The sequence below is a fragment of the Maribacter sp. genome (assembly GCA_020629415.1).
Classification (GTDB): Bacteria; Bacteroidota; Bacteroidia; order Flavobacteriales; family Flavobacteriaceae; genus Maribacter; species Maribacter huludaoensis.
Genome location: JAHDDL010000030.1, coordinates 1 through 43,558 on the forward strand (window position 1 = coordinate 1; position 43,558 = coordinate 43,558).

Consider the following 43,558-nt stretch of genomic DNA (forward strand, 5'->3'; position numbering starts at 1 on the left):
TGCTTTATGAGCAAATGGATGTTTCTACAACAGTAGATAAGTCAATTGATTGTTCATCAATACCAGGTGGTGAAATCACAGTTAATGTAACTGGTGGTTCTACAAACCTTGAGTTTATAATGACACCTCCAATCGGTGCTGCTGTAACTCAGTTGAATGACCCAACATTTACAGGTTTAGTTGCTGAGGGTACATATAGTTTCTTAGTAAGAGATTTAGATACTACAAACCCTGTTTGTGAAAGAACGGTAACTCAGACATTAGATGCACCGGTAGACCCTGTGTTGTTAGATGCGACAATTGTAAACGTAAGTTGTTTTGGTGGTACAGATGGTAGTATTAGAGCAAACATTGATCCGGCTACAAATTCTAATCCTGAGTATCAATATGAATTATATGATATTGCAGATTTGGTTACTCCAATTGCAACACAGACAAATCCGTTATTCAATGGTTTACCAGAAGGTGAATATCAAGTAAGAGTTATTTCAAGTAGAGGTTGTGAAGACATTAAAAATGAAACGATCACAGAACCACTAGAATTAACAGTTAGTACAGTGGCGACAGAATTTAACTGTTCAGCAGATAATAGTGTTAATACCGCAACGATAACGGCAACAGCAGGCGCAGGTACAGGTACCGCACCATACTTATACAGTATAGATAACATCATCTTCCAATCACAAAATACATTTAATGTATCAGATACAGGAAGTGCACAAACTATAGATGTATATGTAAAAGATGCTAAAGGATGTATTACGTTCGATACGGTTACCATTCAACCTATAAACACGTTCACAGCTTCCATTGCACAAGATGTGGCTATTAACTGTACTGTTGATGAAACAATAACAATCACTGTTGCCGATAATGGTTTGGCACATAACTATGGTTATGAGTTGTTACCAATTGGTAATACAAGAGGTACATTGATAAGTACTACGGCTACTTCTGCAACATATGACTTAAATGCTGTTGGTAGTTATGTATTCAGAGTTACGGATTTAGACACGGGTTGTTATGTAAACACGGCTAGTTATACGGTTGCTCCGTTCGATTTTATTACGGCAACAGCAACACCGGTATCAGAGGTGACGTGCTTTGGTGATGCAAACGGTAGCTTAGAAATTGATATTGATGGTTATACAGGTAACTATACTTACGAGGTATTTAATGCCGCAGGTACATCTGTTATTCCTGCGACAGCATCAGACACAAGTGTTAACCCAAGAACTATAACAGGATTATCTGGCGGTAGCTATTATGTTACCATTACAGAAACAGATATTCCTTTATGTTCAGAAGACACTAATCTGGTAACTATAATTTCACCGGATACTCCCTTAAGCGGAACGGTTACAACTTTAGCAGAGGCTACATGTACAGATGACCAAGGTGTAATTAGAGTTGCCGTTGAAGGTGGTTATAGACTTTATGATATTGTATTGACTAACACTACTACTGGTGATGTCTATACAATGAATGATGTTAACGAAGGAATTTTTACAGATTTAGCAGCAGGTGGTTTCACAGTAAGTATTACCGATGATGCCGGGTGTGTAGTTAACTATACTGAAACACTAACACCAGCTACACCAATTGTGGCAAATGCAACTCCGCTTGTAACAGACTTAGCTTGTTATGGAGATACAGGTGCTGTTGTTACTGCAAATGTAACAGGTGGCGGTAGCGGTAGTTATGAATACCAGTTGAACTATTATGATGCAACCGGTTCTACAATTACAAATACAACGGGAGCACAAACGAATCCTAATTTTAGAGATTTAGGTGCAGGCTTCTATAGTATTACCGTAGTTGACGGATGGAATTGTGATACTACAACAAATGTAGTTGAGGTTAGAGAACCAACCGAAGTACAGGCAAGTTTAATTAGAACAGATGCATTAACGTGTGAGTCTGGGGTAGCGTTCGAGCTTTCTGCAACAGGTGGTAGTGGTACGTATGAATACAGTGTAGATAATATTAACTTCTTACCAATGACCAGTAACCCAATTGGATTACCGGAAACAGGTGAGTATGGCGCAGGTAGATACCAGTTCTATGTACGCGATGCTATTAATGGTTGTGAGTCTGCAATCTCTAATGCAATTACAGAAACCGAGATTCCTGCTTTAGAGCTAACGGTTGACGCCTCTGCTGCTGTACTTAACTGTACAGGTGAAAGCACGGCAATTATTTATGCAACTGCCGATGGCGGATTAGGAAACTATCAATATGAATTGTTTACCGATAGTTCTTTAAGTATAGCTTCTAGAATTGCAGGTCCTCAGCCACAAGGTGTATTTAGAGATTTAGGTGCAGGTACGTATTACGTGACTGTAGTTAGTGATGATTGTGAAACAGCACCGGCGCAAGTTATTATTGATGAGCCTACTCCACTTTCTTATACAGATAATGTTGTTGACATTACTTGTGAAGGGGAGAACAATGGTGAAATTACAGTTACCTTATCTGGTGGTGCCGGTGGTTATCAGTATGCAATTTCGCCGAACCTGAATCAGTTTTACGCTGAGGGTACATTTACCGAATTGACTCCTGGTGAGTATACAATCATTGCACAAGATCAAAATGGATGTTTTGAATACTTAACGTATACTATTTCAGAGCCGTCAAGCTTAGAAGTAACGGTAGAGACAACACCGGAGATTTGTGTTGATAGTCAAGATGGTTCCATAATTCTTGAAATTACTGGAGGTACGGCACCTTATAGTACCGCGTTGAACTCAAGTAGCGATGAAGATTTTGTACTGAACAGAACAGAATTCTATGACATGGCAGCTGGTAATTATATTATTGTCATCAAAGATGCCAATGGTTGTGATACCAACGTTGTGGTCGATATTGAAACAGGAGTAAACCTTAATGCTACAGTAGTGCCTGTTTATGAATGTACAGGTGATACTCCAGATAATTATGTGAATATAACTCTTGAAGATGATAGTATTATCGGTGATGTGCTTTATGCAATAGATTCTGTTGATCCAGCTGATTTACAGTTGAATGCTGACTTTAGAAATACTGCACCTGGTAATCATTATATTACCATAGCACATTCCAATGGATGTTTACAAACCGTAGATTTCGTAATAGAAGATTTTGAGCCGTTGACACTTGCTCTAGAGCAAAATAACATGAACGAAATAACTGCAATTGTAGAAGGTGGTCGTGAAGGCTATACATATTACTTTGACGGTTATGACAATGGTGACAATAATATATTCTATGTTACCAGAACAGATACTTATGAGGTACGTGTTGTTGATGAGAACGGATGTTCTACCGTTGCAAACATATTTATGGAGTTTATTGACATTGAAGTACCTAATTTCTTTACTCCGGACGGAGATGGGCAGAACGATTTATGGATTCCTAGAAACATTGAACAATACCCTGAAATACTAATAAAAATATTTGATCGTTATGGTAGAGTGGTTTCCGAACAAGCAGTTGATTCTGAAGGTTGGGACGGAACTTATCAAGACAATGAATTGCCAACAGGAGACTACTGGTATGTAGTGAAACTGAACGGCGATAGAGATGAAAGAGAATTTGTTGGACACTTTACCCTTTACCGATAAAACTTAACCTAAAATGATGATGCGGAACAGTCTTTTGACATTGGTATTATTTATAAGCGTACTCTCCCTAAGGGGGCAAGAGCTTACGATACCTCAATTATCGCAATACCTTGCCGATAATCCCTTTGTAATGTCACCTACCTATGCAGGTATCGGCGACCACGTTAAAATAAGACTTAACGGACTTACCCAATGGGTTGGCATTAAAGATGCACCCGATACACAGTCTTTAGCAGCCGATATGCGTATTGGTGAAAAATCCGGTATTGGTATGTTATTGTATAATGATAGTAATGGTGAAACTAAGCAACAGGGAGCTCGTTTCTCATTTGCACATCACCTTACCCTTGATCGTTATGACGATGAGTTTTTATCGTTCGGTATCTCCTATAACTTTAATCAGTTTAGAATTGACAATACAAATCCTGAATTAATAGCTGATCCTGCCTATGTAGGGGATAAAGCTACTACAAACCATAATTTTGATATTGGTGCACTTTATAGATATGATAAATTTTATTTCAGTATTAATGCTTCCAATATCTTAGATAAGGATTTAAGTAACTTCAACGCTTTGTACGAGCCTAATAGATTAAGAAACTATTACGTGTATACAGGGTATAGATATATGAAGAAAAGAACCAGCAAGATGGAGATAGAGCCGTCTGTACTGTTCCAATTATTTGAGAGTGATGGGCGTTCTGTTACAGATTTAAACTTAAAATTTAGATTTTACGATTTTGAAGATTATTTCTATGCAGGTGTCAACTATCGTTTCTTGAACGATCAAATTGGTAATCCGCTTTACATAGCACCTATAGCAGGTCTAAAGAAAAGTAATTTTTACTTTGGATATTCTTATCAGGTAATCCTTAATGAACTTCTTGGGTATAGTTCTGGTACGCATGTTATCACCTTAGGAGTAGATTTATTCCAAGGTATCAGTAATTGTCGTTGTACGTATTAATCCTTCAAGTGAGATTGATTAAATTTGATATCCAGAATACAAAAAATGGGTAAAGTACAATTAGAGAATATAAAAGCATATGCCCACCACGGGTGTTTGCCTCAAGAAACCAATATTGGCAGTGATTATTTGGTGAACGTTTCGGTCAACACGAATTTACTAAAGGCTTCGGTCTCAGACGAATTAAAAGATACGGTAGATTATGTTCACATCAATAGAATTGTAAAGCAAGAGATGGCAACGCCTTCTAAATTGTTAGAACATGTAGCCAAAAGAATAATCGACAGAATTTTCATAGAACTCCCAACCGTAGATTCCGCTATGGTATCAGTTTCAAAAATCAATCCGCCTATAAACGGAGATGTGGAAAAGGTAACGGTATCCTTGGATTTACAAAGAGGACAACTGGTTCAATAATCTAAGAGACTTAAATAAATATAATTTCTTGGCCGTTAATGCGGCTTAAATTGGGAATAATGTTTATTTTTGCTCTCGCTAAAAAATGGCATCGTGGCCGAGTGGCTAGGCACAGCTCTGCAAAAGCTTGTACAGCGGTTCGAATCCGCTCGATGCCTCCAAAACCCTCCTTTTAAAGGAGGGTTTTTTGTTTTTATATTTTCTCTATCTAAGCTTGTAGCAGAAATACAAGGAGAATTGTGGGTATAAAATAAACAGCTATCGTTTTGGCACCTTCATAGTCCTTTGCAACTCGTTGACCAAACAAAAGCATAAGTAGGGTTATACTTGATAGGATAGCTCCATACAAGGCAAAACCGGTATCTCCCGAACTTATTATACAATATGTTCCGATCAAGCATAGAATACCTGCAACAACCTCTGTGACCAAAATTATACCTACCAACAAAGGCACTATATTTTTAAAAGGTGTTTTAGAAAAATGTTCTTTCAACCATGAGATATTACCGTTCCAATCGGTTATTTTATCAAAGCCACTTTGTAGAAAAGTGATGATTAAAAATAGGAGCAATAAAATTTCGGCGGCATTGTTCAATACTATATTCATTGTGGTTTATTTAAGTTCAGACTTTTTTCTATGTAGTAGTCTAGTCAGTTTAATGGAGAGGTCCGTAAATATAATTTTTGAATTTCCATTTCTTTCCACATGGTAAATAGCATCTTCAAGCTCCTTGGTAATGTCCAAAATATTATTTTCATGAACAAATGGCGCAAATTTTTTCAATTGAAAACCTTCGGCATGTATTTTTAGATATGCAAGTTCCTCAGCTCCATAATTGATCATTAATGCTTGCCTCATGACGGTAATGCAATAGCTTAGAAAATTCTTCTGTGTCTCTCTACCGGTTTTTGCAACCTCTTCACTCCACAATAACAATTCATGAATGGCTGCTTTGTTGCCTTTTGCCTTAAAAGCGGTACGTACCCATTGTACAAACCAATTTTCAAACACCAGATCCTCAGAATCTTTGTTCAAAAGGTCTAGCGCTTTGTTGTAATTGCCGTTGGCTTCGTGAGCCAATAGCATTGCTTCTGCCTTATTGGCCCCTTTCTCACTTAAGGCCGTGGCTATGGCGTCTTCCGCAAGTGGAGGAAAATGAACTATTTGGCATCTAGATTTTATAGTTTGTATAATTTGCTCTTCATCCTCACACAATAACAAAAAGATGGTTTTATTGGGCGGCTCTTCGATCAGTTTCAGTAGCTTGTTAGAAGCAGCCGTGTTCATCTTTTCGGCCATCCAAATCAGCATCACCTTATAACCGCCTTCGTAAGATTTCAAGGATAATTTTTTTACGATATCCTGCGCTTCATCAACACCAATTTGACCTTGTTTCTTTTCAATTTCAATATGGCGATACCAGTCGAACAGATTTCCGTAGGGCTGTTCTGTAATAAACTCGCGCCATTCTTTCATATAATGGTTACTAACGGCGTGCGATTTTACCTTATCCGAATTAGAAACCGGAAAAGCGAAATGAATGTCTGGATGGGCAAACGACTTGAATTTTAGATTACAAGATTCGTTACCGCCACTGTTTTCACCGTTCGTGTTCTGACAGATAATATACTGTGCATAAGCCAATGCCATTGGTAAAACACCACAGCCCTCTGGACCAACAAATAACTGGGCATGTGGTATTCTGCCCGCATCCGCACTAGAAGACAAGTGCTTTTTAATATGTGAAAGTCCTAAAATTTCATTGAATAACATAGATTCAAATATAGTTGTTTAAAGCACAACAAATTTAATGGTATTGGGTGTAAATTATCCTATTTAGCACTTTATCACAAGCCATTTAATCTTTACATTTGTTAACTAACAAAAGGTAATATCACATGAAAGTATTGAATGACTTTAATTTTGAAGATAAAAAGGCGTTAATTAGAGTGGACTTCAATGTTCCATTAAATGACCAATTTGAGGTAACGGATAACACTAGAATCCAGGCAGCTAAGCCAACAATTATAAAAGTATTGGAAGATGGCGGTAGCGCTGTGTTAATGAGTCATTTGGGAAGACCAAAAGGCGAGCGTAACGCAGATTTATCTTTAAAACATATTGTTGATGCCGTTTCTGATATTATTGGTGTAGCGGTAAAATTTGTTTCGGATTGTGTTGGTGCAGAAGCTGAAAAAGCAGTAGCTGAATTAAAAAGTGGAGAGGTACTTTTATTGGAGAACCTTAGATTTCATGGCGAAGAAGAAAAAGGAGACGATGCTTTCGCAGAGCAACTTTCTAAATTAGGGGATATATATGTTAACGATGCTTTTGGTACAGCTCATCGGGCTCATGCATCAACAACGGTAATAGCTAAGTTTTTTCCAGACGCTAAATGTTTTGGTTATTTATTGGCGAAAGAAATAGAAGCGATCGATAAAGTTATGGCCACTGGTGAAAAACCTGTATTGGCTATTCTTGGTGGAGCAAAGGTTTCTTCTAAAATTACTATTATTGAAAACATCCTTGATAAAATTGATGATCTTGTCATTGGTGGTGGTATGACATACACCTTTATCAAAGCTCAGGGCGGTAAAATAGGAGATTCTATTTGTGAGGACGATAAAATGGAACTTGCTATGGAAATTCTTGAACAGGCCAAACAGAAAAATGTAAACGTACATATACCTGTAGATGTTGTTGCAGCAGATGCTTTTGATGCAAACGCAAATACCCAAGTGGTAGATGTAGATAAAATACCAGACGGTTGGCAAGGACTGGATGCCGGACCTGATACCTTACAAAACTTCAAAAAAGTGATACTAGCTTCTAAGACTATTCTTTGGAACGGACCAATAGGTGTTTTTGAAATGGAGAAGTTTGCAGCGGGTACCATAGCAGTTGGTGATTATATCGCCGAAGCCACAAAAGAAGGTGCATTTTCATTAGTTGGCGGTGGAGATTCTGTTGCCGCAGTAAAACAATTTGGCTTTGAAAACAAAGTTAGTTATGTATCTACAGGCGGAGGTGCAATGTTGGAAAGTTTGGAAGGTAAAAAATTACCAGGGATCGCTGCTATATTAGACTAGTAAAGGGGTTATCGATAAACGGCATATAACGAAAATTTGTGCATTTTAAGAGAAATTATTTTATTCTCATTGAAAAATGTACGATTTTCGTTTGTTCCGTTAACATATTTTCACCCCATTATGAAGAAAGTAGCCTATAACTGTTATTATTTACTAGGATTAACCTTAGTACCTTTTTTAGGGTCTGCACAACAAGAAGATGTTGTCACAACTATAACAGACTCTTTGACAAGCAATCCTATAGTTGTAAATGATTCATTGAACAATAGCACTCCGTTAGGTCAGTTGAATATTGTACAAAATTCGAAAACAGAGAATTTAACGCTATTTAAACCAACGGAATCTTCTTCCTATAACCTTCAGGATAATGAGTTAGCTGCCAAGTTCGACAGTCTTTGGATGAAAGAACTTGTAGACGCTGCTCCTTTGTACAACGAAATGTACAATGAAATTATGGTAGAGCCGGATACGGCTTCAACCTTTGTTTTAGATTTACCTACAGATACCTTAAAAATGCGTTTGGCAAGATTGAACGCAAAAACCCCTTTTAACGTTGAGTACAATAAGTCGTTAGAAAGTGTTATTAAATCGTTTTTGACAAGAAAAAGAGGTTTAATGGAGCGTATGCTTACCATTAGTCAGTTTTACTTTCCTTTATTTGAACAAGAGTTTGACAATAAGAATATTCCATTAGAAATGAAGTATTTATCTATTGTGGAATCTGCATTAAACCCTAAAGCACGATCTAGGGTGGGTGCAACAGGGCTATGGCAGTTTATGTACGGTACCGGAAAAGAAATGAAATTGAATATCAATAGTTATGTAGATGAGCGAAGCGATCCTATTAAATCTACTGCGGCAGCTGCCAACTATTTAAATAGATTACACAGAATATATGATGATTGGGATTTGGCATTGGCAGCCTATAATTCTGGACCTGGTAATGTAAATAAAGCTATCCGCAGAAGTGGAGGGCAACGTAATTATTGGAATATTAGAAGAAACTTACCTAGGGAAACCGCTGGGTATGTTCCGGCTTTTCAGGCAACCATGTACATCTTTGAATATGCAGAAGAGCACGGTTTAAAATCAAAGAGGGCAGATCGCGCATATTTTGAGACAGATACCATTCATGTTAAAAGCCTTATTACATTTGATCAAATTTCTGAATTGGCGGCTATTGATAAAGAAGAGCTAAAAGTGCTTAATCCCCATTACAAATTAGATGTTATTCCTTTTGTAGAAGGAAAACCTCATGCATTAAGATTACCAGTCCATAAAATGGGAAAATTTGTAGCTAATGAAAAAGCTATATACGCGCATGTAGAAAAAGAATTAAAAGAGAAAGAAGGTTTAATTGCTAAAATAGAAAAGCAGGCAGAAGCCAATAGTATTAGGTATAAAGTCAGGGACGGAGACTTTCTGGGTAAAATTGCCGAACGCTACGGGGTACGTGTAAGCCAATTAAAGCAGTGGAACGGTTTACGAAGTAATAATTTACGTATAGGACAACGTTTAACCATATACCCAAGAAAAAATGCCAGTTCATCTGTAAAACCTAAAGAAACCCCTTCTAGAACTGCGGTAACTAGTAATACTAAAACCCATGAGGTAAGAAGTGGGGACTCTCTATGGACGATTTCTAGAAAATATCCTGGTGTAACTATTGAAAATTTACGAAAGTGGAACGGTATTAGTGGTAATAATTTAAAGCTGGGCACAAAACTTAAATTGTGCGACTGTTCATCTTAAATTAATACACCTATGAAAAAAAGAATTTTACTATGTTTTATGGCAATTTTAGGATTGTCTATTGCCTGTAAAGAAGAAGGCAAGGCAGATTACTTACCAGAATCTGTTGGCGCAATGAATACTTTAACGGTAGTTATTGACAATGACCTTTGGAATAGTAGTGTGGGTGATGCCATTCGCGAAAATTATACCGCTGCGGCCCAAGGCCTAACCTGGGATGAAGCGCTCTTTAGTGTCACTCAAATTCCGCAACAGATTTTTAGCGGAGCAATACGTAATACAAGTTCTGTGCTCTATGTAATGGAAGATACTTTGAACATAGCACACATGAAATCTAATATGTATGCCAAACCACAAAAAGTAGGTGTCATCAAAGGGCATAATAAGGAAGAGCTTATAGAGAACATCAACAAGACCGCAAAAGAGTTTATTGCAGATTTTAAGGCATTGGAGATAGGTAAAGCGCAAAAACGTTTTGAAAAGTCGTTGAATAAAGAGAAAGCCCTAGAAGATAAGTTCAATATTTCAATGAAAATACCTTCTATATATAGAGTAGGTAGAGAAGAAGATAATTTCGTCTGGATCGATCGTCAAATTCAGAAAGGCAATATGAACATTATTGCTTATACCATGCCTTGGGACAGCTTTAAGAACGATTCTACTTTTGTACAGGATATTATTAAAATGCGCGATTCTATTGGCGTCCTTTATATTGGTGGTGAAGATATACCTGGCAAAAAAAATCATATGATAACAGAAAAAGCTTTTTCTCCATATGTCTTCCCTGCTGAGGTTTCAGGTAAAAAAGCAGCAGAGGTAAGGGGAATTTGGGAAATGTCCGCTTATCCTATGGCAGGTCCGTTTTTGACCTACATTATAAATGATAAAGAGAACAACCGTAAACTTATTGTTGAAGGTTTTGTTTTTGCCCCTGCAACCAAGAAAAGGGATTACATGTTTGAACTGGAAGCGATAATGAAATCTGTTAAGTTCAATGTTAGTAATAAGAACTAATTTTAGTTACTTCTATAAAACGAAAAAGGCTCAGGAATTTCCTGAGCCTTTTTTATATAAATACCGATTGTTTTAAAATATAAATTTTGTTTTAATACCAATTACAAATTGCTAAAAGAAAAGCCGGTAGATACCCTAAAGATCAAGGCATATGAGGCGTAAGCAATCAATATAAAACACAACCAAGAAAATATTTTAAAATAATGTTCCAGAATAAAACTTTTCCAGTTTCTAAAGGCTTCTATGTAAATTTCTTTAACTAAAGTAATTTTTTCCATGTTCAATGATTTAGGAGTTCTTACCGGTAAAGATGTTCAATCTTAATGCCTTTATTGGAAAGTTTCGGTATAAAGACCATTTATTCTATAAAATGTAACAGGTTAAAATTTATATCTGTGAAGTGTTAAAAGTATGGATAAACCGCACACTTATCTTGTTTTGTAAAACTCGATAAAGTGTAAAAATCATGGATTAATAGAATGATATAGTTGAGGGTTTTGTGTTCAGGATTTTTTATAATTAAGTAAAGGATGAAATAGATTGTAACAAAAAAGACCCGCTTATTAGCGGGTCCTTTTTGTTGTATTTACCTATTACATATCTACGATAATAAACTCTGATCTACGGTTTAGGTAGTGTTGTTCTTCAGTACAACGAACGGTACCGTCACAACCATTAATCAATCGTTCTTCACCATAACCTATAGCACTTTCAATTCTGCTTGCATCTATCCCCTGTGAAATTATATAGTCTCTGGTAGATTTAGCACGCTTGTCCGATAAGTATTTGTTATAGACTGCCGCACCCCTAGAATCCGTATGGGATTCTATTTTGATGACCATGTTTGGCGAATCTTTCATTACTTCAACCAACTTATCAAGTTCAACAGCGGCATCTGTACGTATGTATGATTTATCGAAGTCAAAGTGAATCATCTCTGTCTTAAGCTTCTTAATACCATTTTCAACCGCAATCATATCATTAAGTTTTCTCATTGAGATATCTACATTAACAGTTTCATTGTCTTTAGTTGCAGCTTCTCTGGTATCATCAAAATAGGACCCTTTTGTTGTCTTTAATACATAACGCGTATCGGCATCAAGATCTTCAAAAATGAAGTTACCGTTTTCATCGGTCTCCATTTCTTTAAGTTTTATGTTATTTTCATCTAGCAATTCAACTAATGCATTAGGCATTAAATCACCGGTAATCAATTCAGTTACAACACCTGCAATAGCATTTATACTGGTTGGTATTTCTTCAACTTCCAATGTTTTAAATGAATAGATATCGTCATCACCTATACCGCCATCTCGGTTAGATGCAAAATACCCTTTTTGAGACTCTTCATCTACGATAAAGGAAAAATCATCTTTACTACTATTAACGGGCTTACCTACATTACGTACTTCTAAGAAACCGGCTTCGTCGTCAAAGGCAACTTCAAATACATCTAAGCCTCCTAAACCAACATGACCGTCTGATGAGAAATATAATTTTTTGTCATTAATAAAAGGAAACATTTCTTTGTGTTCCGTATTAATTTCCGGACCAAGGTTTCTAGGTGTAGAAAAAGAACCATCTTGTAATACGTCTACTACGAAAATATCCGTATCACCAATACTACCTGGCATATCCGAAACAAAGTATAATTGCTTTCCGTCAGGGCTTAATGCCGGATGACCGGTAGAGTAGTTGTCACTATTAAAAGAAACCTCTTCTGCTTCTAACCATTCACCATCAACCTTTTTGGATCTGTAAATTTTAAGGTGGTTAATACCGTTCTTATCTCTCTTTAATTTTTTACCATAATTGTTTCTCGTAAAATACATGGTCTCATTATCTGGAGAGAAAGCAACTGAAGCTTCATGATATTTGGTATTTATCTTTTTAGAGAATTTAATAGCATCTTTAAAATCTTGAGACTCTTCATTAACCTTTGCAACGAACAAATCTAAATAAGGCTGATTATTCCATTTATACTTTCTGGTATTAAATATAGATGAATCTTTGGCAGATGCGTAAACCATTTCATCGTTACCATAATACATAGGAGAAAATTCTGAGTATTTGGAGTTAATGGAAAGGTTGTCTATATCAAACCTTTCTTCCATCCTTAACAGACCGTCTAATACGATCTCATTTTTTTCTATGTCTTGTTCAATTTCTTCTCCTGCCAATTTCTTATTGTACAGTTTTAAAAGACGCTTTGATCTTTTGTAATTTCCAATGCCTTTTAATGAGTGAGCATATTTAAATAAGTAGTCAGAACTCATGTCAGACTCATATTTGGTATATAATATGTTATACCATTTATATGCATTTTCCATATCGGTATTAAAATAATGGGCGTCGCCAGCTTTCTTTAATACATCATAGGTATAAGCTTTTTCTCCTTTAGATAAAGCCTGCTCATAAATTTTAGCAGCTTCTGCATACCACATTTTGTCAAAATATTCATCTGCTCTTTTAATTAACTTGGATTTGTAAGCAGGGTCGTTATCTTTAGAAGAAGTAATCATTTCATAAGAAACATCTTCAACAGGTATACTTTCTGTTTCTAGTTGTGTCACTGGTGTATCTTGAAATATTGACGTTGCCTCTATTTTAGATTCAGATACTGTTGGTAACTCAGAAATAGCTTCGGTTTCATTATAAGTATTGTTGTTAATCATTTTAAGTATCCAAACTTCATCGTCATAACGGTTATTAAATTCTGTCGAACAATCGTTCAACGCTTCTTCCCAAGATGTATAATGGTTTAAATACAAATAGTATAATAGGTTCTGAGGATTTTGAAAATAACCTGCACTGAATCCTTTTTTATTTAATTTTTTAATTTGGGATTTTAGATTTTTGTCTTTAGAAAAAGTACCGGCTATAACGTAGTAACCATTTTCAGTTTCTGGAATATCATGAAAGGCTCTGTATGGAATGGACAATGCTTCAGCAGCTCTTTGAAAATTTTTCTTGTCTTCTTTTTCTGCTATAGATACTATAGAATTGTCACCATTATTCGCTACATCAGATTCAAGATCATCTTGAAAACCTTGAGCTTGGGCAAAAACGATAAAGACCAGAAAAAATAAATTTAATACACTTCTCATAGACATAATTCTTAGTTGAACTTTATATTCAACAGGGGTTTTAAGTATAGTACCAACGGTTAGTTATGGATTTTTAGTACTATAAGTCTAACGAAATTAGTAGTAAAGCGATATTCTGAATATTAATTGTTGTGAAAGAGGGTTTTTATGTCGTGAACGAATACTATTTAGTAGCCTTGTAGTCAAGCCAGTCTCGATAAACGGCCAATTTATACGGTAAGTTGCGTGCTAAGTATTTTTACAGGATTTTTGAAAATCTTTAAATAATGAATTAAACAAAAAAAGCCCTGAATATCAGAGCTTTAAAAATTATATGCAAGAATAAAATAGTATTTATTCCTTTTTCTTTTCTTCTAATTGTTCATCTTCTTTCGAAGCATCCTTAAATTCTTTGATGCCACTACCTAATCCTCTCATCAATTCCGGAATCTTTTTTCCTCCAAACAATAATAGAATTACAACTACCACTAATATGATTTGTGGAGCGCCTATGGCTAAAAAAGTAGATAATATGGTCATAAGACTATGATTTAAAATAGATTTCAAAGATACTAAAAAGTACTATAGAAACCCGTTGTAAAATTAAATTGGTTTTACTTAAATGGTAATTTAACTATAAATTAAGTAGATAGCGCTTTATAGATGGCGCTAATGCCATTATATTTCATCTATGAAAGGGTTAAAAATGAAATTCTAAGTTTATCTTTGTTGTAATGGCCAAAAAGAAAGTCAAAAAAAGGAAGGAAATAAAAAGGAAGCTTCTTCATAAGTACCGTTTGGTAATATTAAACGAAAGTACTTTTGAAGAAAAGATTTCCTTTAAATTAAGTAGACTGAATGTATTTGTGACGGGATCTCTTTTTATGATTACCCTTATAGGACTTACAACACTACTAATTGCCTTTACGCCCCTAAGAGAATATATACCAGGGTATTCCTCTACAAGATTGAAAAAGGAAGCTACGGAGCTAACTTATAAAACAGATTCACTAATTAGAACCTTAAATTATACCAATAAGTATTTAGATAATATTCGCATGGTTTTAAAGGGTGATATTGAAAACAACTTGGTCAATAGAGATTCCCTTTTTCAACAGTTTAAATTAGATCCGGCATCTGTAGATTTAAATCCTATTAAGGAGGATTCATTATTACGGGCAGAGGTTGCACTTGAAGACAAATACAACTTGTTTGAAAGAACGATAGATAAAAAGAACTTAGTTTTGTTTACCCCTGTTACCGGTTCGGTTTCAATGGGCTTTAATCCTAATGAAAAACATTATGCAGTAGACATAACCGCAGTTACCGATAGTCCTGTAAAAGCGGTAGCCAACGGTACGGTAATATTTTCAGAATGGACCGCAGATACAGGTTATGTAATTATAATTGAACATGAGGGCGGTTTATTAAGTGTTTATAAGCATAATGGTTCTTTATCTAAATACCAAGGTAATATAGTAAGGGGCGGTGAAGTAATTGCTGCCGTAGGTAATACCGGTGAGCTTACTACTGGACCGCACTTACATTTTGAAATATGGGATAACGGAACACCGATCGACCCTTTAAATTATATTGATTTTAACTAGTACTAAATGTCACTAAAGACCATTGCTGCTAAAATTTTTGCACACCGTATCGCTAAAAGAACAGATAGGTGGGTCGGCAATCCCCTTGAAACACAAGAAAAAGTGTTTAAAGAACTTATTGCTAAAGGCTTAAATACTAGTTTTGGGAAAGATCATAGCTTTAAGACTATAAAAACGCATAATGATTTTATAGCACAAGTTCCTATTAGGGATTATGAACAGCTAAAAGACTATGTAGACCTTGTAGTAAAAGGTAAAGAAGATATTCTTTGGCCGGGTAAACCCCTTTATTTTGCAAAAACTTCTGGTACCACTTCCGGTGCTAAATATATACCAATTACGGAAGAGAGTATTAAAGAACAGGTAAAGGCATCTAGAAATGCAATACTCAATTATATACATGAAACTGGCAATGCGAAGTTTGTTACCGGTAAAATGATTTTTTTACAAGGAAGTCCTGTGTTAACTGAAAAAAATGGAGTAAAACTGGGAAGGCTTTCAGGGATATCTGCACACTATGTACCCAATTATTTACAGAAAAACAGAATGCCAAGTTGGGAAACCAATTGTATAGAAGATTGGGAAACTAAGGTCAATGCCATTGTAGAAGAAACCAAGAACGAAGATATGACCGTTATTGCAGGTATACCTTCTTGGGTTCAGATGTACTTTGAAAAACTAAAAGAAAATACCAATGAGTATATTGGTGATTTGTTCAATAATTTTGAGTTGTTCATTTATGGTGGCGTAAATTATGAGCCATATCGAAAAAAATTTGAAACTTTAATTGGAAGAAAGGTTGCTAGTATAGAATTGTTTCCGGCAAGCGAAGGCTTTTTTGCATATCAAAATTCTCAAAAAGAAAACGGTATGTTGCTGCTTTTGGATGCAGGAATATATTATGAGTTTGTACGATCGGATAAATTTTTTGACGAGCAGCCTAAAAGACTTACCTTAAAAGATGTTGAGGTAGGTGTTGATTATGTGATGATTATTAGTACCAATGCCGGGTTATGGGCCTATAACCTAGGCGATACCATTCGGTTTATTTCAACATATCCATTTAAAATCGTAGTATCCGGACGTATAAAGCACTTTATTTCTGCTTTTGGCGAGCACGTTATTGCCAAAGAAGTAGAAGAGGCAATGTTGGTAGCGACTAAGGCAACCGATGCCAGTGTTAGTGAATTTACTGTAGCACCACAAATTACACCTAAAGAAAATGAACTACCCTATCACGAGTGGTTTATAGAATTTGAAAAATTGCCTTCAGATATGGATATTTTTATTCAAGAATTAGATTTGGCACTACAAAAACAAAATAGTTATTATTATGATTTGATCGTTGGCAAAGTATTACAGACCTTAAAAATTACTACAATTAAAAACGGAGGATTTTTAGAGTACATGAAATCCATAGGAAAGTTAGGCGGACAGAATAAAGTACAACGATTATCTAACGACCGAAAAGTAGCAGATAGACTTTCAAAATTTAAAGTAGAAAATAACTAGCTTTTTAATAACAAATTATAAATCGTAATTTCGTTTGAAATCATAAATGGGAAAAGCAATTACAACAACAAGAGCGCAAGAGTCTACAAATGCAATAGAACGCATGTATATTACTATGCGCCATCTTTTTAATAGAGGTTTTTATAAACCAAACGGAGTTTCTGGTGAAGCATTGAAAAATGCTCTACTACAGTTGAGACCAGAAATATATGGATCTGTAGGAGAAGAAAAAGCGGAATTGAACGGACTTATATATGTTCTAGAAAGATTACCTGAGGGAATAGAACAATGTTCATTTATAAATCTAACTTCAGACGAAGGCTATGGTATATCTCATATCAGTCCTATTATTCCACCTAAAAGAAGAAGGAACTGTTATCGTATAGACAACGAGCAGATGAATATTGAAATTACTAGAGGCCGTTCAGATATCTATGATATTCTTACACACCTTACATTTCTATTTATTGAATCTGAAAAAATATGTAAACGTGTATTGATAACGGATACAGAGAAGACGATAAGAGATTGGACCAAACTTGAAAACGCCGTTAAACAAGAAGACTTGACACAGGCGGAGCGAGAAATTGCACTTATACATACCGCCAATATATTAGGCAGGTCTTTCGAAGAGATTTTAGAGGTTTACAAAAAATTCAGCAGCAAAAGTAACCCTGATCGCTTTTTAAATGTTATTTATTGGTTGGGTAAGCTAGCTTTAGATGAAGAAATCTCTGGAGAGAAAAGAGCGGTTACGTTTAGTGCCTTATTAAGAGAAAGACTAGGTCATCATATACATGGTGAACGTTGGGCAAATAACATAAAGGAAGTTTTAGTAAAGAACAACCTAATGCACAGGCCAATTCATATTATTTCTGCCAATATGCATAGTGTTATGAATTCTCTTTTTGCCAAAGCTGCTTTGAAAAAAGAATTTCCGAACACCGACTCATTAGAAATATTTGAAGCCTTAAGTAGTTCCGGTAATGCGGCACTTAGAAAAAAGGTGACAGATTTGGCGGAAAAGAACGGTATGATTATCATGGATGATACCTCAGGAACCAATATTGATGTTCAAATTTTTGACACCGCCAAAATTAAAGTAGATAATTGTTCGTATCAGTTTTCTGAAAAAGACCTTGATAAAAAACCTGTTATATTTGTTATGGATTACGCGTTTGGTGAACAAGCGTATGAGACAATAGACGAGTTGTTAAAACCTTATATCACCAAAAAGAACCATACCTCTTTAATTAATGTTGATTCAGTTTCAATAATGGGAAAAGCAGGTATCTTAGAAGGAGGTAAGGGCGATTTAATGATACCTTCAGCACATATTTTTGAAGGTACTGCAGACAATTATCCGTTTAAAAATGAATTGTGTGCCAAAGATTTTGAAGGTTATGGTCTAGAAGTTTTTGAAGGAACAATGGTGACTGTTTTGGGAACGTCACTTCAAAACAAGGATATTTTAAAGTTCTTTCATAAATCGACCTGGAACGTTATCGGACTTGAAATGGAAGGTGTGCATTATCAGAAAGCAATACAATCTGCGTCAAAGATTCGTAAGAGTATAGGTGAAGATGTTAAAGTACGCTATGCATATTACGCATCTGATAATCCTTTGGAAACCGGTAGTACATTGGCATCAGGTGGATTAGGAACAACAGGTGTAAAGCCTACATACTTGATTACGGATAAAATTTTAAAACAAATATTCAATACATAGCATGGCAAGCAATCAATTACCATCTACCCAAAACAATTCTGATGAAATTGATTTGGGGCAATTATTTCAATTATTTAGAAGAGGCTACAATGCTATTTTTCGTTGGATTTTAAGAGTATTTCTATACCTTAAAAAGAACATGCTTTTACTTATTGGCCTAGTAGTTGTTGGACTTGCGATTGGTTATGGTTTAAATCAAATTATATCAAAAAAATATAAAACCGAGGTGATTGTAAAACCTCAAATTGAAAGTAAAAACTACTTGTATGATGTTGTAAACGAAATTCAATCTAATATAAAATCAAAAGACACTTTATATTTTAAATCTATAGGTGTCGAAAATATCGATTTCAATGGTTTAAACATTGACATTAGCAGAGTTGCTGAAGTTGGTAACTCTGAGAGTGATATTAAATATTTAGAATTACTTCAAAGTTTTGAAAATACAGATGCCATAGCAGATATTGTTAGGGCAGAGTTACTGAATAAAAGTTCTTTTAACCATAGAATTACATTCTACTATAAAGACCCAACTGTTGGTAAAATATTTGCAAAAAAAGTATTAAGCTATATCAACACAAATACATATTTCAATGGTCTTTTAGAAGTGTATAGGAGTAATGCAAACATGCGTATCGAGGAAGACCAAAAACTTTTAATTCAAGTAGATCAAATTATTACTAACTATACCACTGGACTAGCTAGCAAAGGGAGTACTTTTTCAAATGAAAGAATAGTTTTAGACAATCAAGAGCAAGTCAATATAGCTGACATTTTTGAATATAAAACAGGACTTATTAGAGATATTGAAGCAAAAAAGTTAGAATTAGAAGAGCGAACAGTACCGGTAAGTATCATTAATTTAGGGCAACCTCAAGTGGAACATAAATCCTTTTTTGGAAAAAGTATTGTGTTGATTCCTGTAATATTTGTTATGGTTTTCTTCATGTTGTCTGCTTTGATATATTTAAATAAAAAATCAAAATTAATACACTAAAAAAGAATTACTTAGGCATGAATATATTAATAACAGGAGGCGCAGGTTTTATTGGATCTCATGTAGTTAGAAGGTTTGTAAAGAATTATCCAAATTATAATATCTATAATCTTGACGCTTTGACCTATGCTGGCAACCTTGAGAATTTAAAAGATATTGATGGTAAGCCAAACTATAAGTTTATTAAAGGAGATATCGTAGACGAAAGTTTTATCAATAAGTTGTTTGCCGATGTTAACTTTGATGGGGTAATTCATTTGGCTGCTGAATCTCATGTTGATCGTTCTATTGAAGACCCACTTGCCTTTGTAAAAACAAATATTATTGGTACGGTAAACCTTTTAAATGCTGCTAAAAACACCTGGAAAGATAAATTCGAAGGCAGGCGATTTTACCATGTAAGTACAGATGAGGTTTATGGTGCTTTGGGTCAAGAAGGGTTGTTTACCGAGACAACATCATATGATCCTAATTCGCCTTACTCAGCTTCCAAAGCTAGTTCCGATCATTTTGTTAGAGCCTATGGTGAAACTTACGGTTTACCATTTGTAATTACCAATTGTTCTAATAATTATGGACCATATCATTTCCCAGAAAAACTTATTCCACTTTTTATAAATAATATAATGGAAAATAAATCTCTTCCGGTTTATGGCGATGGTAAGTATACTCGAGATTGGCTTTTTGTAGAAGATCACGCAAGAGCAATTGATTTGGTTTATCATAAAGGCACCAATCACGAAACATATAATATTGGTGGATTTAATGAATGGCAAAATATAGATTTAGTAAAATTACTCTGTACAGTAATGGACAAAAAACTAAACAGAGCAGCAGGTGAATCAGAGAAGCTGATAACCTATGTAAAAGATAGACCTGGTCATGATTTAAGATATGCAATAGACGCCTCTAAAATTAATAAGGAATTAGGTTGGAAACCTTCTGTAACTTTTGAAGAAGGTTTAGAGTTGACAGTGGATTGGTATCTTAATAATTCAGATTGGTTAAATCATGTAACTTCTGGTGATTATAAAGAGTATTATAAAAAAATGTATACCGAGTAAAAAAGGAATATTTAAATCATTCAAATTTATGAAAGGAATAATCTTGGCAGGAGGATCAGGAACTAGGCTTCATCCGTTAACATTATCAGTCAGTAAGCAACTAATGCCTATTTATGATAAACCGATGATTTACTATCCTGTATCTACTTTAATGTATGCAGGAATCAAGGAAATATTAATTATATCGACACCAAAAGATTTACCACTTTTTGAAGATTTACTTGGTGATGGAAAAAAATTCGGTTGTTCTTTCTCCTATGCAGTACAAGAAGCGCCAAACGGTCTGGCACAAGCCTTCATTATAGGCGCTGATTTTATTGGTAATGAAAAAGTTGCTCTTATTTTAGGTGACAACATATTTTATGGTTCGGGGTTGTCTAAACTACTCCAAAGCAATAATGATCCAGATGGGGGTATTATTTATGCCTATAGAGTTCATGATCCGGAAAGATATGGTGTTGTTGAATTTGACGAAAATGGCGTTGCGATAAGTATTGAAGAAAAACCATCCGATCCTAAATCTAATTTTGCGGTTCCTGGTATTTATTTTTATGATAATGATGTAGTTGAAATTGCGGCGAATATAAAACCTAGTCCAAGAGGAGAATTGGAAATAACGGATATAAATAAAGAATACCTGAGGCGAGGAAATTTGAGTGTTAGTATTTTGGATAGAGGAACAGCTTGGCTAGATACAGGTACGTTTCAATCTTTGATGCAAGCATCACAATTTGTTGAGGTTATAGAAGAACGTCAAGGTCTTAAAATAGGGGCTATAGAAGGCGCAGCATATGAAATGGGTTATATCGACAAAAAACAGTTTAAGGCGCTCGCAGTACCTTTAATGAAGAGTGGGTATGGTAAAAATCTATTAGGTATTCTAAATAAGAATCAATGAATTTTAAAGAGACTAAGTTAAAAGGTTGTTTTATAATTGAGCCCGTTCTATTTACAGATGATAGAGGGTATTTTTTTGAGTCTTTTAATAAAGATAGGTTTAATATAGGTATAGGCGCAAACGTAGATTTTGTACAGGACAATCAGTCTTATTCTCAGAAAGGTGTAATTAGGGCAATTCACTATCAATTAGGAGAACATGCTCAAGCAAAGTTGGTTAGAGTTTTGAAAGGTACAGTTATTGATGTAGCTGTAGATTTAAGAAAAAATTCTTCTACTTACGGTGAGCATGTAGCTGTAGAATTAAGTGCTGAAAATAAAAAACAGCTTTTTATACCAAGAGGTTTTGGGCATGGATTTTCGGTTGTGTCTGACACTGCAGAATTTTTTTATAAATGCGATAATTATTATAACAAAGAATCTGAAGGTGGTATCATATACAATGATGCTTCATTAGCCATAGATTGGAAAATTGATTCAGACGAAGTCAGGGTGTCAGATAAAGATTTAATCTTGCCAACTTTAAATGATGCTAGGTTATGAAAAATATTCTTGTTACAGGGGGCAATGGTCAGTTGTCCACCTGTCTAAAAAAGGTTGGTGAAGAGCATAAGGATTTGAATTTTCTTTATGTAAGTTCTGATCAACTTGATATTACGGATGGGTCTGCAGTAAATGCCTTTTTTAAGGAGAATGAAATTTCTCACTGTGTTAACTGCGCTGCATATACAGCGGTAGATAAAGCTGCTACTGAAATACTTCAGGCAACTAAAGTAAACGTTGATGGTGCTAAAAACCTTGCTGAGGCATGTAAATTATATGATACGGTCCTAATTCATATTTCAACTGATTTTGTTTTTGACGGAGAGAAATCCTCTTTGTACTCCGAAATAGATAAGGCGAATCCTGTTTCCGTATATGGACGAACTAAACTAGAGGGTGAAGTTGCTATCGCTGATTCATGGAAAAAACATGTGATTATAAGAACATCTTGGCTTTACTCGGAGTTTGGTGATAATTTTTTAAAAACCATGCTTCGATTAGGTAGAGAAAGGGATAGTTTAGGAGTTGTTGCCGATCAAATAGGCACACCAACTTATGCGATAGATTTAGCTAAAGTAATAGTAGCTTTCATAAATATCAAAAGTATTGATTTTGGTGTTTATCACTATAGTAACGAGGGTGTTGCAAGTTGGTATGATTTTGCTGAAGCCATATTTGAAATAAGTAAAACTAAAGTTGAATTATCTCCTATAAAAACTGAAGCTTATCCAACGCCTGCTAAAAGACCAGCATTTAGTGTAATGGACAAGTCAAAAATTAAGTCGAATCTAGGTATTAAAATACCTTATTGGAGGAAAAGTTTAAGGGAGTGTCTTTTAATAATAAATTCGTTTTAGGAAATTAATAAAGTAGAAAATGAAAATATTAATTATAGGTGGCGGAGCATTTGGTACAGCTGTAGGTAGTCAACTGGCGTACAATTCCTTAAATGAAATATATCTTTTTCAAAGATCTTCTTCTAGATATGAAGAACTGATGAAAGAACATACAAACCATACTTATTTTCCAAATAAAAAATTAAACCCAGCTTTAAAATCTGTAATAGATTATAAATACATAAATCAATTTACTGTTATAATGATTGCCTTGCCGACTAAATTTATTGCAGGGGAATTAGAAAAAATAAAACCTTATTTAAAAAAGGATGTATTAATTGTAAACCTATCTAAAGGTATTTTAAATAATAATAAAACTATCGTTGAATTAATTCGAGAAGTTTTATCTGTTGATAACGTAGTATCGTTAAAAGGAGCATCCTTTGCATCTGAAATGATAGATTCAGCACCAACTCTGTTGACTTTAGGTTATGATTACAAGGAGCAGTATAATGTAATAACTAGTATCATAAAGAATACTAACATATATATTGATTATACTACTGATATCAGAGGTGTGGAATTGCTAAGTGCACTTAAAAATATTTACGCAATTTTTCTTGGTTATGTTGATGGTCAATATAACTCAGCGAACACGAGGTTTATGGTGTTAACAAAGTGTTTTGCAGAGATTAAAATTATATTAAAGGGTCTTGGAGGAAGGGAAGAATCCTTGCTTTTAAGTGCAGGGTTTGGAGACTTAGGTTTAACAGCATTAAATGATTTAAGCAGAAATAGAACCTTAGGACTATTAATTGGCAAAGGTTTTTTTAATTCGGACTTTACTAATCATTCAGTCGTATTAGAAGGAATTAAAACATTAAATATGATTGATGAGGCAATGCCAGACTTATTAAAGAAAAGATTGCCCATTTTTATGCGTATGGCAAACTTTTTTATTTCCCCTTCAGAAAATAAAATGGATATAGTTTTTGATGAGTTAATGGAAAACAATTATAAAACTGTTCTTACCTATGGCACGTTTGACCTTTTTCATTATGGGCATGTTGAGATATTAAGAAGAGCAAAATCTTTGGGAGACCGACTTGTTGTAGGTCTTTCTACAGATGAATTTAACTTGTTGAAAGGTAAAAAATGTGAATTTTCTTTTGAAAAAAGAAAAAGAATGCTTGAATCTATAGAGTATGTTGATTTAGTAATTCCTGAAAGTGAATGGGAACAAAAAGTCGATGATGTTACCAAGAATAATGTTGATATTTTTGTGATGGGAGATGATTGGCGGGGAAAATTCGATTTCCTTTCAGAGTATTGTCAGGTGCATTATTTCGAAAGGACTGAAGGCATTTCTACCACAAAGCTTAAGTCCATACTTAAAGATTAATAAATCACCTTCTTAATGTTATCAAATCTTTTTAAATATTTTACTTACATAATTTTTTTACCATTTTGGTATTTGCAATTACTAGTATCAAGAAATAAAAAACTGTGGGTCTTTGGAGCATGGTATGGAGAAAGATTTTCTGACAATAGTATGTATTTGTTCAAACACATTCATGAGAATTATCCTGATATTAGAGCAGTTTGGATTACCACTAATGAAGACATATTTAATTCTAATAAAACTTTAGGTTTTGAAACCTATATGAAATGGAGTCTTAAAGGTTTGTGGTTTTGCTTAAAAGCAAAATTGGTATTCGTTACATCAAGAAAACAAGACGTAAATGAATTTTTTATTAATGGAGCTACTATCGTAAACCTATGGCATGGTAGTCCCTTAAAGAAAATAGGAGCTGATGATAAATACTCCCAAGTAAATGGTTTTTTTTATAGTAAAATAGTTAAAAACATATTTCCTATTTCTTACGAATTTAATTATGATTTTGTTATCTCCAATGCTTCTGTTTTTACAAAAAAAATGGCTACTTCATTTAAAGTCGATATTACTCAAGTATTGGAAACTGGGTGTCCAAGAAACGATGTTTTTTATGAAACAAAGATGGATGTATTTAATATGGATATTCTGAAACGTTTTCCAAATTCCAAATTAGTCTATTACTTACCTACTTTTAGAAACAGTGAAACACCAAAGAATATATTTACCCAACCAGATTTTAATCAAAATTTTATTGAAGATTTCTTAAGAAAAGAGAATATCGTCTTAATTAATAAGGGTCACTTTGTTGAGTCCAAAAAAGGAATGATCATAGCTAATAAAGATTCCAGGATAATACATTTAAAAGATAGTGATACGTCTTCAGATATCAACTATATGCTAAAAGATGCTGATGCTTTAATTACCGATTATTCTAGCGCTTTTTTTGATTTTTTGTTAACCGAAAGACCAATAATTTTCGCTGCTTTTGATTTGAAAGAATATATGTCACAATCAAGGGAGCTTTATTTTGAATATGAGAATGCTATAGCAGGTCCAATGGCAAAAAATTGGAATGAGATTTTGCTTCACTTAAAACATATCTGGGGTGATGATAATAATAACAAGTTGATTAAAGAAAAAAGTGAATTATATAATAAGTATCGTGATGCAAATAATTCTGAAAGAGTGATTAATGCTTTAATGGCTATTTTAAAATAGAAATGAGAAAACAAATTCATTTTCTTATAGTTTTTATATTACTTTTTTTAGGTTGTAATGATGATTCCTCAATTTTGGATATTAAACTATTTTCAGACAGGACTAATGATTTTACTCTCTGGCAACTGGATCAGTATAAAGATGTTTCTCAAATGGGGTATATTATTAAAACCGATGATGATAAGATTATTGTAATTGATGGTGGGGATAGTAACATCTCAGATTTATTATATAATTATATTTTACAACTTGGCGGTACTGTACATTATTGGGTAATTACTCACCCTCATAAAGACCATGCAGGAGCTTTAAATTCTATCCTATCTAAAAATAAAATAGATATAACCATTGAAAATTTTATTCATTCAAGATTAGATTTAGAATTGATCAGAGTTCATGAAAAACTTTCATATTCTTTCGCAAATGAACTCTATACACGTATTGATAAAACAGATATTCACCAGGAATTACCATTGTTTGGCGATGTGTTAAGTTTAGGTAATGGGGTGAATTTAAATGTATTAGGGATTAAAAACCCAAAAATATTAATTAATCATGTTAACAATTCATCTTTGGTTTTTCAAGTTAAAAGTAAAACTAAAAGTGTTTTGTTTACCGGTGATCTTGGCGTTGAGGGAGGTGAAGTTGTTTTAAATAATAATGAATTTACATCTTTACAATCCACTTTTATACAAATGTCTCATCATGGACAGGATGGTGTATCGAAAGAATTTTATACTGCTGTTTCTGCAAATATTGCACTTTGGCCTACGCCTAAATGGTTGTGGGAAAATAATATAGATGCAAAAGGTTATGACAGTGGTCCATGGAAAACATTAATTGTGAAAAGATGGATGAATGAATTAGGCGTGAAACGTAATATAGTTGCAGGTTTAGAAGGAACTATACAAATAGATTAAATTAATGGCAACTGTATCTAAGAATATTTTTTGGCAATCTATAGCTGCATTTCTACAAATATATACAGGGGGTATCATTTTTATTTTGCTTGCTAAAATAATGACCATTGAGGAGTTTGGGGTTTTAAGTTTTGGTTTCTCATTTTCAACATTACTGACAACATGTTTAGATTTTGGTCAGTCTTTAATGATTATGAAAGATTATCCTCAAAAGCTATTTCCAAATAGCGAGTACATCTTAAACTCTCTTGGCCAAAAAATTGTACTTATTGTTTTTTTTTGTGGTCTATTTCTATTGTATTTATATGTGTTTTATACTGGTGAATGGAAAGTTATAGGTCAGTTGTTTGTCTTGTTCGCTGTTGTAAGTGCTTATGTACTTTATTTACAAGCAGTATTGAGAGTTAAGAATAAGTTTAAAGATGCATCATTTTCAATAATTGCCTATGCAATTGTAATTTCATTACTAGTCTTTCTTGTTTATAAGGGTCAACTAACAACAGTTGAATTTATTAAATATATGATTGTTGCAAAGCTATTTCAATTAATAGTTACTTTACTATACTGTAAAGACATTTTTATTAAAAATTGGTTTAATATAAGTATACAAAAACATTTAATAAAATACAGTTGGTCGTATGGTGCACATTTTATTTTTGGCACATTTTATTTTACAGTCGACACTCAAATAATAGCATTATTGCTAAATGCAGAAGATGTTGCGTTGTACCAATCAATATTTAGAATAATATATATATTCCTTATAGTCTCAGACGTGGCGTCTAACGTGCTTTTGCCGTACCTTTCATCTAAATATGCTAACGATCAATCTATTGATGAATTATCTGGTAATATACTTTACTTATTACTTGTATTAGGTAGTTCTCTGTTTTTGTTTTTTACATTTTTTTATAGGGAAATAATAAATATTTTATACACTGCTGAATATATAGAAGCTTATCCTTTAGTTTTACCTTTAAGCATAGTAATATTATTACGTACAAGTGCGTCTATATATGGAACGTTGCTTACAATATCAAATAATCAAGTAAATAGGGTGAAAGTGGTTTTTTTAAGTATGGTGGCAAGTATTGCCTTTAATTTAATAATAATACCGTATTATGGAATTGTTGGGTCTGCTTGGACAAGTGTTATCGTTCATTTATTATTATTTTTTGGCTATCAATGGTATTCTAAAATAGAATTTTCAAAAATCAATATTATTACGGTTTCAAATGTAACTGTACTCTTTATAGCATTTGTGTTTGCAGTATTAGACAAACTGATAAATTTTCACAATTTTTATTTGAGTATTTTTATGTTTATTCTTTGGGGAATTTTAATTGCCTTTTTAATGAAACATCATCAAAAACTCACTATTCTAAACAAAATACTCAAAGATAAGGGTATTGTATAATTAAATTTTAGATGTATAGATTATTACGTAATCCATTATATATTTATTTGATAGGATTTGCATTTTCATTTCTAGTTTACATGCTAGATTGGAGTGCGTTGTACCCGAAGATTTCTATAATGATGGTAGTTTTCTTTTCTATTACGTTTATTTTTTTTGGTTTTTTTGGTTTCATGGTAGACTATCTAAAATTGGTTCGCAAAACATTCTCAAAAACCAAAACGGAGCTTATTAATCGGTGTGCTTTTATTCTGCTGTTTTTTTATTTAATAGAATTTGTTGTTGAAGGTGGTATTCCTTTGCTATCTAAATTATTAAACCAAACAGGCGTTCATTATTTAGAATTTGGTATACCAATATTACACGGTATTTTAATTTCTTTTAATTCTTTTCTTATAGTACACACTTTCTCGACTTATTTATCAACTAAAGATAAAAAGCTTTTAAAATTATATTTTCTATTATACATACCTGCGTTGTTATTTTTAAGTAGAAGTATATTAATGTTAGGTCTTCTGTCTTCTATTTTCATATATATACATTACTCAAATAATTTAAAGTTTAAAAATCAAATTAAACTGTTGTTTTTATGTACAGGAGCACTTTATTTGTTTGGGGTACTTGGTAACCTTAGATCAGGAGGCGATTATATCTATGATCAAAGTATGGCTAATGAAGACTTCATGGAATCATCAATTCCTAAAGAATTTTATTGGACGTACTTGTATGTAGCATCGCCACTTGCAAATTTTCAAAATACTGTTGATAAGACAAGTGATGTGGATAAAGACTTTGTTGGATTTATTTTCTATGAAAATCTCCCACAAATAATATCTAAGAACTTGGGAGGACCTTTTAATATTGTTCAAAGAGATTTGAAAAGGCTTATACCTTGGTTAACCGTAGGTACAACCTATGCAAAATCTATTTCATATTTAGGTTGGCTTGGACCTTATTTACTCTTTATATTTAATCTGTCAATATATTTAGTGATACTATTGTTATTAGTACCTAAGAACAGTAGTTATCATATAACAACCTTGTCGATACTTTCGGTTATAATATTGTTAAACATCTTTTCCAATATGTTAGTTGTCACAGGAATATCATTTCAACTTGCTTATTGCGTTATTTTCGCTTTTTTTGAGAACAAAAAAATTGTCATAAAATCATGATGATATCTGTATGTATGGCTGTTTTTAACGGCGAAGATTTTATAAGAAAACAATTAGATTCCATAGTTTCTCAACTTAAAGAGAATGATGAATTGATTATTTCTGATGATGGGTCAACGGATAAAACTTTGGACATAATCAAAAGTTTTAATGATAATAGAATTAAGCTATTTTATTCAGGAAAGAGAAGCATTATAATGAATTTTGAGAATGCTTTGTGCAAAGCTAAAGGTGATGTTATCTTTCTTGCCGATCAAGATGATATCTGGTACCCTAACAAAATTACTGAAACCTTATTATACCTTGAAAAATATGATTTGGTTTTTTCAAATGCTTCTGTTTTTAAAGAAGATATATTAGAAACCACACTGCTTTACAGTGGGAATAAGAATAGGACAGGGTTAATTCGTAATCTTATTAAGAATAATTACATAGGGGCCACAATGGCCTTTAAAAGTGCAATATTAGAGAAGGCACTTCCTTTTCCATCTCAAATTTATATGCATGATGCTTGGATTTCGTCGATAGCAGAAATTACGGGAAAAACTTTTTTCATTAATAAGCCACTTATTTATTATCGAAGACATGGCAATAATGCATCTGAAACTGGATCTAAAAGCACTAATTCATTATTTAGGAAATTAAAAATTCGGTATAACTTGGCAAAAAGTTTATTGCAAAGACTTTTATGATTTTAAAACGAAATAATATAACTTTTATAATTTTACTAATAACCACAATTATAACAGGTGTACTGCTACAGTTATTATTAGTTTTAGATATTAAGAATGCGATAAAGTCTAACATAGTAGAGGTTGAATTTTATTTCTCTCGCAACGTAGAATTCCAGTCTGCTTTGTACTATTCATTTACAGATAAATTTAATAAAGAAAATAAAGTTGAAGTTGATAGAAGCGTAGGTGGTATTGTAATATTCAAGATTCCCCAATCCAATAAATTACTAACTAATTTTAGGCTAGATTTTGGAAACAAACCAGAAACTCCTTTATTGGAAATAGATAGTATGCAAATAAAGTACGGGAATTCTTTTTTAAAGCTAAAACAAAAGCAATTATTTGAACATATTTTTACCAATAGTGCTTCTGTAAGATTAAATAAAGGGGAGAATAGCATAACTATGATGGCTAATATAGAACCGTATGACCCGTATATAGTCTTTGATCCATTCGTTAAAGTAATATTGGATAACCACCCTTTAAGGCTTCCAGCGTTGTTATTACCATTCTTAGTATTTATCGGCTTACAAATAAAGAGTTGGTATATTAAGTTTAAGCCAAGTCCGTTAGATATATTGTTGCTGTTATTTATAATTTGCATTCCTTTGAAAATTGCATGGACAACCTTTTTGTCTATATTAATTTGTGCTTATGCAATCTTTTTAAGCACACGCGACAGAAAATTCAAAATGAAAAATCTTGAAGGTTTACTTTTAATAACACTATTTCTTCTTACCCTTATAATGGGAAGACCAACCGAGTTAAAGGTAATTGACAATCAATTAGCTTTATTGTTATTTGCAACTGTAACTTGTAGTGATATTGTCAATGGACGAAAATTATCTAGTATTTATGTCTATTTTTTTCTGATTTTAAATGCTTTATTTGTTACAGCAGGCTTGTCGTTTTTACTCAATTTTAGTTCTGTTTTTGGGTTAAGTATTGGTGAGTATTTTAATGAGATAAAGATTTACAGTGGTAATATTCGAAATTGGATTTATTATGATCATGCCGTCTTCTTAACTTTCTTTGGTATTGTAGGATTACTGCCACTAAAATATGGGGGAGTTGTTAAAAATCAAAAAACAGGTATCGTCATTGCTTATCATTTATTGCTACTGGGTACCATCATTCTTTTTGGTGCTAGAATATCGTTATTGGTTTATCTTATTTTTTTAATAAATATTCTTATAATAGTAAGTTTAAAGTGGCGAATTGTTTTTAATGTTTCTGCTTTTATAATTACTGCAATATTATTGTTTTCCTTTATTGATTGTTTTGATAGCAGTAGATTTAATTTGTGGGTCGTAAGTTGGGAAGCAATTAAAGACAAACCTCTATTTGGCTATGGCCTCGGTAGTTCTGATAATATTCTCCATACTCCGAAATTTCTGCAGGAAGGAAGGGCAGTAATACCTAAACCTTTAAATCATGCTCATAATCAGTTTGTTACTTTTTTGACTGAAATTGGTTTTATAGGTTTTATGTTATTAATTATAACTATTGGTATTTATTTGAGACGTATGGCTCAAAATAGAATGATGACGATGGTTTTATTTATATTTGGTCTTTGTTATGTATTTTTAACTGAGTCCATATTACAAACTTCAAAACCATTGTTTGTGTTATGTTTTTTATTTATACTCTTGACTAACATGCAAGCAAATGAGATTACTAATGAATTTGACAAAAACCCATGACCTATAATTTAACGGTATCTGTTGTATTATTTAATACAGATGAAGAGGAAATTTTAAATATTTCTGAGACCATACTGAGGTCAAATCTTAAAACTAAATTATTTTTTATTGATAATTCACCAACCAATAAACTAAAGTTGGTAATTAAAAAAGACGATCAAATAGAATATATACATTCGGGTAAAAATGTAGGATTTGGATCAGGTCATAATATGGCAATTAAATGTGCCAAAGATATAGCAGAATTTCATTTAGTTTTAAATGCCGATGTAAATTTTGATGTCAATATTCTTAATACTATGTATGATTTTATGGTTAAAAATCAAAATGTAGGACTTTTGGCACCAAAGATTCTTAACCCTGATGGTTCTATTCAGTATTCGGCTAAATTACTACCCTCTCCCGCAAATCTTATTGTTCGTAGGTTTATACCATCAAAATCTTTAAAAGAAAAAATGGATTATAATTATGAATTGCATTTTTCTAATTTTGATCGTATCATAGAAGTTCCCTACGTTATGGGTTGCTTTATGTTCATAAACACCAAAGTTTTTAAAGAAGTAAATGGTTTTGATGAACGTTTTTTCATGTATCCTGAAGATATTGATTTAACCAGAAGAATTCATAAGTATTTTAAGACATTATATTATCCAGAGGTTACTATAGTACATCAGCACGGCAGGGGTTCTTATAAAAGTAATAAACTTCTATATTATCATATTACTTCAATGATTAAGTATTTTAATAAATGGGGTTGGTTTTTTGATAAGGACAGAAAAGAAATTAATAAGAAGGTATTAAAGCAATTTAGAAACTAGTTTTATAAGATTTCAATAATTCTGTAATGTCAAAAAGAGTTTAAGTAAGGTTTTAAGACTAGAATAATCTAATTTGCACAGCTAGAAATAATTAAATGTAACTTGACCTGTTTTAAGGTCATTTAATGCTAAATCTACAGATTTGAAGTATAAAAAAGGAAGATGGTCTAAATTTATTAAACCTTTAATGTCTCTGGTTGATTTGGCTATACTTATTTATGGAGTATCGCTTTTTGAGATTTACTTAGTTAATCAATATTTGTTTATTGGATACGTTACACTTTCGTGGATAATTATAGCCGTCAAGAATGGGTTTTATGAAGTTGAACGTCAAACTCGTTTAATACAACTTTTTTCACTGTTATTTAAGCAGGTCTTAATGTTTATTGTTGTCTTGTATGCATTTATAGGATTTTTTAAGCAACCGCATGTTGGTAGAATAGCTTTAGCATCTTATGTTGTTTATGTAACTGTAGTGGTTTTCTTTTTTAAATATTTAAGCTTTTTCCTTTTAAAAAAGTTCAGGGTTTTATTAAAGGGTAACGGAAGAAGTGTTATTGTAATTGGGGACAACGCAAAAACAAGACAGCTCATAAAGATTTTTCAAACAAAGTTGGACTATGGTTTAAATTTTAAAGAAAAATTCTCTGTCAGAGATAAGAATTTTTCTCTGATGAAATGTTTAGAGTATGTAGTTGAAAATAATATTGATGAAATTTATTTCTCTGTTGCCGAATTATCCAATGATCAAATAACACATCTTGTTAATTTCGCAGAGAATAACCTACGAACACTTAAATTTATTCCTGACAACAAGGATATTTTTGCTAGAAACCTGAAATACGAATACTACGACTATATTCCAATTCTTTCGTTGAGAAAGATTGCCTTACATGATTCAATAAATGCATTCATAAAAAGGACTTTCGATATTATTTTTTCTTCAATTGTTATTTTATTGGTTTTATCCTGGCTTACACCTTTAATGGCTATATTGATTAAATTAGAGTCTAAAGGACCTACGTTGTTTCTGCAAAAAAGACATGGTCTTGATAATCGTGAGTTTTATTGTTTTAAATATCGGTCGATGGCAGTTAATCGTGGTAATGATGCTCTGCATGTTACAAAAAATGATATGCGAGTTACCAGGATAGGTAGGTTCATTAGGAAAACAAGCTTAGATGAAATGCCACAGTTTTATAATGTTTTCTTTGGCCAAATGTCTGTTGTGGGTCCAAGACCGCATATGGTTTCGTTATCTGAGGTATACATGAAAAAAGCAAATAGATATATGTTAAGACATAGTGTAAAGCCCGGAATTACCGGTTTAGCCCAGGTAAGTGGTTTTAGAGGGGAGATAGAAGCAGATACGGATATAATCAATAGAGTAAAATATGATATTTTTTACTTAGAAAATTGGTCTTTATTGTTGGATTTGGGTATTATTATCCAAACGGTTACCAACTTATTTAAAGGAGAAGAAAAAGCGTACTAGAATTATTATGAAAAAAATACTAATTACAGGTGCTGCCGGCTTTTTAGGCTCTCACCTATGCGATCGTTTTATCGCTGAAGGCTTTCATGTTATAGGAATGGACAATCTTATTACAGGAGATTTAAAGAATATTGCCCATCTTTTTCCATTAGAACATTTTGAGTTTCATCATCACGATGTTTCAACATTTGTTCATTTAGAAGGGAAACTTGATTATATTCTTCACTTTGCATCACCTGCAAGTCCAATAGATTATTTGAAGATTCCGATTGAAACTCTAAAAGTGGGTTCTCTGGGGACATTAAACTTACTTGGGCTCGCTAAAGAGAAAGACGCTAGAATTTTGGTGGCATCGACTTCCGAAGTTTATGGAGACCCTTTAGTTCATCCTCAAAACGAGGAGTATTACGGTAATGTTAGCCCAATAGGACCACGTGGAGTTTATGATGAAGCAAAACGCTTCATGGAGGCCATTACAATGGCTTATCATAGACATCATGGACTAGATACTCGTATTGTTCGCATATTTAATACCTATGGGTCTAGAATGCGTTTAAACGATGGTAGAGTGGTTCCAGCATTTATGGGTCAAGCGTTACGTGGAGAAGATTTAACGGTTTTTGGAGATGGTTCTCAAAGTCGTTCATTTTGCTATATTGATGACCAAGTGGAAGGAATATACCGATTGTTATTGAGTGATTATACAGATCCCATTAATATTGGAAACCCGCACGAAACTACCATTAAAGAATTCGCCGAAGAGATTATAGCGTTGACAGGAACTAAACAAAAGGTAATTTACAAGCCGTTACCGAAAGATGATCCTACCCAACGTCAGCCTGATATTACCAAAGCGAAAGAAATTTTGGGATGGGAACCTAAAGTTCATCGAGCAGAAGGTTTAAAAATCGTATACGATTATTTCAAATCCTTGTCTCCAGAGGATTTACAAAAGAAGGAGCATAGAGATTTCTCTACAAAATAATTTATATAAAGGGCAAACATTACGTTTGCAAAAATTGAAAAAATGAACATTTTAATTCTAGGATCCGGAGGTCGCGAGCATACTTTTGCTTGGAAATTGGCTCAAAGTAATAAATTATCTCAACTGTTTGTTGCACCGGGAAATGCCGGTACGGAAGAAATCGCAACTAATGTACCAATTGGTGTAAATGATTTTGAAGCCATTAAAACATTGGTTCTAAAGGAGAATATTGAACTGGTCATGGTAGGACCAGAAGATCCTTTGGTTAATGGAATTCATGATTTCTTTTTGCAAGATGCTGAGCTGAAAAATGTATCAGTTATAGGTCCGGAGAAATTAGCAGCAACACTAGAAGGCAGTAAAGAATTTGCTAAGGAATTTATGATGCGCCATCAAATTCCTACCGCTCAGTATAAAAGTTTCACATCTGAAACTGTGGAGGAAGGCTTCAAGTTTTTGGAAGAACTGAACCCTCCGTTTGTTTTAAAAGCCGATGGTTTGGCTGCCGGTAAGGGTGTGGTTATATTAAATGACCTTAATGATGCCAAAATTGAACTTAAATCAATGTTGGTAGATAAAAAGTTCGGTACGGCTAGTTCCACCGTTGTTATTGAAGAATTTTTAGATGGTATTGAACTCAGTGTTTTTGTACTGACCGATGGAGATAGCTATAAAGTACTACCAACGGCTAAAGATTACAAAAGAATTGGAGAAGGGGATACCGGACTCAATACTGGCGGAATGGGCGCTATTTCACCCGTACCTTTTGCTGATAAAGCTTTTATGGACAAAATAGAACAGAGAATTGTAAAACCTACGGTAGAAGGGCTTAAAAAGGACAATATGCCTTATAAGGGTTTTATTTTTATCGGGCTTATTAAGGTTGGTGATGATCCAAAGGTCATTGAGTATAATGTTAGAATGGGTGATCCTGAGACCGAAGTTGTTTTACCACGTATTCAAAATGATATGGTAGAATTACTGCAAGCTGTAGCTAGTCAAAAATTATCTGAAATAGAATTAAAATTAGATGATAGAACTGCTACCACCGTAATGACCGTTTCTGGTGGTTATCCTGGGTCTTATGAAAAAGGAAAAGAAATCACTGGTATAGATGCAATTGATGAATCTTTAGTTTTTCACGCAGGTACAACGCTTAAAGATGGTAAAGTGGTTACTAACGGAGGTAGGGTAATGGCAATTACTTCTTTTGGAGATAACTTTAAAACGGCGTTATCTAAATCGTATGAAAATGTAGAAAAACTTTCCTTTGAAGGAATGAACTATAGAAAAGATCTTGGTTTCGATCTTTAGACGTTAATCATTTATCGGTTTCTAATTTAGAAACCGATAAAGATTTAATTTAAATTTATAAGTATGAGTGAGAAGTACTTGATGTATCTTCATCCCCTTTATCATTATACTTCTTTAATTCAAGCATCCAATAAACAAAAGCAACCGAACCGATCAACATAAATATCCAGTTTAAGATATTTGATAATGCCCAGCTATCTGTAAAACGCAAAAAATCTAACGGTGCAAATAGTACATTTACGAACAAATCTGCGATACCTTCAAAAAATGATTTCATCTTATTACTATATTTACCAGCAAAAATATAAAAAGCTTAGATGATTTCAAGCATTTTTGAGAAAACAAAACCGGTGAATTTCATTATTCTTCTGGTTTTTTTGTTTCTTTTCTATTGGTCGGTTCAATTTTACTTACTTGATACTGCATTGAGCGAGGTAGAAATTGCGAAGTCGGGAGCTATTTTGACTACTCTTTTATTTAGTGTTTTTATTGTTGATTTCATTGTAAAACGTAATAAACTCACAGGAACAAATTCATTTGCCATCTTATTTTTTACGCTGCTATTTGTGGTTTTTCCTTATACTTTAGGAGATAATAATGCCATTTTTACTAGCTTTTTTCTTCTTTTGGCAATGAGGCGACTTTTGAGTATCAAATCATTAAAAAATATTAAACTTAAAATTTTTGATGCCGGACTTTGGATCTGTATTTCAAGTATTTTTTATGAATGGGCCTTATTGTATTTATTGGTAGTTTTCGCAGCAATTTATATTTATGACCCAGAAAACAAAAAAAATTGGTTGGTACTCCTATCCGTAGGTTTTTGTTTTTTTATGATACTCTACGGTATTTTAATATTGCTTGGTAAGCCAGAATTTATTGGAAACCATTATGATTTTGCTATTGATTATAACGCAATATTTCCTATAAAAATTTGGACAAGTCTGAAAATGACATTGTATGCTTTGTTCAATATGGCATTGGCATTTTCTGGCTTTATTAATCTTAGTAAGTCTGGGGTGGGTAAAGTGATAACCTTACGTTTAATAGCATTTTCATTCGTAATAGGGTTAATTGTAAATATACTCGTGACTTCTGAAAATAACAATGCCGTTATTATTACTTTTTTTCCTTCTGTCATCTTTATAGTCAACTACTTAGAATCCATTAAAAAGCCAAAGTTGCTGGAGTTGCTATTAATTGCCGGCATTATGGTACCTATTATAGTTTTTGTAACTAAACTATAGGTTACAGCATTAAACTTTATCTTTGTAAAAAAGTTATTTATGTTTAGCGAATTCGCATTCAATATATTTAATACCAGTATAGAAAAGTACCACATCAAGGACGATGTATATCAGAGTTTTGTCAATCCTTATGACAAAGAGGATATTGAACATTTGCTATATAGAAAGAACTGGATAGATACGGTACAATGGCATTATGAGGATATTATTAGAAATCCGGATATTAATCCTGATGATGCATTGGTACTGAAACGTAAAATTGATGCCAGTAATCAGGACAGAACGGACTTGGTAGAGTTTATTGACAGTTACTTCCTTAATAAATACCGATCGGTAGAAGTTAAGGCCAATGCGACCATAAATACAGAAAGCCCTGCTTGGGCCATTGACCGTTTATCAATTTTGGCATTGAAAATTTATCATATGGCCGAAGAGGCCACAAGGGCAGATGCTACTTTGGAACATAGGGAAAAATGCCAAGCCAAATTAGAGGTTTTACTAGAACAGAAAAATGACCTTTCACTGGCTATAGATCAATTACTGTCAGATATTGAAAGCGGTGTAAAGTATATGAAGGTGTACAAGCAAATGAAGATGTACAATGATGAGGAACTAAATCCCATCCTTCGTGGCAGTAAATAAGAACAAGCATATTTTGGTCATAAGGTTGTCCGCAATGGGCGATGTTGCTATGAGCGTTCCCGTTATTCTTGGTATCGTTGAAAAATATCCTACAGTATGCATTACTGTTTTAACAAAAGCCTTTACGGCACCTATTTTTGCACATATACCTAATGTAAAGGTTTTTAAAGCCGATGTAAAAGGAAAGCATAAGGGTGTTTTGGGACTTTGGAAATTATACAAGGAATTAAAAACTTTGCAGATTGATGTTGTAGCAGATATCCATAACGTATTACGAAGTACAATTTTAAAACAGTATTTTAAACTCTCTTCAATTCCTTTTATTCAAGTTGATAAGGGTAGGGCCGCTAAGAAAGCACTTGTTGATCCAAATAGAACAACGCTTACTCCATTGAAAACCACTTTTGAGCGTTATGCAGAGGTTTTTGGTAAGTTAGGATACCCTATTGCCGTTTCAGAGATGAAAACCTTGCCCAAAGAGCCCATTCCTGATCATGTATCAAGTTTTAAAGAAATTAACGGTCAATTAGTAATAGGTATAGCTCCTTTTGCAGCTTTTAACGGAAAAATGTATCCGCAAGCGTTAATGGAAGAGGTTTTAAACATATTAAACTCTTCCAATAACTATAAAATTATATTGTTTGGTGGTGGAGAAAAAGAAATAGAAGTGCTGAATACATGGGATCAGCAATTCAGCAATTGCCAAAATGTTGCAGGAAAGTTATCTTTTTCAGATGAACTTAAACTAATTTCTAATCTTCAGTTAATGTTGGCAATGGATAGTGGCAATGCCCATTTAGCTGCCATGTATGGTGTGCCAACCGTAACAGTTTGGGGAGTTACGCATCCGTATGCCGGTTTTGCACCTTTTAATCAGCCAGAGAAAAATGCTATTTTATCCAACAGGGAAAAATTTCCTGCAATACCAACTTCTATCTATGGAAACAAGTACCCAGATGGTTATGAGAAGGTCATGGAGACTATTCAGCCTATGACAATCGTTCAGAAAATAAAGGAAATTTTAGGTACTACGGTTTAAAAATTAACGGGCTTTGCTTCTATACTTTTAAAGTATTGACGTAGTTGGGACATAAATCTATATTTTTTGGCAGATGGCGCCTCACTGGTCATTAATGTTCTAACACCAAAATAAGAGCTCATTAAAAAAGTAGCAGCAGCTTCGCAATCAACATGACGGTCCAAATAGCCATTGAATTTTCCTTTTTGTAATGTTGTTACCAGGTTAACTTCCCAGACTGTAACAATTTCGTTTAGGTGGCGCATAATTACATCGTTCTTTCCGTTGAATTCTGTCAAGAAATTGCTTAAAATACAACCATAATCCATTTCATTATGTACAGCAGTTTCCATAGCGTCATCAAAACATTTTGTTATTAATGATAGCGGATTATCATGCCCTTCAATTGGTTCTATTAAAGTGCTATAAATTTTACGTGCAAGTAAATTTTGAATGATCTGGATAAAATAGTCTTCTTTTGAATCAAAATGATAGTAAAAAGCACCTTTAGAGAGGTCTAGTTTTTTTAAAATATCGTCTACACTGGTGTTATAATACCCTTGTGCATAAAATAACTCTAATCCGGTATTCTGTAAACGTTGCATGGTTGCCATGCGCTTAAGGCTCTTGTTCATACTATTTAGATTTGGGTAAATCCGACCATATGGTCTTTTTATAGAACAGTTTACATCTAAAGTTTATTTATAAAATTGGATAAAGTGTATTGTTTTTTCGTTGAACTTCCAAAAATCTGTCAAAGAGCCACTATTTCAATAGTAAAACAAACTATTGGGTTGGTATACAAATCATTGCAAATCTTAAATAGCGTCTTTTTACCCTGGTAATATTTCTGGAATAGGATTAAAATAAATCTCGTTTATAAAAGTTTAAGGTTAGTACCAAAACCAAAAACCAACCATAAATGACCAACCAATTCTATCCTACCAGTCCTTTGGAAATTCCCAAAAAATTAACTGGTTTAACGAGCAGTTATCAATTAAAATCGTTTTTGGCCATTCTAGCCATTGTTTTGTTTTTTGCTTTATATGCAGCCATGGTAGTAGCCTTGGGCTATTTACTTTATTATGCCGTAATCTATGATATGGGGCGTATTAACAAGTTTACCATTATACTTAAGGTAGGTGCCATTGCCGGTGCAGCAATGCTTTTTGTTTTTACACTGAAGTTTATATTTAAACTCAAGAACCATAAGCCCGATAACCGAATTAAGCTGGTTAAAGAAAAGAATAAATTATTATGGAGTTTTATTGATCAGATTTGTAAGGAAACGGGCGCACCAAAACCTAAAGCCATTTATATGGATCCAGATGTAAACGCCTACGTTTCATATAGCAATATGTGGTTAAGTTTATTTCTGCCAATAAAAAAAGAACTGACCATTGGTATGGGTCTCACGGATTGCCTTAACCTTTCTGAATTTAAAGCTGTAATTAGTCATGAATTCGGTCATTTTGCACAGCGTAGCATGAAAATAGGTAGTTATATTATTTCTGCCAACACCATTATTCATGATATGATTTTTGAAAGGGATAAGTGGGATGATGCGCTTGATCAATGGCGTGCGTCTGATATTAGGTTATCTGCTGCGGCTTGGGTAATTACACCAATGATATGGGTTATAAGACAAATACTTAATTTGTTTTATCAATTTTTAAATTTAATGTATTCTTCATTGTCAAGAGAAATGGAATTTAATGCCGATAAAGTTGCCGTTAAAACTTCGGGTAGTGATGCTATTATTTCTGCTCTTTGGAAATTGGATGGCGGTTCAGAAGCATGGGGCACAACCGTGAACAATGGTATTTTGGCAGGCAAAAAGAACATTTTCGTGAAAAACTTGTATACTAATAATGCTTTGGCCAATAAAAGAAACGCTGTAGGGCAGACTAAAGCTCTTGCAGAATTGCCTAATGATATTAGGGGTGGCAAGAAGTATTTTTCTGCATCGGAACATTCTAAAGTTGGTATGTATACCAGTCACCCACCAAATGACAAACGTGAAAACAGTGCTAAATCACCTTACGTTTTTTGCGAAATTGATGAAAGATCTCCTTGGTTACTATTTGAGAATAGAGAAGAAATTCAGATGGAAATGACGTTGTTGCTGTATAAAATGTATTTAAACCAAGTTCCAAAGGAATGGCAACCGTCCGATGTTTTAGAAGAGTTTATAAAATCGGAATCTCAAGGCGCAGAATTGTCAAAAGAATATGAGAATACATTTTCTAACAGGTTTTTTCAAATTCCCAACGCAGAAAAATTATCGGCTTCAATGCTAAAGATCGGTATGCCAACAAAGTCGGTTTTAACTGGATTAAAGTCAGAATTAAAAGAATTAATGGAACCAATTAATGAAATAGAGACTTTAATTGTCAAGGCTCAAAGCATTGCTCAAGGAACAACAAAAGAAAAGACCTTTTCTTTTAAAGGGGTAGAGTATAACAAGAAAACATTAGAGAATGGGTATAATTTTTTGCTAAACAAAAGGGAAGAGCATTTTAACCAAAGTTTTGAAAATTGGGATTATTCTTTCTGTGCATTTTTCATTTTGTTGGCTAGAACGGATGGTAAAGAACAGCAATTGCAACGACTTTATAAGCAGCATGAAACACTCTCTTTTTTCTATAGAAGTATGACCGCAACCAAGAATACAATTTATAATCGTGTTATGGAGGTTCAGAATATGGCGGAAGTAACAAAAGAACATATTCATTCTTTAACTGCCAGCGTAAAAAAATCTTTTGATTCTTTGAACGAAGAGCTTAATAATTTGGACAATTTAGAGTTTGTAAAAATGCCAAATATTGAATCTATTCAGGAGTTAAAAGAGGCGTTGGTAGAAAACGCAGAGCTAAAAAAAGAACATGGGTTAATTTTTGAAAATGGAGGATTCAATAAGATGATGCAGCAGCTGGAAACTGCTATTTATAATTGTCAAAGAATAGACCAAAAAAGTATCAGTTGTATTTTACTTTTTCATAAAGATTTGGAATTGTTATTGGAAGAGTAGAAGTATACTAAATTTAATAACTAAAAAAACACCAAACTGATCTTACCAGTTTGGTGTTTTCTGTTTATTTGAACCTAATTTCTAAGTTTACGCAACGGTACCTTGGCAGCTACTACCGGCACCCGCTGTACAGCCATAGCAATGTTGTGATATTATAATGTTTCTATCGTTTAAGATATCTTCATTATAATCTTTTATATGCTTTACCTTACTGGCTACTTTTAAATCTAACATTTGGTTAAAGTCACAATCGTACAACCAACCGTCCCAGCTAATGGAAATGGTATTGGTGCACATCACATTTGCCACAGCAGACGGATTGTATGCTTCTACCAATGCATACATGTAATCTTCATAATTTTCTGATGCGATCAAATAATCCAAGAAACGTGCAATGGGTAAATTGGTAATGGCAAATAGGTTGTGAAAGTCAATATTAAAATCTTCTTTAAGCGCTTTTTTGAAATCTTTTTCCATAGCAGCTTGATCTCCTGGTAAATATGCGCCAGACGGATTGTAGACTAAATCTAATTTTAGATCACTGCCAGGCATGCCATAACCCCTTTCGTTCAATTCTTGCAATGCTTTTATCGATTTGTCAAAAACACCGTCACCTCTTTGTTTATCCGTTTTTCCACGGGTATAGTGGGGCATAGAGGATATTACATGCACGTTGTGCTTTTTAAAGAAATCTGGTAGGTGATAATATTTCTTGTTAGCCCTAATTATTGTCAAGTTTGAACGAACAATAAAATCTTTAATACCGGCTTTAGCAGCTTCTTCTACGAACCACTCAAAATCAGGATTCATTTCTGGTGCACCACCAGTTAGATCTAAGGTGTGTGCTCCAGTATTTTTGATGACCTCTAAACATTGCTGCATGGTTTCACGGGTCATGATTTCTTTACGATCTGGACCAGCATCTACATGACAGTGCTCACAGACTTGGTTGCACATATAGCCTACGTTAATCTGTAGGATCTCAAGTTTCTTGGGGCGTAATGGAAAATGCCCAATATCAGCAATTTTGTCTTTAAAATAAGGAAGCTCTCCATCAGCAAATATGCCTCCGTTCAATATTTCTAACTGCTTGTTGGAAACTGCTAAATCGTTTCCTTTTGCTTTTAATGATTTTGTAGCCATTTTTTAGTTGTTCGTTGTTCGTTGTTCGTTGTTGGCATTTTGTAAATGCTTCTAACTTTAACATGACAACAATTAATTTCTCATTCTTAACCGTGGATATTCATAATGAATATTCAATTTGCGCTTTTTTTTAAACTTGCTTTAATTTCAATGTAGTGATTGTTGAAAAAAGGATGCGACGAACAACCA

At 33.6% G+C, this 43,558-nt stretch carries 37 protein-coding genes and 1 tRNA gene; 30 read left to right on the forward strand and 8 right to left on the reverse strand.

Annotated features, from left to right (window positions below; translation table 11 throughout):
* From QZ657_RS12495 to QZ657_RS12510, 4 genes are all read left to right on the forward strand, one after another.
* Positions 1 to 3,602, forward strand: a 3,602-nt coding sequence (locus tag QZ657_RS12495; protein ID WP_291967255.1) for a T9SS type B sorting domain-containing protein, incomplete at its 5' end; no start/stop codon positions are given.
* A 19-nt stretch (positions 3,603 to 3,621) separates the two neighbouring features.
* Positions 3,622 to 4,569 (forward strand): type IX secretion system membrane protein PorP/SprF, encoded by a 948-nt coding sequence (locus QZ657_RS12500; RefSeq protein WP_276471247.1) that lies wholly within the window; start codon positions 3,622 to 3,624, stop codon positions 4,567 to 4,569.
* 45 nt (positions 4,570 to 4,614) lie between these two features.
* A complete protein-coding gene (folB, locus tag QZ657_RS12505; RefSeq protein WP_276470564.1) occupies positions 4,615 to 4,986 on the forward strand; it encodes a dihydroneopterin aldolase in 372 nt (123 codons plus the stop codon).
* Positions 4,987 to 5,073: 87 nt separating this feature from the next.
* Positions 5,074 to 5,147 (forward strand) — tRNA-Cys (locus QZ657_RS12510).
* Positions 5,148 to 5,194: 47 nt separating this feature from the next.
* On the opposite strand, the gene QZ657_RS12515 is transcribed toward QZ657_RS12510, so the two are convergent.
* Positions 5,195 to 5,593: a DoxX family membrane protein gene (locus QZ657_RS12515; RefSeq protein ID WP_291967258.1), complete on the reverse strand. Its 399-nt coding sequence runs from the start codon at positions 5,591 to 5,593 to the stop codon at positions 5,195 to 5,197.
* Between the two features lie 6 nt (positions 5,594 to 5,599).
* Complete coding sequence (locus tag QZ657_RS12520; RefSeq protein WP_291963464.1) at positions 5,600 to 6,760, reverse strand: ATP-binding protein; 1,161 nt, start codon at positions 6,758 to 6,760, stop codon at positions 5,600 to 5,602.
* A 125-nt stretch (positions 6,761 to 6,885) separates the two neighbouring features.
* On the opposite strand from QZ657_RS12520, the gene QZ657_RS12525 reads away from it, so the two are divergent.
* The 3 genes from QZ657_RS12525 to QZ657_RS12535 all read left to right on the forward strand — a co-directional run bounded on the left by QZ657_RS12525 (position 6,886) and on the right by QZ657_RS12535 (position 10,842).
* On the forward strand, positions 6,886 to 8,076 hold the full coding sequence (locus tag QZ657_RS12525; RefSeq protein ID WP_291967260.1) for a phosphoglycerate kinase: 1,191 nt from the start codon (positions 6,886 to 6,888) through the stop codon (positions 8,074 to 8,076).
* A 120-nt stretch (positions 8,077 to 8,196) separates the two neighbouring features.
* Positions 8,197 to 9,828, forward strand: coding sequence for a LysM peptidoglycan-binding domain-containing protein (locus QZ657_RS12530; protein WP_276470560.1), 1,632 nt, complete (start codon positions 8,197 to 8,199; stop codon positions 9,826 to 9,828).
* 12 nt (positions 9,829 to 9,840) lie between these two features.
* Positions 9,841 to 10,842 (forward strand): DUF4837 family protein, encoded by a 1,002-nt coding sequence (locus QZ657_RS12535; protein WP_291967262.1) that lies wholly within the window; start codon positions 9,841 to 9,843, stop codon positions 10,840 to 10,842.
* Between the two features lie 101 nt (positions 10,843 to 10,943).
* Here QZ657_RS12535 and QZ657_RS17225 read toward each other — a convergent pair whose 3' ends face one another.
* From QZ657_RS17225 to tatA, 3 genes are all read right to left on the reverse strand, one after another.
* Entirely contained in the window at positions 10,944 to 11,120 is a 177-nt protein-coding gene (locus QZ657_RS17225; RefSeq protein ID WP_338089438.1) for a DUF6747 family protein, read from the reverse strand.
* 315 nt (positions 11,121 to 11,435) lie between these two features.
* On the reverse strand, positions 11,436 to 13,949 hold the full coding sequence (locus tag QZ657_RS12540; RefSeq protein WP_291967263.1) for an OmpA family protein: 2,514 nt from the start codon (positions 13,947 to 13,949) through the stop codon (positions 11,436 to 11,438).
* A gap of 333 nt (positions 13,950 to 14,282) precedes the next feature.
* Positions 14,283 to 14,468: a twin-arginine translocase TatA/TatE family subunit gene (gene tatA, locus QZ657_RS12545; protein ID WP_073241438.1), complete on the reverse strand. Its 186-nt coding sequence runs from the start codon at positions 14,466 to 14,468 to the stop codon at positions 14,283 to 14,285.
* A gap of 194 nt (positions 14,469 to 14,662) precedes the next feature.
* On the opposite strand from tatA, the gene QZ657_RS12550 reads away from it, so the two are divergent.
* The 19 genes from QZ657_RS12550 (at position 14,663) to purD (ending at position 36,288) form a co-directional block, all read left to right on the forward strand.
* Entirely contained in the window at positions 14,663 to 15,535 is an 873-nt protein-coding gene (locus QZ657_RS12550) for a M23 family metallopeptidase (protein ID WP_291963393.1), read from the forward strand.
* Between the two features lie 6 nt (positions 15,536 to 15,541).
* Positions 15,542 to 17,047, forward strand: a complete 1,506-nt coding sequence (locus QZ657_RS12555; protein WP_291967265.1) for a GH3 auxin-responsive promoter family protein — start codon at positions 15,542 to 15,544, stop codon at positions 17,045 to 17,047.
* A gap of 46 nt (positions 17,048 to 17,093) precedes the next feature.
* Positions 17,094 to 18,776, forward strand: a complete 1,683-nt coding sequence (locus QZ657_RS12560) for a DUF6909 family protein (protein WP_291963389.1) — start codon at positions 17,094 to 17,096, stop codon at positions 18,774 to 18,776.
* 1 nt (position 18,777) lies between these two features.
* Positions 18,778 to 19,773, forward strand: a complete 996-nt coding sequence (locus QZ657_RS12565) for a hypothetical protein (RefSeq protein ID WP_291967267.1) — start codon at positions 18,778 to 18,780, stop codon at positions 19,771 to 19,773.
* Between the two features lie 17 nt (positions 19,774 to 19,790).
* Positions 19,791 to 20,837 carry a dTDP-glucose 4,6-dehydratase gene (gene rfbB / locus QZ657_RS12570; protein WP_291967268.1) on the forward strand — a complete coding sequence of 349 codons (1,047 nt, stop codon included), beginning with the start codon at positions 19,791 to 19,793 and terminating at the stop codon, positions 20,835 to 20,837.
* 28 nt (positions 20,838 to 20,865) lie between these two features.
* Positions 20,866 to 21,735: a glucose-1-phosphate thymidylyltransferase RfbA gene (gene rfbA / locus QZ657_RS12575; RefSeq protein WP_291967269.1), complete on the forward strand. Its 870-nt coding sequence runs from the start codon at positions 20,866 to 20,868 to the stop codon at positions 21,733 to 21,735.
* Positions 21,732 to 22,277, forward strand: a complete 546-nt coding sequence (gene rfbC, locus QZ657_RS12580) for a dTDP-4-dehydrorhamnose 3,5-epimerase (RefSeq protein ID WP_291967271.1) — start codon at positions 21,732 to 21,734, stop codon at positions 22,275 to 22,277. The genes rfbA and rfbC overlap by 4 nt, the downstream gene beginning before the upstream one ends.
* Positions 22,274 to 23,134 (forward strand): dTDP-4-dehydrorhamnose reductase, encoded by an 861-nt coding sequence (gene rfbD, locus QZ657_RS12585; protein WP_291967273.1) that lies wholly within the window; start codon positions 22,274 to 22,276, stop codon positions 23,132 to 23,134. Before rfbC ends, rfbD begins: the two co-directional genes overlap by 4 nt.
* A 19-nt stretch (positions 23,135 to 23,153) precedes the next feature.
* Entirely contained in the window at positions 23,154 to 24,515 is a 1,362-nt protein-coding gene (gene tagD, locus QZ657_RS12590) for a glycerol-3-phosphate cytidylyltransferase (RefSeq protein WP_366934173.1), read from the forward strand.
* A 15-nt stretch (positions 24,516 to 24,530) separates the two neighbouring features.
* The gene (locus tag QZ657_RS12600) at positions 24,531 to 25,727 is read left to right on the forward strand and encodes a CDP-glycerol glycerophosphotransferase family protein (protein ID WP_291967275.1); all 1,197 of its coding nucleotides are present in this window, start codon (positions 24,531 to 24,533) and stop codon (positions 25,725 to 25,727) included.
* Between the two features lie 2 nt (positions 25,728 to 25,729).
* Positions 25,730 to 26,647, forward strand: coding sequence for a ComEC/Rec2 family competence protein (locus tag QZ657_RS12605; protein WP_291967277.1), 918 nt, complete (start codon positions 25,730 to 25,732; stop codon positions 26,645 to 26,647).
* Between the two features lie 4 nt (positions 26,648 to 26,651).
* Positions 26,652 to 28,064: an oligosaccharide flippase family protein gene (locus tag QZ657_RS12610; RefSeq protein ID WP_291967279.1), complete on the forward strand. Its 1,413-nt coding sequence runs from the start codon at positions 26,652 to 26,654 to the stop codon at positions 28,062 to 28,064.
* 119 nt (positions 28,065 to 28,183) lie between these two features.
* Positions 28,184 to 29,239: a hypothetical protein gene (locus QZ657_RS12615; protein ID WP_291967281.1), complete on the forward strand. Its 1,056-nt coding sequence runs from the start codon at positions 28,184 to 28,186 to the stop codon at positions 29,237 to 29,239.
* Positions 29,236 to 29,931 carry a glycosyltransferase family 2 protein gene (locus tag QZ657_RS12620; protein ID WP_291967283.1) on the forward strand — a complete coding sequence of 232 codons (696 nt, stop codon included), beginning with the start codon at positions 29,236 to 29,238 and terminating at the stop codon, positions 29,929 to 29,931. The genes QZ657_RS12615 and QZ657_RS12620 overlap by 4 nt, the downstream gene beginning before the upstream one ends.
* Positions 29,928 to 31,676, forward strand: a complete 1,749-nt coding sequence (locus QZ657_RS12625; RefSeq protein ID WP_291967284.1) for an O-antigen ligase family protein — start codon at positions 29,928 to 29,930, stop codon at positions 31,674 to 31,676. The genes QZ657_RS12620 and QZ657_RS12625 overlap by 4 nt, the downstream gene beginning before the upstream one ends.
* Positions 31,673 to 32,494, forward strand: coding sequence for a glycosyltransferase (locus QZ657_RS12630; protein ID WP_291967287.1), 822 nt, complete (start codon positions 31,673 to 31,675; stop codon positions 32,492 to 32,494). Before QZ657_RS12625 ends, QZ657_RS12630 begins: the two co-directional genes overlap by 4 nt.
* Positions 32,495 to 32,636: 142 nt before the next feature.
* Positions 32,637 to 33,989 carry an exopolysaccharide biosynthesis polyprenyl glycosylphosphotransferase gene (locus QZ657_RS12635; protein WP_291967289.1) on the forward strand — a complete coding sequence of 451 codons (1,353 nt, stop codon included), beginning with the start codon at positions 32,637 to 32,639 and terminating at the stop codon, positions 33,987 to 33,989.
* Between the two features lie 7 nt (positions 33,990 to 33,996).
* Positions 33,997 to 34,974, forward strand: coding sequence for a UDP-glucuronic acid decarboxylase family protein (locus QZ657_RS12640; RefSeq protein ID WP_291967290.1), 978 nt, complete (start codon positions 33,997 to 33,999; stop codon positions 34,972 to 34,974).
* A 42-nt stretch (positions 34,975 to 35,016) separates the two neighbouring features.
* Positions 35,017 to 36,288, forward strand: coding sequence for a phosphoribosylamine--glycine ligase (gene purD / locus QZ657_RS12645; RefSeq protein WP_291967291.1), 1,272 nt, complete (start codon positions 35,017 to 35,019; stop codon positions 36,286 to 36,288).
* 55 nt (positions 36,289 to 36,343) lie between these two features.
* Here purD and QZ657_RS12650 read toward each other — a convergent pair whose 3' ends face one another.
* A complete protein-coding gene (locus QZ657_RS12650; protein WP_276470531.1) occupies positions 36,344 to 36,565 on the reverse strand; it encodes a DUF6341 family protein in 222 nt (73 codons plus the stop codon).
* Between the two features lie 40 nt (positions 36,566 to 36,605).
* Here QZ657_RS12650 and QZ657_RS12655 point away from each other — a divergent pair, with 40 nt between their 5' ends.
* The 3 genes from QZ657_RS12655 to QZ657_RS12665 are packed head-to-tail and all read left to right on the forward strand — an operon-like array spanning position 36,606 to position 39,216.
* Positions 36,606 to 37,535: a DUF6427 family protein gene (locus QZ657_RS12655; protein WP_291967294.1), complete on the forward strand. Its 930-nt coding sequence runs from the start codon at positions 36,606 to 36,608 to the stop codon at positions 37,533 to 37,535.
* A 39-nt stretch (positions 37,536 to 37,574) separates the two neighbouring features.
* Positions 37,575 to 38,177, forward strand: a complete 603-nt coding sequence (locus QZ657_RS12660) for a DUF4254 domain-containing protein (RefSeq protein WP_291963290.1) — start codon at positions 37,575 to 37,577, stop codon at positions 38,175 to 38,177.
* Complete coding sequence (locus QZ657_RS12665; RefSeq protein WP_366934174.1) at positions 38,164 to 39,216, forward strand: glycosyltransferase family 9 protein; 1,053 nt, start codon at positions 38,164 to 38,166, stop codon at positions 39,214 to 39,216. The genes QZ657_RS12660 and QZ657_RS12665 overlap by 14 nt, the downstream gene beginning before the upstream one ends.
* Here the strand turns inward: QZ657_RS12665 and QZ657_RS12670 are convergent.
* Positions 39,213 to 39,830: a TetR/AcrR family transcriptional regulator gene (locus QZ657_RS12670; RefSeq protein WP_276470528.1), complete on the reverse strand. Its 618-nt coding sequence runs from the start codon at positions 39,828 to 39,830 to the stop codon at positions 39,213 to 39,215. The genes QZ657_RS12665 and QZ657_RS12670 overlap by 4 nt on opposite strands.
* A gap of 287 nt (positions 39,831 to 40,117) precedes the next feature.
* On the opposite strand from QZ657_RS12670, the gene QZ657_RS12675 reads away from it, so the two are divergent.
* A complete protein-coding gene (locus tag QZ657_RS12675; protein WP_291967296.1) occupies positions 40,118 to 42,226 on the forward strand; it encodes a M48 family metalloprotease in 2,109 nt (702 codons plus the stop codon).
* A gap of 87 nt (positions 42,227 to 42,313) precedes the next feature.
* Here the strand turns inward: QZ657_RS12675 and arsS are convergent, their stop codons facing one another.
* A complete protein-coding gene (arsS, locus tag QZ657_RS12680; protein ID WP_276470526.1) occupies positions 42,314 to 43,369 on the reverse strand; it encodes an arsenosugar biosynthesis radical SAM (seleno)protein ArsS in 1,056 nt (351 codons plus the stop codon).
* Positions 43,370 to 43,558: the final 189 nt, after the last annotated feature.

Coding starts and splice junctions, on each gene's coding strand:
- QZ657_RS12500 (WP_276471247.1), top strand. CDS start 3,622: ATGCGGAACAGTCTTTTGACATTGGTATTATTTATAAGCGTACTCTCC.
- folB (WP_276470564.1), top strand. CDS start 4,615: ATGGGTAAAGTACAATTAGAGAATATAAAAGCATATGCCCACCACGGG.
- QZ657_RS12515 (WP_291967258.1), bottom strand. CDS start 5,593: ATGAATATAGTATTGAACAATGCCGCCGAAATTTTATTGCTCCTATTT.
- QZ657_RS12520 (WP_291963464.1), bottom strand. CDS start 6,760: ATGTTATTCAATGAAATTTTAGGACTTTCACATATTAAAAAGCACTTG.
- QZ657_RS12525 (WP_291967260.1), top strand. CDS start 6,886: ATGAAAGTATTGAATGACTTTAATTTTGAAGATAAAAAGGCGTTAATT.
- QZ657_RS12530 (WP_276470560.1), top strand. CDS start 8,197: ATGAAGAAAGTAGCCTATAACTGTTATTATTTACTAGGATTAACCTTA.
- QZ657_RS12535 (WP_291967262.1), top strand. CDS start 9,841: ATGAAAAAAAGAATTTTACTATGTTTTATGGCAATTTTAGGATTGTCT.
- QZ657_RS17225 (WP_338089438.1), bottom strand. CDS start 11,120: ATGGAAAAAATTACTTTAGTTAAAGAAATTTACATAGAAGCCTTTAGA.
- QZ657_RS12540 (WP_291967263.1), bottom strand. CDS start 13,949: ATGAGAAGTGTATTAAATTTATTTTTTCTGGTCTTTATCGTTTTTGCC.
- tatA (WP_073241438.1), bottom strand. CDS start 14,468: ATGACCATATTATCTACTTTTTTAGCCATAGGCGCTCCACAAATCATA.
- QZ657_RS12550 (WP_291963393.1), top strand. CDS start 14,663: ATGGCCAAAAAGAAAGTCAAAAAAAGGAAGGAAATAAAAAGGAAGCTT.
- QZ657_RS12555 (WP_291967265.1), top strand. CDS start 15,542: ATGTCACTAAAGACCATTGCTGCTAAAATTTTTGCACACCGTATCGCT.
- QZ657_RS12560 (WP_291963389.1), top strand. CDS start 17,094: ATGGGAAAAGCAATTACAACAACAAGAGCGCAAGAGTCTACAAATGCA.
- QZ657_RS12565 (WP_291967267.1), top strand. CDS start 18,778: ATGGCAAGCAATCAATTACCATCTACCCAAAACAATTCTGATGAAATT.
- rfbB (WP_291967268.1), top strand. CDS start 19,791: ATGAATATATTAATAACAGGAGGCGCAGGTTTTATTGGATCTCATGTA.
- rfbA (WP_291967269.1), top strand. CDS start 20,866: ATGAAAGGAATAATCTTGGCAGGAGGATCAGGAACTAGGCTTCATCCG.
- rfbC (WP_291967271.1), top strand. CDS start 21,732: ATGAATTTTAAAGAGACTAAGTTAAAAGGTTGTTTTATAATTGAGCCC.
- rfbD (WP_291967273.1), top strand. CDS start 22,274: ATGAAAAATATTCTTGTTACAGGGGGCAATGGTCAGTTGTCCACCTGT.
- tagD (WP_366934173.1), top strand. CDS start 23,154: ATGAAAATATTAATTATAGGTGGCGGAGCATTTGGTACAGCTGTAGGT.
- QZ657_RS12600 (WP_291967275.1), top strand. CDS start 24,531: ATGTTATCAAATCTTTTTAAATATTTTACTTACATAATTTTTTTACCA.
- QZ657_RS12605 (WP_291967277.1), top strand. CDS start 25,730: ATGAGAAAACAAATTCATTTTCTTATAGTTTTTATATTACTTTTTTTA.
- QZ657_RS12610 (WP_291967279.1), top strand. CDS start 26,652: ATGGCAACTGTATCTAAGAATATTTTTTGGCAATCTATAGCTGCATTT.
- QZ657_RS12615 (WP_291967281.1), top strand. CDS start 28,184: ATGATGGTAGTTTTCTTTTCTATTACGTTTATTTTTTTTGGTTTTTTT.
- QZ657_RS12620 (WP_291967283.1), top strand. CDS start 29,236: ATGATGATATCTGTATGTATGGCTGTTTTTAACGGCGAAGATTTTATA.
- QZ657_RS12625 (WP_291967284.1), top strand. CDS start 29,928: ATGATTTTAAAACGAAATAATATAACTTTTATAATTTTACTAATAACC.
- QZ657_RS12630 (WP_291967287.1), top strand. CDS start 31,673: ATGACCTATAATTTAACGGTATCTGTTGTATTATTTAATACAGATGAA.
- QZ657_RS12640 (WP_291967290.1), top strand. CDS start 33,997: ATGAAAAAAATACTAATTACAGGTGCTGCCGGCTTTTTAGGCTCTCAC.
- purD (WP_291967291.1), top strand. CDS start 35,017: ATGAACATTTTAATTCTAGGATCCGGAGGTCGCGAGCATACTTTTGCT.
- QZ657_RS12650 (WP_276470531.1), bottom strand. CDS start 36,565: ATGAAATCATTTTTTGAAGGTATCGCAGATTTGTTCGTAAATGTACTA.
- QZ657_RS12655 (WP_291967294.1), top strand. CDS start 36,606: ATGATTTCAAGCATTTTTGAGAAAACAAAACCGGTGAATTTCATTATT.
- QZ657_RS12660 (WP_291963290.1), top strand. CDS start 37,575: ATGTTTAGCGAATTCGCATTCAATATATTTAATACCAGTATAGAAAAG.
- QZ657_RS12670 (WP_276470528.1), bottom strand. CDS start 39,830: ATGAACAAGAGCCTTAAGCGCATGGCAACCATGCAACGTTTACAGAAT.
- QZ657_RS12675 (WP_291967296.1), top strand. CDS start 40,118: ATGACCAACCAATTCTATCCTACCAGTCCTTTGGAAATTCCCAAAAAA.
- arsS (WP_276470526.1), bottom strand. CDS start 43,369: ATGGCTACAAAATCATTAAAAGCAAAAGGAAACGATTTAGCAGTTTCC.